At 65.0% G+C, this 56,419-nt stretch carries 52 protein-coding genes and 1 tRNA gene (1 of these 53 cut by a window edge); 30 read left to right on the top strand and 23 right to left on the bottom strand.

From position 1 onward, the window contains the following. Nucleotides 1-849 carry the 3' portion of a serpin family protein gene (locus QZ329_RS03295; protein WP_295748293.1) on the top strand. The gene continues 384 nt to the left of window position 1, outside the view, so 849 of the gene's 1,233 nt are visible here — the last part of the coding sequence; the start codon falls outside the window, past its left edge; the stop codon is at nt 847-849. Between the two features lie 37 nt (nt 850-886). Here the strand turns inward: QZ329_RS03295 and selD are convergent, their stop codons facing one another. The 3 genes from selD to yqeC are packed head-to-tail and all read right to left on the bottom strand — an operon-like array spanning nt 887 to nt 3,428. Continuing rightward, nucleotides 887-1,927 carry a selenide, water dikinase SelD gene (selD, locus tag QZ329_RS03290; RefSeq protein ID WP_295748290.1) on the bottom strand — a complete coding sequence of 347 codons (1,041 nt, stop codon included), beginning with the start codon at nt 1,925-1,927 and terminating at the stop codon, nt 887-889. 38 nt (nt 1,928-1,965) lie between these two features. Continuing rightward, nucleotides 1,966-2,760: a selenium-dependent molybdenum cofactor biosynthesis protein YqeB gene (gene yqeB / locus QZ329_RS03285; RefSeq protein WP_295748288.1), complete on the bottom strand. Its 795-nt coding sequence runs from the start codon at nt 2,758-2,760 to the stop codon at nt 1,966-1,968. Then, complete coding sequence (gene yqeC, locus QZ329_RS03280) at nt 2,754-3,428, bottom strand: selenium cofactor biosynthesis protein YqeC (protein ID WP_295748286.1); 675 nt, start codon at nt 3,426-3,428, stop codon at nt 2,754-2,756. The genes yqeB and yqeC overlap by 7 nt, the downstream gene beginning before the upstream one ends. Nucleotides 3,429-3,519: 91 nt before the next feature. Between yqeC and QZ329_RS03275 the strand changes: the two genes are divergently transcribed. Then, nucleotides 3,520-4,062 (top strand): GreA/GreB family elongation factor, encoded by a 543-nt coding sequence (locus tag QZ329_RS03275; RefSeq protein ID WP_365351343.1) that lies wholly within the window; start codon nt 3,520-3,522, stop codon nt 4,060-4,062. Between the two features lie 108 nt (nt 4,063-4,170). Here the strand turns inward: QZ329_RS03275 and rpoN are convergent, their stop codons facing one another. The 4 genes from rpoN to QZ329_RS03255 form a co-directional block, all read right to left on the bottom strand. Beyond that, nucleotides 4,171-5,502, bottom strand: a complete 1,332-nt coding sequence (gene rpoN / locus QZ329_RS03270; protein WP_295748284.1) for an RNA polymerase factor sigma-54 — start codon at nt 5,500-5,502, stop codon at nt 4,171-4,173. 64 nt (nt 5,503-5,566) lie between these two features. Beyond that, nucleotides 5,567-6,976: a sigma 54-interacting transcriptional regulator gene (locus tag QZ329_RS03265; RefSeq protein ID WP_295748281.1), complete on the bottom strand. Its 1,410-nt coding sequence runs from the start codon at nt 6,974-6,976 to the stop codon at nt 5,567-5,569. Nucleotides 6,977-6,992: 16 nt separating this feature from the next. After that, nucleotides 6,993-7,580: a hypothetical protein gene (locus QZ329_RS03260; RefSeq protein WP_295748280.1), complete on the bottom strand. Its 588-nt coding sequence runs from the start codon at nt 7,578-7,580 to the stop codon at nt 6,993-6,995. A 215-nt stretch (nt 7,581-7,795) separates the two neighbouring features. Further along, nucleotides 7,796-9,409 carry a putative manganese-dependent inorganic diphosphatase gene (locus QZ329_RS03255; RefSeq protein ID WP_295748278.1) on the bottom strand — a complete coding sequence of 538 codons (1,614 nt, stop codon included), beginning with the start codon at nt 9,407-9,409 and terminating at the stop codon, nt 7,796-7,798. A 292-nt stretch (nt 9,410-9,701) separates the two neighbouring features. Between QZ329_RS03255 and rpsB the strand changes: the two genes are divergently transcribed. The 3 genes from rpsB (at nt 9,702) to miaB (ending at nt 13,407) form a co-directional block, all read left to right on the top strand. After that, nucleotides 9,702-10,436 carry a 30S ribosomal protein S2 gene (rpsB, locus tag QZ329_RS03250; RefSeq protein ID WP_295748276.1) on the top strand — a complete coding sequence of 245 codons (735 nt, stop codon included), beginning with the start codon at nt 9,702-9,704 and terminating at the stop codon, nt 10,434-10,436. Between the two features lie 30 nt (nt 10,437-10,466). Then, complete coding sequence (gene tsf, locus QZ329_RS03245; protein WP_295748274.1) at nt 10,467-11,390, top strand: translation elongation factor Ts; 924 nt, start codon at nt 10,467-10,469, stop codon at nt 11,388-11,390. 604 nt (nt 11,391-11,994) lie between these two features. Then, the gene (gene miaB, locus QZ329_RS03240) at nt 11,995-13,407 is read left to right on the top strand and encodes a tRNA (N6-isopentenyl adenosine(37)-C2)-methylthiotransferase MiaB (RefSeq protein ID WP_295748272.1); all 1,413 of its coding nucleotides are present in this window, start codon (nt 11,995-11,997) and stop codon (nt 13,405-13,407) included. Here the strand turns inward: miaB and QZ329_RS03235 are convergent. Beyond that, nucleotides 13,404-13,664, bottom strand: a complete 261-nt coding sequence (locus QZ329_RS03235) for a hypothetical protein (RefSeq protein ID WP_295748270.1) — start codon at nt 13,662-13,664, stop codon at nt 13,404-13,406. The two genes, miaB and QZ329_RS03235, sit on opposite strands and share 4 nt — an antisense overlap. 88 nt (nt 13,665-13,752) lie before the next feature. Here QZ329_RS03235 and QZ329_RS03230 point away from each other — a divergent pair, with 88 nt between their 5' ends. From QZ329_RS03230 to QZ329_RS03145, 18 genes are all read left to right on the top strand, one after another. Beyond that, nucleotides 13,753-13,974, top strand: a complete 222-nt coding sequence (locus QZ329_RS03230; protein ID WP_295748268.1) for a helix-turn-helix transcriptional regulator — start codon at nt 13,753-13,755, stop codon at nt 13,972-13,974. Between the two features lie 49 nt (nt 13,975-14,023). Beyond that, nucleotides 14,024-14,503, top strand: a complete 480-nt coding sequence (locus QZ329_RS03225) for a hypothetical protein (protein WP_295748266.1) — start codon at nt 14,024-14,026, stop codon at nt 14,501-14,503. Between the two features lie 376 nt (nt 14,504-14,879). After that, entirely contained in the window at nt 14,880-15,707 is an 828-nt protein-coding gene (locus tag QZ329_RS03220; RefSeq protein WP_295748264.1) for an MBL fold metallo-hydrolase, read from the top strand. Between the two features lie 25 nt (nt 15,708-15,732). Next, a complete protein-coding gene (gene mutS / locus QZ329_RS03215; RefSeq protein ID WP_295748263.1) occupies nt 15,733-18,339 on the top strand; it encodes a DNA mismatch repair protein MutS in 2,607 nt (868 codons plus the stop codon). Between the two features lie 10 nt (nt 18,340-18,349). After that, entirely contained in the window at nt 18,350-19,060 is a 711-nt protein-coding gene (locus QZ329_RS03210) for a CPBP family intramembrane glutamic endopeptidase (protein WP_295748262.1), read from the top strand. 39 nt (nt 19,061-19,099) lie between these two features. After that, nucleotides 19,100-20,011, top strand: coding sequence for an AEC family transporter (locus QZ329_RS03205; RefSeq protein ID WP_295748261.1), 912 nt, complete (start codon nt 19,100-19,102; stop codon nt 20,009-20,011). A 31-nt stretch (nt 20,012-20,042) separates the two neighbouring features. Then, the gene (mutL, locus tag QZ329_RS03200) at nt 20,043-22,040 is read left to right on the top strand and encodes a DNA mismatch repair endonuclease MutL (RefSeq protein ID WP_295748259.1); all 1,998 of its coding nucleotides are present in this window, start codon (nt 20,043-20,045) and stop codon (nt 22,038-22,040) included. Between the two features lie 9 nt (nt 22,041-22,049). After that, a complete protein-coding gene (locus QZ329_RS03195) occupies nt 22,050-22,235 on the top strand; it encodes a DUF6440 family protein (RefSeq protein ID WP_295748257.1) in 186 nt (61 codons plus the stop codon). A gap of 1 nt (nt 22,236) precedes the next feature. Further along, a complete protein-coding gene (locus tag QZ329_RS03190) occupies nt 22,237-22,827 on the top strand; it encodes an NAD(P)H-dependent oxidoreductase (RefSeq protein ID WP_295748255.1) in 591 nt (196 codons plus the stop codon). Nucleotide 22,828: 1 nt separating this feature from the next. Beyond that, nucleotides 22,829-23,773 (top strand): tRNA (adenosine(37)-N6)-dimethylallyltransferase MiaA, encoded by a 945-nt coding sequence (gene miaA / locus QZ329_RS03185; protein WP_295748254.1) that lies wholly within the window; start codon nt 22,829-22,831, stop codon nt 23,771-23,773. Nucleotides 23,774-23,895: 122 nt separating this feature from the next. Then, nucleotides 23,896-24,123 carry an RNA chaperone Hfq gene (gene hfq / locus QZ329_RS03180; protein WP_295748253.1) on the top strand — a complete coding sequence of 76 codons (228 nt, stop codon included), beginning with the start codon at nt 23,896-23,898 and terminating at the stop codon, nt 24,121-24,123. Nucleotides 24,124-24,163: 40 nt separating this feature from the next. Beyond that, nucleotides 24,164-25,432, top strand: a complete 1,269-nt coding sequence (locus QZ329_RS03175; RefSeq protein WP_295748251.1) for an HlyD family efflux transporter periplasmic adaptor subunit — start codon at nt 24,164-24,166, stop codon at nt 25,430-25,432. A gap of 48 nt (nt 25,433-25,480) precedes the next feature. Then, nucleotides 25,481-26,173: a YggS family pyridoxal phosphate-dependent enzyme gene (locus QZ329_RS03170; RefSeq protein WP_295748250.1), complete on the top strand. Its 693-nt coding sequence runs from the start codon at nt 25,481-25,483 to the stop codon at nt 26,171-26,173. 13 nt (nt 26,174-26,186) lie between these two features. After that, nucleotides 26,187-26,624, top strand: coding sequence for a cell division protein SepF (locus QZ329_RS03165; protein WP_295748249.1), 438 nt, complete (start codon nt 26,187-26,189; stop codon nt 26,622-26,624). Nucleotides 26,625-26,655: 31 nt separating this feature from the next. After that, nucleotides 26,656-27,339: a DivIVA domain-containing protein gene (locus QZ329_RS03160; RefSeq protein ID WP_295748247.1), complete on the top strand. Its 684-nt coding sequence runs from the start codon at nt 26,656-26,658 to the stop codon at nt 27,337-27,339. Between the two features lie 22 nt (nt 27,340-27,361). After that, nucleotides 27,362-28,249: an HAD family hydrolase gene (locus tag QZ329_RS03155; protein WP_295748244.1), complete on the top strand. Its 888-nt coding sequence runs from the start codon at nt 27,362-27,364 to the stop codon at nt 28,247-28,249. 181 nt (nt 28,250-28,430) lie between these two features. Next, nucleotides 28,431-28,910, top strand: a complete 480-nt coding sequence (locus QZ329_RS03150) for a deaminase (protein ID WP_295748242.1) — start codon at nt 28,431-28,433, stop codon at nt 28,908-28,910. Nucleotides 28,911-28,933: 23 nt separating this feature from the next. Continuing rightward, nucleotides 28,934-31,237, top strand: a complete 2,304-nt coding sequence (locus tag QZ329_RS03145) for a polysaccharide pyruvyl transferase family protein (RefSeq protein ID WP_295748240.1) — start codon at nt 28,934-28,936, stop codon at nt 31,235-31,237. Between the two features lie 135 nt (nt 31,238-31,372). Here the strand turns inward: QZ329_RS03145 and QZ329_RS03140 are convergent, their stop codons facing one another. From QZ329_RS03140 to QZ329_RS03105, 8 genes are all read right to left on the bottom strand, one after another. After that, nucleotides 31,373-32,410: a Gfo/Idh/MocA family oxidoreductase gene (locus QZ329_RS03140; protein WP_295748238.1), complete on the bottom strand. Its 1,038-nt coding sequence runs from the start codon at nt 32,408-32,410 to the stop codon at nt 31,373-31,375. 63 nt (nt 32,411-32,473) lie between these two features. Beyond that, nucleotides 32,474-34,402, bottom strand: a complete 1,929-nt coding sequence (gene iolD, locus QZ329_RS03135; RefSeq protein WP_295748236.1) for a 3D-(3,5/4)-trihydroxycyclohexane-1,2-dione acylhydrolase (decyclizing) — start codon at nt 34,400-34,402, stop codon at nt 32,474-32,476. 21 nt (nt 34,403-34,423) lie between these two features. After that, on the bottom strand, nt 34,424-35,224 hold the full coding sequence (locus tag QZ329_RS03130; protein ID WP_295748234.1) for a 5-deoxy-glucuronate isomerase: 801 nt from the start codon (nt 35,222-35,224) through the stop codon (nt 34,424-34,426). A gap of 99 nt (nt 35,225-35,323) precedes the next feature. Then, complete coding sequence (gene iolE, locus QZ329_RS03125; RefSeq protein WP_295748232.1) at nt 35,324-36,226, bottom strand: myo-inosose-2 dehydratase; 903 nt, start codon at nt 36,224-36,226, stop codon at nt 35,324-35,326. Between the two features lie 258 nt (nt 36,227-36,484). Beyond that, nucleotides 36,485-37,189: a cysteine hydrolase gene (locus QZ329_RS03120; protein ID WP_295748230.1), complete on the bottom strand. Its 705-nt coding sequence runs from the start codon at nt 37,187-37,189 to the stop codon at nt 36,485-36,487. After that, nucleotides 37,186-38,055 (bottom strand): putative RNA methyltransferase, encoded by an 870-nt coding sequence (locus QZ329_RS03115; RefSeq protein ID WP_295748228.1) that lies wholly within the window; start codon nt 38,053-38,055, stop codon nt 37,186-37,188. Before QZ329_RS03115 ends, QZ329_RS03120 begins: the two co-directional genes overlap by 4 nt. Beyond that, on the bottom strand, nt 38,052-39,440 hold the full coding sequence (locus QZ329_RS03110) for an MATE family efflux transporter (RefSeq protein WP_295748227.1): 1,389 nt from the start codon (nt 39,438-39,440) through the stop codon (nt 38,052-38,054). The genes QZ329_RS03115 and QZ329_RS03110 overlap by 4 nt, the downstream gene beginning before the upstream one ends. An 8-nt stretch (nt 39,441-39,448) precedes the next feature. Next, nucleotides 39,449-40,576: a cysteine desulfurase family protein gene (locus QZ329_RS03105; protein WP_295748225.1), complete on the bottom strand. Its 1,128-nt coding sequence runs from the start codon at nt 40,574-40,576 to the stop codon at nt 39,449-39,451. 116 nt (nt 40,577-40,692) lie between these two features. Between QZ329_RS03105 and mtaB the strand changes: the two genes are divergently transcribed. The 3 genes from mtaB to QZ329_RS03090 all read left to right on the top strand — a co-directional run bounded on the left by mtaB (nt 40,693) and on the right by QZ329_RS03090 (nt 44,895). Further along, the gene (mtaB, locus tag QZ329_RS03100) at nt 40,693-41,982 is read left to right on the top strand and encodes a tRNA (N(6)-L-threonylcarbamoyladenosine(37)-C(2))-methylthiotransferase MtaB (protein WP_295748223.1); all 1,290 of its coding nucleotides are present in this window, start codon (nt 40,693-40,695) and stop codon (nt 41,980-41,982) included. Between the two features lie 4 nt (nt 41,983-41,986). Then, a complete protein-coding gene (gene yfbR / locus QZ329_RS03095) occupies nt 41,987-42,562 on the top strand; it encodes a 5'-deoxynucleotidase (protein ID WP_295748221.1) in 576 nt (191 codons plus the stop codon). A gap of 158 nt (nt 42,563-42,720) precedes the next feature. Beyond that, nucleotides 42,721-44,895 carry a YcdB/YcdC domain-containing protein gene (locus tag QZ329_RS03090; RefSeq protein WP_295748219.1) on the top strand — a complete coding sequence of 725 codons (2,175 nt, stop codon included), beginning with the start codon at nt 42,721-42,723 and terminating at the stop codon, nt 44,893-44,895. Between the two features lie 54 nt (nt 44,896-44,949). Here the strand turns inward: QZ329_RS03090 and QZ329_RS03085 are convergent, their stop codons facing one another. After that, entirely contained in the window at nt 44,950-45,195 is a 246-nt protein-coding gene (locus QZ329_RS03085) for an HPr family phosphocarrier protein (protein WP_295748217.1), read from the bottom strand. 420 nt (nt 45,196-45,615) lie between these two features. Here QZ329_RS03085 and QZ329_RS03080 point away from each other — a divergent pair. Then, nucleotides 45,616-45,707, top strand: a tRNA-Ser gene (locus QZ329_RS03080). A gap of 218 nt (nt 45,708-45,925) precedes the next feature. Here the strand turns inward: QZ329_RS03080 and QZ329_RS03075 are convergent. Together QZ329_RS03075 and QZ329_RS03070 are read right to left on the bottom strand one after the other, a co-directional pair. Next, the gene (locus QZ329_RS03075; protein WP_295748216.1) at nt 45,926-46,582 is read right to left on the bottom strand and encodes an HAD family phosphatase; all 657 of its coding nucleotides are present in this window, start codon (nt 46,580-46,582) and stop codon (nt 45,926-45,928) included. Nucleotides 46,583-46,653: 71 nt separating this feature from the next. Then, the gene (locus QZ329_RS03070; protein WP_295748215.1) at nt 46,654-47,940 is read right to left on the bottom strand and encodes a methionine gamma-lyase family protein; all 1,287 of its coding nucleotides are present in this window, start codon (nt 47,938-47,940) and stop codon (nt 46,654-46,656) included. A 404-nt stretch (nt 47,941-48,344) separates the two neighbouring features. Here QZ329_RS03070 and QZ329_RS03065 point away from each other — a divergent pair, with 404 nt between their 5' ends. After that, nucleotides 48,345-49,262: a DnaD domain protein gene (locus QZ329_RS03065; protein ID WP_295748213.1), complete on the top strand. Its 918-nt coding sequence runs from the start codon at nt 48,345-48,347 to the stop codon at nt 49,260-49,262. A 3-nt stretch (nt 49,263-49,265) separates the two neighbouring features. Beyond that, nucleotides 49,266-50,261: an ATP-binding protein gene (locus QZ329_RS03060; protein WP_295748211.1), complete on the top strand. Its 996-nt coding sequence runs from the start codon at nt 49,266-49,268 to the stop codon at nt 50,259-50,261. Nucleotides 50,262-50,275: 14 nt separating this feature from the next. Here the strand turns inward: QZ329_RS03060 and QZ329_RS03055 are convergent, their stop codons facing one another. The 4 genes from QZ329_RS03055 to serC form a co-directional block, all read right to left on the bottom strand. Next, nucleotides 50,276-50,908 (bottom strand): VTT domain-containing protein, encoded by a 633-nt coding sequence (locus QZ329_RS03055; RefSeq protein ID WP_295748209.1) that lies wholly within the window; start codon nt 50,906-50,908, stop codon nt 50,276-50,278. A gap of 196 nt (nt 50,909-51,104) precedes the next feature. Next, nucleotides 51,105-52,619: an S-layer homology domain-containing protein gene (locus tag QZ329_RS03050; RefSeq protein ID WP_295748207.1), complete on the bottom strand. Its 1,515-nt coding sequence runs from the start codon at nt 52,617-52,619 to the stop codon at nt 51,105-51,107. A gap of 219 nt (nt 52,620-52,838) precedes the next feature. Next, entirely contained in the window at nt 52,839-53,747 is a 909-nt protein-coding gene (locus QZ329_RS03045; RefSeq protein WP_295748205.1) for an NAD(P)-dependent oxidoreductase, read from the bottom strand. An 88-nt stretch (nt 53,748-53,835) separates the two neighbouring features. Continuing rightward, on the bottom strand, nt 53,836-54,924 hold the full coding sequence (gene serC / locus QZ329_RS03040; RefSeq protein ID WP_295748203.1) for a 3-phosphoserine/phosphohydroxythreonine transaminase: 1,089 nt from the start codon (nt 54,922-54,924) through the stop codon (nt 53,836-53,838). Between the two features lie 218 nt (nt 54,925-55,142). Between serC and QZ329_RS03035 the strand changes: the two genes are divergently transcribed. Further along, nucleotides 55,143-56,419: chloride channel protein (locus tag QZ329_RS03035; RefSeq protein WP_295748202.1), on the top strand; the 1,277-nt coding region annotated here is incomplete at its 3' end.

The raw sequence follows: 56,419 nt of genomic DNA, 5'->3' as shown, positions 1-56,419 counted from the left end.
TGGCTCCGGGACGACGGGACGCTCGAGGCGGACCGGGAATTCCTGGCCGCAGCGGCAGGGTGGTACAAGGCGGAGGTCTTCCCCTCCCGGTTTGACGCCGCCGCCGTCAAGGAAATCAACGGTTGGGTGGAGAAGAACACCCACGGAATGATCGACGGCATCGTGGAGGAATTTTCCGACACGGCGATGCTGTGCCTTGTCAACGCCCTGGCCCTGGAGGCGGAGTGGGAGACGGTCTATCGGGAGGACCAGGTTTGGGAGAATCGGGTTTTCACCGCGGAGGACGGCCGGAAGCAGTCCGCGACGCTGATGTCCTCCAGCGAGTGGTCCTATCTGGAGGACGCGGGGGCCCAGGGCTTCCAAAAGCCCTACGCCGGCGGGCGGTGGGCCTTCGCCGCCCTGCTGCCGGAGGAGGGCGTGGAGCTGGAGACTTATCTCGCCTCCCTGACCGGGGAGCGGCTTTACGCGGTGCTGGCAGGAGCGGAGGAGCGGGAGGTCTACGCCGCTGTCCCGCGGTTTTCCTGCGAATACGGCGCGGAGCTGAACGACAGTTTGCGGGCCATGGGGATAACCGCCGCCTTTGAGGCGGGGGAGGCGGACTTCTCCGGCATGGGGCAGTCGTCCCTGGGGCCGCTGTACATCAGCCAGGTGCTCCACAAAACCCGCATCGCCGTGGACGAGAAGGGGACCGAGGCCGGGGCCGCCACGGCGGTAATCATGGACGCCGGCGGCACGATGGTGGAAGACCCCGTGCCGGTGGTGCATCTGGACCGGCCCTTCCTGTACATGCTGGTGGACCGGGAGACAAATCTGCCCGCGTTCATCGGGGCGGTGACCAGCATGGAGTGAGGAAAGCGGGGACGGCTGAGCCGTCCCCGCTTCGCGCTTATTTCAGGAAAATCCGCTTTCCGCCCCGGTACTCCCGGACCGTGCCCAGCCGCTGGGCGCTGGGAACCGCGCCCTTCAGCTCCTGGAACAGCGCCTCCGCGTCCTCCGGGTCCACCGCCATCAGCAGTCCGCCGGAGGTCTGGGGGTCATAGAGAAGGTCCTGCTGCCAGAGCTCCGCCGTTCCCGGGTCCACGGAGCTCTCGGCAAAGGCGCGGTTGCGATACATGCCCTCGGGCAGGACGCCCATCTTCGCCAGCTCCGCAGCCTCCGGGAAGAAGTCCACGGCTCCCACGTCGATCTCCAGCTCCACGCCGCTGCCCTGGGCCATCTCCAGGCTGTGGCCCAGGAGGCCGAAACCCGTCACGTCCGTGCAGGCGTGAACCCGGCGTCGCACCATGAGGTCCCGGGCGGCCTTGTTCAGCGTGGTCATCAGCCGGTGGGCCCGGGCCATGCTCTCCGCCGAGGCCATATCCGCCTTGGCGGCGGTGGTCAGCACGCCGGTGCCGATGGGCTTGGTGAAAAGAAGCGCGTCCCCGGGCCGCGCGCCGGAGTTGGTCAGCATCTTGTCCGGATGGACGAAGCCGGTGACGGCCAGGCCGTACTTGGGCTCGTCGTCCAGAATGCTGTGGCCCCCGGTGATGAGGGCCCCGGCCTCATACACCTTGTCATATCCCCCCCGAAGAAGCTCGTGGACCGTCTCGGGGGGCATGTCCTTGGGGACGGCCATAATGTTCAGGCACAGCTTGGGCTCGCCGCCCATGGCGTAGACGTCCGAAAGGGCGTTGGCGGCGGCGATCTGGCCGAAGAGATAGGGGTCGTCGGCGATGGGGGGGAAGAAGTCCACCGTCTGCACCAGGGCCAGCTCATCGGAGAGCTTGTAGACCGAGGCGTCGTCACTGCGGTCAAAGCCCACCAGCAGATTGGGGTCCCGGTGGACCTGAATGCCCTCCAGGAGCTGGGCCAGAGTCCCGGCCCCCACCTTCGCGCCGCAGCCGGCGCACTTGGCCAGCTTTGTCAGCTTCACTTCGTTTTCAGCCATGAAATACCCTCCTGTTTTTATACAATTCGTATTCTGTTCTAACATTTCAACAGACCGGAGAGGCACAGCAGGGCCTCCAGCACGCCGCCGCCCACGGCGAGGGCTTTGTCGCTGGCGCAGTAGCAGTGCTCGATTTTACAGCGGGGGTCGATGTCCCCGGACTTCATGCCCCGATGGACCGGGGTTCCCTCCGGCAGGATGCCCCGGAGCACGCCGTCCAGGGTGCAGCGCATGGGAACGCCGTCCACCTCGCCGGCGGCGTCCCCCGTCTTCACCTGAGCGCCGATGTCCAGAAGCTGGTGAAAGACCCCGTCCGCCGGGGCCCGGAGGACCCGCTCCCCGGCGAAGCCGCCGATGAGACCGGGGATGCCGGTGTTGGGCTGGGCGCTGCCCTGGTAGAGGGCCCGGCCCAGATAGTGGCCCCGCATGGTCTCCACCACGGCGTGGCAGTCCACTCCCGCCGTGAAGCCGGGGCCCACGCCGATGACCACCGGAGCGTCGGTAATTCTCGTGCCCAGGTTCCGCTTGGCGAGGATGGCGTCCACCACCGCGCCGGGCATCAAGGCGGGGATGCAGGCCCCCTGGGGGTCCGCCAGCACCGGGATGACGCCGCCGCGCAGCAGCTCCAGGGCCTGGACAGGGGACTCCGCCCGCCGGGCGGTCACGTCCTCCACCGTTGCCTCCCCGTGGACGATGGCCTGGGAGAAGGCCACGGTCCGCCGGATGGCGGTGGGCTGCTCCAGGTCGGTCATGACCACCCGGATTCCCGCCCGCCAGAGGCGGAGGGCCACGCCGGTAGCCAGGTCCCCGGCCCCGCGAATAACCGCTAACATGGACAAAACTCCTTTCTTTGCAGCGCCCCCGCCGCCGTGGGGCAGGGCAGCAGCGCCGCCAGGGCGGCGGCCTGTGCGCGGGCCTCCGCCGTCTCGGTTTGATTGATGAAAACCCGGGAATGGAGGGCCTCCGCCAGCAGCACCGCCGCCTCCGTCTCCGGAGAGGCCGGCGCGCTCTCGCCGGTTCCGGCCAGCCGGGCGTACAGGCCGGGACGGTGGGCGGCCCGGGCGATGGGCAGGCCGAAGCCGGAGGCCCCCACGACGCAGACGGTCTGATTGGCCTCGGGGGGAATCACCGGCTCGTGGGGGGCGTGGGCCTTGAGGGGGCGGCCCGCCGACCCGTCGGCCTCCGCCAGCACATAGTCCGCCAGCGCCGCCAGCCTGTCCATGGGGATGCCGGGGGCGGTGAGCTTCCCCGTGCCGGGGACCGGGGTCCCGGCGCAGAGGAGGCGGCGGGACGCCAGCGCCTTCTCCAGGGCCTCCTCGGAAGGATCCGTGCGGTTTTCCAGGTCCGGAAAGGGAAAAATCTTCGTGGTGGCGCAGAGGAGGACCCGGGCGCCCTTGGCCGCCAGCTCCTCCCCCAAGATTCGCAGCAAGGTGGTTTTTCCGCCGCCGCCGATGACGGCGGTGACGCCGGGACGGATGTCCAGCAGTTCGGCCAGGCCCATGGCGGCTCCTCCCATTCGTTGTTCTTTTCATAGGATAACATTCTCCGGCCCCGCCGTCAAGGGCGGCTTGACAGGGGCGGCGGAAGCGGCTATGATGGAGCGGCAGAAAAACGCGAAGGAGGAATCTGCCGTGTATGACGAGCTGACGGCCGTGGATATCAGGAAGATGCGGGAGGAGCTGGACCACCGGGTCCGGGTCCTGCGGCCCCAATTGATTGAGGAGGTCCAGACCGCCCGGGCCTTTGGGGACCTCAGCGAGAATTTTGAGTACAAGTGCGCCAAGCAGGCCAAGAACCGCAACGACAGCCGCATCCGGTATCTGGAGCGGATGATCCGCACGGCGAAGGTTATCGAGGTCCAGGGAACGGAGGACGCCGTGGGCCTCTTTGACCGGGTGACGATTTACAACGAGATGGCGAAACGGGAGATGGACGTCCGCATTGTGACGACCCTCCGGCAGGACGCCCTGAAGGGGCTGGTGAGCAAGGAGTCCCCGGTGGGAAAGGCGCTCTTGGGCAAACGGGTGGGGGACCGGGTCCAGGTGGAGGTCAGTTCCAGCGTGAAGTATTTCGTGGAGGTCCGAAAGATCGAGAAGGGCGAGGACGACGAGAGTCTGGACATCAGCGCCTATTGAGGGGCCTTGTCCCGCGCCGTATTGCGGGAGCGTGGGGCTGAGCGCTTCGGAAACGCATACGCGAAAAGCGCTTCCCGCCTTTGACGGCGGGGCTTCTTTTCCCTCTTCCTATTTCCGCCGGGCCGCCGAGGAGCCGACGCCCAGCTCCAGACGGTATTTGGTCACTGTCCGCCGGGCCACGAAGATGCCCCGGTCCGCCAGGAGGCGGCAGAGGTCCTGGTCGCTGAAGGGGCGGCGGGGGTCCTCCTCCCGGAAGAGGGCCAGAAGGGTCTGCTTCACCGCCTGACGGGAAACGCCGCCTCCCACCGGCAGACTGAAAAAGTACCGCAGCGGGTAGGTGCCCTGGCGGCACTGCAAGTACTTTCCCCGGATGGCACGGGAGACCGTGGAGGGATGGAGCTCCAGCTTCTCCGCCAGGGCGGAGAGGGTCATGGGAGTCAGCTCCCCTGTCTCCCCGGCGAAGAAGGGGCGCTGTGCCTCCAGCGCGGCCTCCGCGCAGCGGCGGAGGGTGCCGCCCCGGCGCTCCAGACTGTCCAGCAGCCATTTGGCCTGGCGGAGTTTCTGGCGGAGGTAGTCCCGGGTCTCCGGGTCGCCGGAGCTTTTCAGCAGGCGGAGGTAGTAGTCGTTGACGGAGATGCGGGGCAGGTAGTACTCGTTCAGCACCACCCGCAGCTCCCCCTCCAGCTGGGCGACAAAGACGTCCGGCCGGATGCACACGGCGGGACCGGCGGGAAGGAAGGCCCGGCCGGGATGGGGCTCCAGAGAGGAGATGACCCGCTCCGCCGCCCGGATGGCCTCCGCCGTGGTTCCCAGCTTCTGGGCGATGGCGGCGTAGTGCTTCCGCCCCAGCTCCGGGAGGAAGCGGGCGGCGAGGTCCATGGCCAGGGGGTCCGCCCCCTCCCGGCGGCTGAGCTGAAGGAGCAGGCACTCGGACAGGGACCGGGCCCCCACTCCCGGGGGGTCCAGGCTCTGGAGGGTTTCCAGGGCCTGATCCGTCAGGGCCTGGGGGATGTTCAGCTCCGTCAGGCCGTCCAGGTCCTCCTGGGCCAGGTAGCCGTCCTCGTCCACCAGCTCCGCCAGATAATCGCAGAGGGCCTTCAGGGGCTTTGGCAGCCGGAGGCGGTGCAGCTGGTCCCGGAGAAAGGCGGCAAGGCTCTCCATCCCGCTGTCCGCCGCCCCGCGTTCCAGGGCGGTCTCCTCGTGGGTGAAGGTGGCCCGGTTCCCCAGAGCGCCGTCCACCCAGCTGGCCTGCCGGCGGAGCTCGTCATAGGCCCGCTCCGGCGGGTCGGACTGGTCCAGGAGGGGGTTTTCCTCCGCCATCCGGCCGATGTACTCCAGCAGCTCCTGGGAGGTCATCTGCAAGACTTCCATGGACTGCATCAGCTGGGGCGTCAGCTTCAGTTCCTGCCGCAGCTCGGTTTTTAATTGGACGAGACTCATGAAAGGGCCCTCCTGCGGGACCTGACCCTCCGGTCAGGCCGTTTCCCCGGCGGTGTCCGGGGGTTCATTTCACGTACTTGGCCACCTTCCGGGCCGCCGTGGCCTGGGAGATGCCCAGCTCTTTGGCCACCGCCACGGTGGTGCCCCAGCGGCGGTAGGACTCCCGGATGATCTGACCCTCGTAGGCATCCATCCGCTCCGCCAGGGTACCCTCCCGGGCGGGGGAGGGGGAGTCCTCCGCGTATTCCGCCGGGAGGTGCCGCAGGTCCAGAATGGGGTCCTGGACGGTGATGGCCAGCCGCTCCATCAGGTTTTCCAGCTGGCGGACGTTGCCCGGCCAGTCGTACCGCTCCAGAAAAGCCAGCAGACGGGGACTGAAGGCGAGGTTCTTCTCATACTCCCCGCAGAAGCGGGCCAGGAACTGGTGGGCCAGGGGGAGGATATCCTCCCGCCGCTGGCGCAGAGGCGGAATGTGAATGCGGATGACATTGAGCCGGTAGAAGAGGTCAGAGCGGAAGAGGCCCCGCTGGACGGCCTCCTCCAGATTCCGGTTGGTGGCCACCAGCAGGCGGAAGTCCAGCTCGATGCGCTTGTTGCCGGAGAGGCGCTCAATGGTTTTCTCCTGAATGAGCTGGAGGAGCTTGGACTGGATGTGGGCGGGGAGCTCGCCGATTTCGTCCAGGAAGAGGGTGCCGTTGTTGGCCAGCTCGATCTTGCCGATCTTGCCGGAGCTGGAGGCCCCGGTGAAGGCGCCCTTCTCATAGCCGAAGAGCTCCGACTCGATGAGGTTTTCGTGGAGCACGGCGCAGTTGACCTCGATGAAGGGCCCCTCGGCCCGGCTGCTCATGGCGTGAATGGCCTTGGCCACGGCGCTTTTCCCCACGCCGGTCTCTCCGGTGATGAGGATATTGGCCTTGGTGTTGGCGGTGTTCTGCATCAGCGTCCAAAGGCGCTGCATGGAGGCGCTTTTGAAGATCAGGCTGGTGGAGGTGGCCCGGGTGCGGAGCTCGGCGATCTCCTGGGTATACTGCTGGAGGGAGTCCTGGAGGTGGCGGTAGTTCCGCTGAATGGCGTTGATCTGCTCCATGGAGACCGTGTTGAAGCAGACGGCGAACTTCAGCTCGCCGCCGCGGTCGAACAGGGGGATGCCCACGGTCATGACGTTTTTGTGGGAGTGGTTGATGGTCTGGGTGGCGGTGATCTTCTTCCGCTGGCGGATGACCTCGGCGGTGACGCAGGGGGAGAAGGTGCCGTCGGCCTCCAGGTCGAAGGCGGAGCGGCCCACGATGGAGTCGTGGACGAAGCCGAAGTTCTTCTCATAGCTCTCGCTGACCCGGAGGATGATCCCCTTGGCGTCGGAGAGCATCATATCGTCGGCCAGGACCAGGTTGTTCTCGGGGCTGAGGATGTCGAAGAGGCCCCGGAGGTTGATGTCGTCGTCAAAAAGGCCGGTGAAATCGGGGGATTGCGGCATGGGGGCCTCCTTTCCGTCATGGAGTGAAATGACAGCGGGCCCGCCGGTGCTGGAGCCCGGGATTGAGTTTGTTAAGGGAATTGACCTCAAAATAGAGTTCGCCGTCCAGATACCCGGCGTTGAGCTCGGTGAAGCAGTCTCTGGCCCAGCGGCTTCTTCCGTCCAGCCAGTTCAAACAGCTCATCTCCCGCAAATCGATGACGCCGAAATAGTACTGGCAGTCCCGTCCGAAGCGGTCCATGTACCCTTTCATTTTCGGGAAGTCAGAGGTGACCCAATCGTCGCCGCCGCCGTATTTGAGCTCGATAATAGCGGCGGCGGCGGTCCGCCTGTCCCGCCAGGGGCCGGGGAGGCGCATGTCCATCTCGAAGACGGCCAGGTCTATGTATTGTTTTCGCCGGCCGGGAACGTAGAACTCCGAATAGAGATACAGGTTGTTTTCGGCGAAGAGGGGGTCCAGCCTCTGCCGCAGGTGGTGGTAAAAGCTGCATTGGATATCGGCCTCCACGATAAAGCGGCGCTGTCCAAACTCCCTGCAAATGTCGGTGAGCCAAATGTCCTTAATGGTCCGGTCGAGTTTTGACCGGACGCTCTTTTTAATCATGGAACTCCTTTCGGCGGACCCTGGGGAATGAGAGAGCTCTCACAAAGCGGCTTATCGGCAGAAGGGCGGCTCCGGGGGACGGGCGGCAGATTGCCGCCCCTGCGGGGCGGGAACCATCCGGCATCCCAGCCGCAAGAACCGCCAGAGCAGCGGCAGCGGAAAGAGAAGCGCGTCGATTCGACGCCCACCAAAACCCCCGCCCGCCAGGGCAGGAATTATCCCCACAAAGCAGACAACATCGGAATCACCTGCTTCTTTCTGGACATAATCTTGGGCAGGAACGCACAGTTCTCCTCCCCCTTGATGCCGAAGGCCTGACGAATGGTATCCTCGTCGCCGACGAACAGCAGCTGCGTTCCCTCCAGCAGCACGTCGGTGATCATCAGCACTACGGTGTTCAGCCCCCGCTTCTGGCGGGTGGCGGTCATGACCTCCAAAAACTCGTTCAGCCGGGTGAGGAGGCGGGCGGAGTCCATGGTGGTGATCTGGCTCACCGCCAGATTGTGCCCGGCGATGTGGAACTCCTTATAGTCTGTTTTCAGCATGGCCTCGGCGGTCTTGTCGTCGCCGCAGCTGGCGGAGAAGATGGCCTGCCCCAGGTCCTCCAGCCTCACGCTGGCGATGCGGGCCAGGCGGTTGGCGATGTCAATGTCCCGCTGGGTGCAGGTGGGGGATTTGAACATGACCGTGTCCGACACGATGGCCGCCGCCATGAGCCCCGCCATCTTGGCCGTGGGCATCAGCCCCTTCTCCTGATACATCTCGGCTACGATGGTGTTCGTGCTGCCCACGGCCTCGTTCCGGACATGGATGGGGTTCTTGGTCTCAATGTCCGCCAGGCGGTGGTGGTCGATGATCTCCAGAATTTCCGCCTGTTCCAAACCGGCCACGGACTGGGACTTCTCGTTGTGGTCCATCAGCACCACCCGTTTGCGCCGGGGGCGGAGAAGGTGGAAGCGGGAGAGCATGCCCACTACCTTCTCCTCCTCGTCCAAAATGGGATAGGCCCGGAAGCGGCTCTCCAGCACGGCGTCCTGCACGTCGTCGATATAGTCGTCCAGATGGAAGCAGACCAGATCGGAGCTCTTGCAGATGCGGCCGATGGGAATGGCGTGGAAGATCAGGCGCAGCGCCTGGTAGGCGTCGATGGGCGTGGAGATGACGCAGGTGTTTCCGGCATGCTCCAGCAGCTGCTGGGACACCTCGCCCTGGCAGATGATGATGCAGTCCACCTGAAGGTCCAGGGCCCGGCGGACCATATCCGGCTGGTCGCCGCAGATCACCACGCTGTCCGGACTGGAGAAGAGAAGGTTTTCCCGGCTGGCGGGCAGGGCAATCGTAACCTCGCCGGAGATGACGTCGGGCATCTCGGCGCTTTCGTTGAGGAGCTTTCCCTCCAGCACGGAGATCAGATTGTACACCGGGATGTTTTCCACCCGGGGGTTGCGGACGGTGGTGATGTCGTAGTTGGCCACGTCCCCGGCAGAGAGAGTGCCGAAGAGGGTGCCGTCCTCATTGGCCACGGGGAGAATGGAGAGGTTCCCCCCCTGCATGGTCTGCCAGCCCCGGCTGATGGTGGCGGCAGCGGAGAGGGTGGGCGGCGTGTCGTAATCCAGGTCCCGGACCTGGGTTCGGACATTGTCGATGAGCTTGGGGGGCTGGAAGCCGAAGCGGTCCAGCACGATCTGGGTCTCGTCGCTGATCTGGCCCAGGCGGGCGGCCTGATACTGGCGGCTGCCCAAGGCGTTTTTCAGCGCGGCATAGGCCATGGCGGAGACGATGGAGTCCGTGTCCGGGTTGCGGTGCCCGGTAATATAAATGGTGTCCATACAAAAGGCTCCTTCCAGGGACGCGATGTCCCGTTTTGTTCCTGGTTCCATTATGCTTCCCCGAAAGGAAAATGTCAATGTTTGCGGGGACTTTCTCCGGCGCTCCGGACCAAAATATACGGAAGATATGAGAAAAAACCCTTGCATTGGCAATTTCCCTGTGATACAATATCTCAGCATTCCGCACGGCACGCCGACCTTTCGTCTGTGCCCGGAGCCGAAAGACCCGGGTTGGCGGAGGGGATGAAGCCGCCGGAGGACCAACTAAATTGATATTGGAGGAACAAGCAACATGGCAAATTCTAGCGTCGTATCCATGAAAGCCCTGCTGGAGGCAGGCGTCCACTTCGGCCACCAGACCCGCCGGTGGAACCCCAAGATGGCTCCCTATATCTACACGGAGCGCAACGGCATCTATATCGTCGACCTCCAGAAGACCGTGCGCAAGCTGGAAGAGGCGTACAGCTTCGTCCGCCAGCTCTCTGAGAGCGGCCAGTCCCTGCTCTTCGTCGGCACCAAGAAGCAGGCCCAGGACGCCATCCGCGAGGAGGCCGGCCGCTGCGGTCAGTACTATGTCAACGCCCGGTGGCTGGGCGGCATGATGACCAACTTCAAGACCATGCGCACCCGGGTGGACCGGCTGAACCAGCTCAAGGCCATGCAGGAGGACGGCACCTTCGACATGCTGCCCAAGAAGGAAGTCATGAAGCACCTGGGCGAGATCGCCAAGCTGGAGAAGTATCTCGGCGGCGTGAAGGAGATGAAGAAGCTCCCCGGCGCCCTCTTCATCGTGGACACCCGGAAGGAGCGCAACGCCATCGCCGAGGCCCACAAGCTGGGCATCCCCGTGGTGGCCATCGCCGACACCAACTGCGACCCCGACGAGATCGATTACGTCATCCCCGGCAACGACGACGCCATCCGCGCCATCAAGCTGATCTCCTCCATCATGGCCAACGCCGTGCTGGAGGGCCGCCAGGGTGAGCAGACCGAGGAGCCCGCCGCTGAGGAAACCGCCGCTGAATAAGCGATTACAAGATATTGGAGGAACGCAACTATGGCTTTTACCGCGACTGATGTGAAGAACCTGCGCGAGATGACCGGCGTGGGTATGATGGACTGCAAGAAGGCGCTGGTGGCCTCGGACGGCGACATGGACAAGGCCGTCGAGTGGCTGCGCGAGAAGGGCATGGCCGCCTCCGTGAAGAAGGCCGGCCGCGTGGCCGCCGAGGGCATGGCGTACGCCGCCGCCATCGACGGCGTGGGCGTGGTGGTCGAGGTTAACGCCGAGACCGACTTCGTGGGCAAGAACGAGAAGTTCGTGGACTTCGTCAAGGGCGTGGCCGCCACCGTGGCCGCCCAGAATCCCGCCGACCTGGACGCGCTGATGGAGTGCAAGTACAACGGCACGGACCTGACCGTCACCCAGCAGCAGCAGGAGATGGTCCTGGTCATCGGTGAGAACATCAAGGTCCGCCGCTTCGCCCGCTTTGCCGAGGGCGTGTCCGTTCCCTACGTTCACGCCGGTGGCAAGATCGGCGTGCTGGTGAATCTGGAGACCAGCCTGGACGCCGAAAAGGTCACGGAGCTCGGCAAGAACATCGCCATGCAGATTGCCGCCCTGAACCCCCGCTTCTGGGACAAGGCCCAGGTGACCCAGGAGGTTCTGGACGAGGAGAAGAAGGTCATGCTGGCCCAGATGGAGAACGATCCCAAGATGGCCGGAAAGCCCGAGCAGGTCCGGGAGAAGATCGTCATGGGCAAGCTGAACAAGTTCTACGCCGAGAACTGCCTGCTCCAGCAGGACTCCGTCCGCGCCGACGTGTTCGAGGGTACCGTGGAAGCCTATATCGCCCACGCGGCCAAGGAGCTGGGCGGATCCATCACCTTCAAGAACGCCGTGCGCTTCGAGAAGGGCGAGGGCATCGAGAAGAAGCAGGAGAACTTCGCCGACGAGATCGCCTCTTTGGTAAAGGGATAACCGATACAGCGGCAAAGGCCCGGAGCACAGCGCTCCGGGCCTTTTTGCGCAAAAAAACAGCGCCCTCCGGCGGCGCCCAGGAAGGTGCGGACAAAACATTCCCCCCATCCGCTCCTCCGGCGAATGGGGGGCCTACTCATTGATTGGACTGTCCATTGGTCGATACCTCAAGCTTTCGTGTTCTGCCGTTCGCGGAATCAAAGGGGGTACAGGTGATTCGGGATTTCCAATCCATGAAACAGACGTTGCGCGGACCAGCCGGTCCCGCTTGACTCAGCATAGTGAGGGGTGTTTCGTCTTTGGGAATTGCCTGAGATCACGCGGATGCGAAAGGAAAAGCGGTTCGAACGGCGCTGAATGATGTGGGTTCGCGTGTCGGACTAGTACACTGGACTCACCTCTTTCTGTAGTTAAAATATACAGCATTTCTTCGGATATGTCAATAGTCTTTGTAAGATTTTACGATTTCCACAAAGTGAATTCCGCCGTCCGGGCAAATCGCACAAAAGGGACGGCTCCGCCGCCGGGATTTATTCTTGTGCTTTTGGACGCTTCGTGATATGATACCAGCGTTGAAACATCATGGGACAATGGAGGAAACGGTTTGAAGCGTGAGGAGATTGTCATCCCGGCGGCGGACATCGCCCGCCAGCGGGATTTTCAGGAGAAGATCAAGGCCATGTTCGCCGCCCGGCAGGCCCATCCCGCCGCCTGTGTGGAGACGTTCGGCTGCCAGCAGAACGTGGCCGACGGACAGCGGCTCATGGGCATGCTGGAGGCCTGCGGCTTCACCTTTACGGAGGAGGCACGGGAGGCGGACCTGGTGCTGCTGAACACCTGCGCCATCCGGGAGCACGCGGAGCAGCGGGTCTTCGGCAATCTGGGGATTCTGACCCACTCCAAACGGGAGAATCCAGAGCAGGTGATCGTGCTGTGCGGCTGCATGGCCCAGGAGGAGCGGGTGGCCCGGCGGGTGCGGGAGTCCTACCGCCATGTGGACCTGGTGTTTGGGCCCCAGGCGCTTTGGCGCTTTCCGGAGCTTTTGTGGCAGGTTTATGAGACGAAGAAGCGGGTCTTCTCCGTGGCGGACGAGCACGGCGGCATTGCCGAGGGGCTTCCGGTGGTCCGGGAGCGGGGCGTGAAGGCCTGGGTCTCCGTCATGTACGGGTGCAACAACTTCTGCTCCTACTGCATTGTGCCCTACGTCCGGGGCCGGGAACGGAGCCGGGACCCCCGGGCCGTGATGGAAGAGGTCCGGCAGCTGGTGGAGGCGGGATACAAGGACATCACCCTTCTGGGGCAGAACGTGAACTCCTACGGCAACGACCTGGAGGGGGGCTTCCACTTCCCGGAGCTGCTGGAGGAGATCGACCGCATTCCCGGGGACTATTGGATTCGCTTCATGTCCAGCCATCCCAAGGACGCCACGCCCCGCCTCTTTGACGTCATGGCGAACTGCCCCCACGTGGCCAAACAGCTCCACCTCCCCTTCCAGTCCGGAAACAACCGGGTCCTGGGGGAGATGAACCGGCGGTATACCCGGGAGAAGTACCTGGAGCTCATCCGGTACGCCCGGTCCGTCATGCCGGAGCTGGTGCTGACCAGCGACGTCATCATTGGCTTCCCCGGCGAGACAGAGGCGGAGGCCATGGACACCGTGTCCCTGGTGGAGGAGGTGGGGTTCGACGCCCTGTTTACCTTCCTCTACTCCCCCCGCCCCGGCACAAGGGCGGCGGAGCTGCCGGACCCGGCCTCCCGGGAGGACAAGCAACGCTGGTTCGACCGTCTTCTGGAGGTTCAGAACGGCCATTCCGCCCGGATACACGCCGGGTATGTGGGAAAGACGGTACGGGTACTGGCGGACGGCGAAAGCGGAGACGAGGCCTTCCCCCTCTCCTCCCGGACGGAGGGGAACCGGCTGGTGCGGCTGAAGGGGGACAAGGAGCTGATCGGACGCTTTTTGGACGTGAGGATTACGGGGAGCAACACCTGGGCGCTGTACGGCGAGCCGGTCTAGGATTGGCGGGCCAGCCAGCGGCCCAGGGCGACGCCTTCCAGAAAGAGCCAGTCTTTCTCCAAAGAGGACAACTGAGAGTACTCGGAAAAGTAGGTGTCCACGGTGGTTATCTGGGACTGGGAAAGCACGTTTTCCACCGCCTCCCAGGATTTGAGAACCGATTTCATTTGCGATTGATACTCCAGCGTTTTCAACAGCGAGTCTGTTTTATGGCCTTCCACGATGTAGTCCAGCAGACATTGAAAGTATTCGTCCATGACGAAGTCCTCCTAGAGTAAAGATTCAAAAAATGGCATCTTACAAAGATATTGTAACATTCAAATTTTGTCATGTCAAGGGGGCTGTATGAATTTCCCGAAAAAGCTGGTTCAGCTAAGAAATGAAAGAGGAGTTTTGCAAAAGGACCTCGTAAAAACGCTGGGACTCAACCTGCATACCTATCAGCGCTTTGAGTATGGGGAGCAAGATCCCCGCATGTCCACTCTGATCGCTCTGGCGGATTTCTATGACATCTCCTTGGACGAGCTGGTCTGCCGGGAGTGGCCAAAGAAGTTGGAAGAACATTGACAAGCCGGGGGTTCCACTTTATAATGGGGACAAAGGGGGGAAGAACCATATGTTGGATGAAAAGGACTTGCAGGCAATCGCCCGATTGATGGATGAGAAGATTGGCGCGTCCGAGGTCCGCATGGCGGCGTACATGAAAGAGGAAATCGGCGCATCCGAGGCCCGCATGACGGAAAAGATCGAGGCGTCCGAGGCCCGCATGACGGAAAAGATCGAGGCGTCCGAGGCCCGCATGACGGAAAAGATCGAGGCGTCCGAGGCCCGCATGGCGGAAAAGATCGAGGCGTCCGAGGCCCGCATGACGGAGCGGACGGAGACCCGGGCCCAGGACTCCGAATCCAGAATGTTGGCCATGATGGAGGCGTATTTCGAGCCTCGCTTCCAACTCCTGGGGGATCAGATTAAGCTGATTCAGGAGAAGTTGGCGTCCCCCGAGACGCTGGAGGACCTGGAGGGACGGGTCCAGTTTGTGGAGGGAGTGGTGAAACAGCACTCCCGTGAGATTGAGCTGTTGAAAAAAGCGTTATGAGGATATACGTAAAGGATTGACCCCGCGCTGACGCGCGGGGTCTTTCGGATGGTGATTGACAAATGTGATATAATGGAAACCGGCAGGCGAGGCGGGGTCCATCCTCTTTCAAGCGGAAAGAGGCGAGGCCCATGAGCGTGCCGGAAACCATCGCGTTACTTACGCTTGTGATTGCGGCCATCCAATCAGATCATAACCTAAAAAGATAAGCCGCCCCCCAAGCTCCAGCGGAAGACGGCATATTCTCAAGCTATAAACTTGGAAGAGTTTGACCGCCAACCGGCTGGCACCCGGCTGACCGCCCTCTTGTCCCTATTATATCCGAACCCGCCCCGGCTGTCAAGGGCGGCTTGAATACGAAATCTGGAGGTTCCCCATGAAGATCATCACCCTGCTGGAAAACGACGCCTGCCGCGCGGAGCTGGCCTCCGCCCGGGGGCTTTCCCTCTATGTGGAGACCGGACGGCACAAGGTCCTCTTTGACATGGGGCCCGACGAGCAGTTCCTCCGCAACGCGGAAAAGCTGGGAGTGGACCTCTCCGCCGTGGACATGGCCGTGCTGTCCCACGGTCACTCGGACCACGGCGGCGGCCTGGCGGCCTTCTGCCGGGTGAATGCCGGGGCGAAGATCTATCTCCGCCGGGAGGCCCTGGGGGCCTATTACGCCGTCCTGCCGGGGCAGGAGCCCCACTATATCGGTCTTCCGCCGGAGGCGGAGGGCCTGGGAGACCGCTTTGTCTTCACCGGGGAGTGCCTGCGGCCGGACGAGGGGCTGACCCTCTTCTCCGGCGTGGAGGACGACCGGACGGTCCGGGCCGTGGCTCCCAAGCTCCAGGAGCGGACCGGGGCGGGCTTCCGCCCCGACGGCTTCGCCCACGAGCAGCATCTTTTGATCGAGGAAAACGGCAGGTCCGCCCTCCTGGCCGGGTGCGGCCACCTGGGGATGGTGAACACCCTCCGGGCGGCGAAGCGATACCTGGGCCGGATGCCCGACGTGGTGTTTGGCGGCTTTCACCTCTTCGAGGTGACGCCGGACACGCCGGGGGCCGGGGAGCTGATCGCCGCCACCGCCCGGGCCCTGGCGGAGGGAACGACGGTCTACTACACCGGCCACTGCACCGGAGACTGGGCCTTTGCCCAGCTGCAAAAGACCCTGGGAGACCGTCTGCGGCCCATGAACGGCGGCACGGCGGCGGAGCTTTGAGACGAGAGAGAGGAGAGGCGCTGCCATGGCGGAACTGACCCCCATGATGAGGCAATACCTGGAGATCAAGAAGGAGAATCCGGATTCCATCCTCTTCTTCCGCCTGGGTGATTTCTACGAGATGTTCGCCGACGACGCAAAGCTCGCCTCCAAGGAGCTGGACCTCACCCTCACCAGCCGGGACCGGGGCAAGCACCTGAAGCCCGAGGCGGAGCAGGTCCCCATGTGCGGCATCCCCTATCACGCCAGCGAGGCCTACATCGCCCGGCTCATCGCCAAGGGCTATAAGGTGGCCATCTGCGAGCAGATGGAGGACCCCGCCCAGGCCAAGGGGCTGGTAAAGCGGGATATCATCCGGGTGGTCACCCCCGGCACCGTCACCGACGCGGGGTGCCTGGAGGAGAAGTCCAGCAACTTCCTCTGCGCCGTCTGCGTGGATTCCCGCTCCGCCGGGGCCGCCTTCTGCGACATCACCACCGGCCGGGCGCACCTGACGTCCTTCACCGGGAAGGACCGGGTGGAGCACGTGATCAACGAGTTGGGCCGCTTCTCCCCTGCCGAGGCCGTGCTGAACGATGGGGCATACTCCGAGACCGCCCTGGTCTCCGCCCTGCGGGAGAAGTTCCGCTGCCGGGTGGAGAACGCCGGGGAGCGGCGCTTCCGCCTCCCCGAGGCGGAGCGGAGCATCCGAACGCAGTTCGGGGACGAGGCCTGGTCCCGCCTCCCCGCCGGGGTTCCCGCCGCCGCCATGGCCCTGGGGGGACTTTTGAGCTATCTGTATGAGACGCAGAAGACGGACCTGTCCTACATCAACGACCTGGACTATTACGAGCAGGGGCGCTTTATGGAACTGGACCTCTCCGCCCGGCGGAACCTGGAGCTGACGGAGACCCTGCGGAGCAAGGAGAAAAAGGGCAGCCTCCTCTGGGTGCTGGACCGGACCCAGACCCCCATGGGGGGCCGGTGCCTCCGGAGTTGGCTGGAGCGGCCGCTTTTGAACGTGGCCGCCATCTGCCGGCGGAACGGCGCCGTGGCCGCCCTGGCGGAGCGGACCATCGACCGGGAGGAGCTCATCGCCTCCCTCTCCGGCCTGGGGGACATGGAGCGGCTGATTGGCCGCATCGTCTACGGCACCGCCGGCGGGCGGGACCTGAGCTCCCTCCGGGCCGCCATTGAGAAGCTGCCGGAGATCAAGGCCCGGCTGGCCTCCTTTCCGGACCGCCGCCTCACGGAGCTGGCGGAGGAGCTGGACACCCTGGAGGACCTGGGAAGCCGCATCGCCGAGACCATTTGCGACAAGCCCCCCTTCTCCGTCCGGGAGGGGGACCTGATCCGGGACGGCTTCCACGAGGAGGTGGACCGCCTGCGGCACATCCTCCGCAGCGGCAAGGGCGTCATCCCCGAGATGGAGGCCCGGGAGAAGGAGCGGACCGGCATCCGGGGGCTGAAGATTGGGTACAACAAGGTCTTCGGCTATTACATCGAGGTCTCCAACAGCTATAAGGGCCAGGTGCCGGAGACCTATATCCGCAAACAGACCCTGGCCAACGGCGAGCGCTACATCACCCAGGAGCTCAAGGAGCTGGAGCAGTCCATCCTCACCGCCTCCGACCGGGTGGTGGCCCTGGAGTACGAGCTCTTCACCCAGCTCCGCCAGGAGATTTCCGCTGCCTCCGCCCGGGTTTTGAAGGCCGCCGCCGCTGTGGCGGAGGCGGACACCCTGGCGTCCCTGGCCGCCGTGGCGGTGCGGAACCACTACTGCCGCCCGGACGTGGACGAGTCCGGGGTCATCGACATCAAAGAGGGCCGCCACCCGGTGGTGGAGCGGGTGCTGAAGGACAGCTTCTTTGTTCCCAACGACACCTTCCTGGGGGAGAAGGAGAGCCGGGTGGCCATCATCACCGGGCCCAACATGGCGGGCAAGTCCACCTACATGCGCCAGGTGGCGCTGACGGTGCTCATGGCCCAGATGGGGGGCTTTGTCCCCGCCGCCCGGGCCCGCATCGGCGTGGTGGACCGCATCTTTACCCGGGTGGGGGCCAGCGACGACCTCTCCGCCGGGCAGTCCACCTTCATGGTGGAGATGACGGAGGTGGCGGACATCCTCCGCTGCGCGACGAAAAACTCCCTTTTGATTCTGGACGAGATCGGCCGGGGCACCTCCACCTTCGACGGGATGAGCATCGCCCGGGCCGTGCTGGAGCACTGCGCAAGCCCGAAGACCCTGGGGGCGAAGACCCTTTTCGCCACCCATTACCACGAGCTGACGGAGCTGGAGAACACCCTCCCCGGCACGATCAATTGCAGCATCGCCGTGAAGACCCGGGGGGAGGAGATCATCTTCCTGCGGAAGATTCTCCCCGGCGGGGCGGACCGGAGCTATGGCATCGAGGTGGCCAAGCTGGCGGGACTGCCGGACAAGGTCCTCCAGCGGGCCCGGCAGGTGCTGGAGGAGCTGGAGGGGGAAAACGGCGTGCGCCGCGCCGCCCCCCGGCGGGAGGAGGAACAGGTCTCCCTCTCCGCCATCGGCGAGGGGGAGGTGCTGGACGCCCTGCGCCGCTGCCAGCCCGACGCCATGACCCCCATCGAGGCCATGAGCCTCCTCTACGAGCTGAAACAAAAACTGACATGAGGAGGGCCCCATGGCGAAACGAAAAGCGGCCCCCGGCCTGACGAATCTGGAGCGCTTCGGCGGCACGATCTTCTTTGTGATGTACCTCCTCCTCCTTCCCCTGGCGGCCAGGCCCGCCCTGGGTCTGGCGGGGGAGCTGCTGGGACGGCGGGTGACGGAGGAGATGGGCGGCGCGATTTACTACTACGGCCTCTTTGCCGTGACGGTGATCCTCTTCCACAGCCTGCTGGCCAGGACCACCCGCCGCTTTCTGGACGCCCCGGGCCTTGCCTGCAAGACTGCCGCCGTGGGTCTTGTGGCCCATTACGGCCTGTGCGAGCTGACCTCCCGCCTGGGGGGCGCGCTGTGGAGCGGGGCGGGGAATCTGAACGACTCCGCCATCTCCGCCCGCACCGGCAGCGCCCCCCATATGACCCTTTTGATCGTCCTCTTCCTGGCCCCCTTTGTGGAGGAGACGCTGTTCCGCGGCCTGGTCTTCGGCGGGCTGAAGGAGCGAAGCCGCCTTCTGGCCTACGCGGTGAGCTGCGCCCTCTTCGCCCTGCTCCACGTGTGGCAGTTCGCCCTGGCGAGCCGGGACGCGGCCTATTTCCTGCTGATGGCCCAGTACCTGATTCCCGGTCTGGTGCTGGCCTGGGCCTATGACCATTCCGGGACGCTGTGGGCCTCCGTGGGCCTTCACGCCGGGGTGAACGCCCTGTCCGTGCTGGCGGGAATCGTGTAAATACAAGGGGCGCGCCGCGCCCGGGAAAGAAGTCGTCGAATGAGTTTTGTGGACACCCTGGCGGAGATGCTGGTGCTGCTCTTCGCCATCGCCTGCGGGTACGCGGCCAACCGCCTGGGCATCCTGGGCGGGGAGACGGACCGGAAGGTATCGAAGCTGCTGCTGACCGTCACCATGCCCGCCATGATACTGGGGGCCGTCTCCACGGGAGAGGAGCTGCCGGAGCGGTCCATGCTGCTGGAGGTTCTGGGGGTCAGCGCGGTGTTTTACCTGTTGGAGTTCGCCTTCGTTTTCCTGGCGCCCCGCCTGCTGGGGGGCACGCCGGGGCAGAAGGGGGTCTGGCGCTATACCCTGGCCTTTCCCAATGTGGGCTTCATCGGCTATCCCGTGGCGGTGGCCCTCTTCGGCCCGGAGGCGCTGTTTTACGCCGTAATCCTGGTACTGCCGTTCAACCTCATGTCCTTCACCCTGGGACCGCTGATGCTGACCGGGGCCAGGCGCTTCAGCCTGCGGCGGATGTGTTCGCCCTGCGTGGCGGCCTCCCTTTTGGCGCTGGTTCTGGCCCTGGGCCGCCTCCGCCCCCCGGCGGTGGCGGGGGAGGCGCTGGAGTTCGTGGGGAGCGTCACGGTGCCGCTGTCTTTGCTGTTTGTGGGGTCGCTGCTGGCGGGGCTGCCCCTGGGGCGGATGCTGGCCTCCCCCCGGCTTTGGGCGCTGTCGGCCATCCGGCTGCTGGTCATGCCGGCGGTCCTCTGCCCCGCCCTCCGGGCCCTGGGGACGGAACCCATGATTCTGGGCATCGCCGTCACCCAGATGGCCATGCCCGCAGCGGTGAACGGGTCGCTCCTCTGCATGGAGTACGGCGGGGACTCGGAGTGCATGGCCCAGATTACCTTTGTGACTACCCTGGCCTCCATCGTGACGATTCCCCTGGTGGCGGCCCTCTTGCTGTGAACCCGCCTGGAGACGGAGAGGAGGAAATTGTATGCCCCATATTCAGCAGCTGCCCCCCCACGTGGCGGACCTCATTGCCGCCGGCGAGGTGGTGGAGCGCCCCGCCAGCGTGGTGAAGGAGCTGGTGGAAAACGCCATTGACGCCGGTGCTTCCGCCGTGGTGGCGGAGCTCCGCCGCGGAGGCATGAGCCTCATCCGCATCAGCGACAACGGCTGCGGCATCGCCGCGGAGGAGCTGCCCTCCGCCTTCCTCCGCCACGCCACCAGCAAGCTCCGCGCGCCGGAGGACCTGGGGAAGATCGGCACTCTGGGCTTCCGGGGGGAGGCGCTGGCGGCCATTTCCGCCGTCAGCCGGGTGGACATCCGCACCCGGCGGCGGGAGGACGGGATGGGCTCCGCCCTGCATCTGGAGGGGGGCGTCCCCGGTCCGGTGGAGGCGGCGGGCGCGCCGGAGGGGACCACGATCCTGGTCCGGGACCTCTTCTATAACACCCCCGCCCGGCTGAAATTCATGAAGAAGGACAGCGCCGAGACGGCGGCGGCCGCCGGGCTGATGCAGCACCTGGCCCTGTCCCATCCGGACGTGTCCTTCAAGTTCATCAAGGACGGAACGGAGACCCTTCACACCCCCGGGGACGGGCGGCTGGACTCCGCCGTGTACGCCGCCCTGGGCCGGGACTTCGCCCGGAGCCTGCTTCCGGCGAAGGGGCGGGAAGGGGAGGTATCCGTCTCCGGCTTCATCACGGCCCCCCTCCAGTGCCGGGGGTCCCGGTCCATGCAGATCTTTTTCGTCAACGGGCGATTCATCAAGTCTCAGCTCCTGACGGCGGCCCTGGAGGAGGGCTATCGGAACCAGATCATGAAGGGGAAGTTCCCCGGCTGCGTGCTGGCGGTGGAGCTGCCGGTGAATCTGGTGGACGTGAACGTCCACCCCGCCAAGACCCAGGTGAAGTTCGCCCAGGAGAAGGCGGTTTTTGACGTGGTGTACCACACCGTGCTGGACACGCTGGCGGACAGCGGCGGTCCGGCGCCGTCCCCTGTCAGGCCGCCGGAGGCGGCATCCAACCCCCGGGGGGATTTCTTCCGGACCATGGACGCGAAGACCTTCCGGGAGCAGGGGACGAAGCCGGAGGGGAAGCGGCCCCCGCCCTCCTGGAACACGGAGCGCCCCGCCGCCGGAGCCAGGCTGGCGGACAGCGGGGCGGGATTTCCGGCCATCGCCCCGGCAAAGGGGACGGAGAGCCCCCTGGGGGGACGGCGGGTCTTCCCTCCCCTGCGGCGGGACGCGCCGCCCTCCGTGGCGGAGGAGAGGCCGGAGCGGAGGGGGACTTCTCCCTTTCCGGCAAGGGAACCGTCCCCGGCGGGGATGGGCGGCCCCGAACCGCTGCCGGAGGAGCGGCCCAGGGTCCCGGCCATTCCCCAGGCGGCGGAGCTGCCGGGGCAGGAGACTCTGGATTCCGCCGGAGAGACGCCCTGGCGCATCGCGGGGGAGGTATTGCGGACCTACATCGTCTGCGAGAGCGGCGACGGCTGCGTCTGGCTGGTGGACAAGCACGCCGCCCACGAGCGCGTCAACTTTGACCGCCTGAAGGCGGGGCTAGAGCCCCCCATGCGCCAGACCCTGCTGACCCCCGTGGCTGTGGAGCTGAGCCGGGAGGACGGGGCGCTGCTGCTGGAGAACCTGCCCCTGCTGGAGTCCTTCGGCTTTTCCTGCGAGGATTTTGGCGGCGGGGCCGTGCTGGTCCGGGAGGTCCCGGCGGACCTGGACGCGGAGGAAGTGACCGCCACGCTGGAGGAGATGGCGGGAAAGCTCCGCTCCGGACGGTCCCCGGCGGAGCGGCGGGAGGCCCTGCTCCACACCATGGCCTGCAAGGCCGCCATAAAAGGCGGGTGGCGGAGCGGCCCGGCGGAACTCCGGGCCCTGGTGGACAGGGTCCAGAGCGGCGAGGTGAAGTACTGCCCCCACGGGCGGCCCGTGGCGGTGAAGCTGACGCGGTACGAATTGGAGAAGATGTTCAAACGGGCATAGGAGGGCGGTATGGCGAAACGGTTTGTGAAGACCTACAGCCAGGGGGTTGTGGGCAGCGGTTTTGAGATTTACGTGGACCGGGAGACGGGGGTGAATTACCTCAGCCACTGGGGCGGCTCCGGCGGCGGAATAACCCCTCTGCTGAACCAGCAGGGGAAACCCATTGTCACCGATGTCCGGGAGCTTGAGGATTGATATGAGACTTTTATTGATTGACAGCTGCATCAGCCCCCGGGGACCGGAGTCCCGGACCCGGGCCCTGGCGGAGGCCTTTCTCTCCGCCTTCCGGGAGGCGAACCCGAAAGCGGAGATCGAGAGGGTGGACGTGGAGAAGCTGGACCTGGAGCCCCTCCGCCTCCCCGCCCTGAAGGAGCGGGAGGCCCTGGCCGGCGCCGGGGAGTTCGGCGCGCCGGTGTTTGCCCTGGCCCGGCAGTTCCGGCGGGCGGACAAGGTGGCGGTGGCGGCCCCCTTCTGGGACCTGACCTTTCCCGCCGCCCTGCGGGTCTATATTGAGTACGTTTCCGCCTGCGGCCTCACCTATCACTACGAGGCCGACGGCTGCCACGGGGACTGCGGCGCGGAGCGGCTGGCCTTTCTCACCACCGGCGGGGACTTTGAAAAGCCGGACAGCCTGGGCGTTCTGTACTGGAAGCAGCTTGCCGCCATGTTCGGCATCCCCCGGTTTGACTACGTGTTCGCCGGGGGGCTGGACGTGGACCCGGCGATGGTCCCCCTCATCATGGAGGCCGCCAAGGAGCGCGCCCGCGCCCTGGGGCGGACGTTCTAGCGTGGGGGGGAAGATCGTCTGCGTGGTGGGCCCCACCGCCTGCGGCAAGACCACCCTGGGGGTGCTGCTGGCGAAGCGGTACGGCGGCGAGGTGGTCTCCGCCGACTCCATGCAGATTTACAAGGGCATGACCATCGGCACCGCCGCCCCCACCGAGGCGGAGATGGACGGCGTGCCCCACCATATGATCGCCGTGGCGGACCCGGCGGAGCAGTGGTCCGCCGCCCGCTACGCCCGGGAGGCCATTCCCATCGTCGACGGGATTCTGGACCGGGGGAAGCTGCCCATTTTGGTGGGGGGCACCGGCCTTTGGGTGGACGCGGTGGTCCGGGGCCACGGCTTCGCCTCCGGCCAGGCGGGGGGCGCCGTCCGGCGGGAGCTGGAGGAGCGGCTGGCGCGGGAGGGTCTGCCCCCCCTGCTGGAGGAGCTGCGGCAGGCGGACCCCCAGGCGGCGGCGCGGCTGCACCCGGCGGACGAAAAGCGCATCCTCCGGGCCCTGGAGGTCTACCGGGAGACCGGGAGGACCATCACGGAGCACAACCGGGAAACAGCGGCCCTCCCCTCCCGGTACGACGCGGTGTGGATCGGCCTCCAGTTCCAAAACCGGGAGGATATGAAGGCCCTCATTGACCAACGGGTGGACCGCATGGCGGCGGAGGGACTGCTGGAGGAGGTCCGGGCCCTGGCGGAGCGGGGGCTTCCCCCCAAGGCCACGGCCCTTCAGGCCATCGGCTATAAGGAGCTTCTGGCCGTGCTGAAGGGGACCGCCCGGGAGGCGGAGGCCCTGGCGGAGGTAAAGCTTCGCTCCCGGCAGTATGCCAAGCGGCAGCTGACCTGGCTGCGGCGGAATCCGGCCATCCATTGGATTTTCTGGGAGAAAGACCGGAATTTTGCCCGCGCGCTACAGATTTCGACGGAAATTCTCTCCGCCGCAGGGGTATCCTAAGATTGGCGGAGGCTTTGCCCGGAGCCCGTTGCAAAACCGGCCCAGAGCACGGCCGCTTCGCTGAATACAAACGGCGCGTCTCCTGTCCGGGGGGCGCGGAACAGAAAAAAGGAGCGGACGATATGCAGAACAAAACAAATTTACAGGACCTTTTCCTCCTCCGGGCCCGGCGGGACCGGGTGCCCGTCACCATGTTCTTGATGAACGGCTTTCAGATGCGGGGAACCATCACCGGCTTTGACTCCTTCGTGGTGGTGCTGGACAGCGAGGGGCGGCAGCAGGTGATTTACAAGCACGCCATTTCCACCATCGCTCCCACCCGTCCCGTCCCCCTGAACGAGGAGGGATGACGTCCCGCCGGAGGGCGGAAAAAACATACATAGAGGCGCTATGAAACAGATAAAAAGCAGTCTTGGAACCAAATTGCTGATGCTCCTCCTCTTCCTGGGCGTGTCGTCCTACTTCGTTTTCCAGGCGATTGACTACCTGGACGACCCGCTGAGCACCACCCTGGCCTACCGCTATCAGGTGGAGACCACCGTGGACCTGACGGGCTACGTGGTCCGGGAGGAGCGGGTGCTGGAGGACGACAGCGGCGGCCTCCTCCGCATTCAGCGCCGGGAGGGCGAGCGGGTGGCCGCCGGGGGAACGGTGGCCTCGGTCTACGCGGACCAGGCCTCCCTGGACCGGCAGGCCGAGATCGACAGCCTGGAGAGCCGGGTGGAACAGCTCCAGTACGCCCAGGACCTGGCCCTGGCGGCGGAGACTACCCGGAAGCTGGACGCGCAGATCATCCAGAACCTCCTGGAGTACCGGCGGTATCTGGCGGCGGACAGGCTGTATGACGCGGAGAGCACGGCCCTGGAGCTCCGGGCCCTGGTGCTGAAGCGGGACTATACCGGCGGGGACAGCGGGGACGTGGCTCTCCAGCTCCAGGAGCTGGGGGCCCGGCTGCTGAACCTGCGGTCCCAGGCGGAGGGGTCCGTCCGGCGGATCACCGCCCCGGTCTCGGGGCTGTACTCCTCGGAGGTGGACGGCTTTGAGTCCGTGCTGACGCCGGAGATGCTGAAGGACATCACGCCCTTCCGCCTGGCCTCCGTGCAGGCGGAGCCCACATCCTCCCGGGCGGGAAAGCTGGTTTTGGGAGAGGAGTGGTATTTCACCGCCGTTCTCCCCGCGGAGGAGGCCGCGGCCCTCTACGACCGGCAGGAGCGGGGACGGGAGGCGCTGCTGCTCCGCTTCTCCAAGGGGGTGGACCGGGATCTGCCGGTGACGATGGAGCCCATCGGGGCCAGCGAGAACGGACGAGTGGCGGTGGTCTTCCGGGGGCGGTCCTATCTCCAGGAGCTGACGCTGCTGCGCCAGCAGAGGGCCCAGGTCATCACCGGGTCCATTGCGGGCATCCGCATTCCCCGGGAATCCCTCCGGGCGGAGCGGGCCTATCTGGATGAGAAGGGAGAGACCGCCGCAGAGGCCGCTGCCGGCGTTTACTGTATCGTGGGCCGGGAGGTCCGGTTCAAGCCGGTGGAAATCCTCTACAGCGGGGACAGCTTTGTGCTGGTGCGCTCCGCCGGGGAGAAGGAGAGCCAGCGGCTTCGCCCCGGGGAGCAGATCATAGTCTCCGCCCGGGGGCTTTACGACGGGAAGGTGCTCCAGTAAGAGGGGCCGCCCCGGCTGAAATTTGGAAAAGAGAACAAGGAGGAGCCTATGTCCATTGCCGAGAACATCGCCCAGGTGCGGGCGAACATCGCCGCCGCAGCGGCGGAGGCGGGCCGGCCGCCGGAGGAGATTCTTCTGGTGGGGGCCAGCAAGATGAACGGCGCCGCCGCCTGCCGGGAGGCCATCGCCGCCGGAATCGACGCCCTGGGGGAAAACCGGGTCCAGGAGATGACGGCCAAGCTCCAGGAGGACGCCTACGCCGGCGCGCCCCTTCACTTCATTGGCCATCTCCAGCGGAACAAGGTCAGCAAGGTGGTGGGGAAGGCGGACCTTATCCAGTCGGTGGGGTCCCTGGAGCTGCTGGAGGAGATTGAGAAGACCGCCGGCAGGCTGGAGCTGGTCCAGGACATTTTGCTGGAGGTCAACATCGGCCAGGAGGCGGCCAAAAGCGGCTTCCATCCGGCGGAGGTCCTCTCCGGGGCGGAGGCGGCCCTGTCCAAATGCCACGTCCGGGTGCTGGGACTGATGACCATCCCCCCTGCGGAGGCGGATCGGGAGGCGAATCTCCGTTATTTTGACAAAGTTCGGGCGCTTTTTATTGACATGAACGAGAAATTGTTTCATAATAGTCTTCGGTATCTGTCTATGGGCATGAGCGGCGATTACGAGGATGCCATCCGGGCCGGGGCCACCATGGTCCGGGTGGGGACCGCCATCTTCGGCAGCCGCCATTACGTATAACGGGAGGTGCGCCATGAGTATCTTTGACGAGCTGAAAAAGCTGACTCACCCTTACGAGGATGAGGACGAGGAATTTGATGATTTTGATGAGGAGCCTCGGGAGCGGGACATCTTTGAGGACCGCCGGACCAAGATGGACGACCGCCGCAGCAAGGTGGTGAACATTCACGCCACCACGCAGCTGAAAGTCATCCTGGTGAAGCCGGAGCGGTTTGAGAACGCCTCGGAGATCGCGGACCAGCTGAAGGACAAGCGGACGGTGGTTTTGAACCTGGAGTCCACCAATAAGGACGTGGCCCGCCGGCTGATTGACTTTTTGTCCGGCGTGGCCTACGCCGGAGAGGGAAAGATCAAGAAGGTGGCCGCCAACACCTATATCATCACCCCCTATCACGTGGACATCGAGGGGGATTTGATCGACGAGCTGGAGAACAACGGACTCTATTTCTAAGGGCGCTTAGACCCGGGGAGGATATGCGATTATGCTGACACCGCAGGAGGTTTCCGCCCGCTCCTTCACCAAGATGGTGATGGGCGGCTACAACATGACTATGGTGGACGAGTTTTTGGACGAGCTCACCGACGACTACACGTCTCTCTATAAAGAGAATGCCTCTTTGAAGGCCAAGCTGAAGGTCCTGGTGGAAAAGGTGGAGGAGTACCGCGCCACGGAGGACGCTATGCGGGCCACCCTCCTCACCGCCCAGCGGACGGCGGATTCCCTGATTAAAGAGGCGGAGGGAAAGCGGGACGAAATGCTCAAGCAGGCGGAGACCGCCGCCAGGGAGAAGCTGGAGGGCTTCCGCAAAGAGGCGGAGGAGTCCGACAGGCGCCTGCGGCGGGGACAGGAGGAGCTCCTTCGCTTCATCGCCGAGAGCCGGGCCCTGTGCGTCAAGCAGATTGAATTTATGGACAAGCTCCCCGGTCTGGACCTGAGCGCCGGGAAGGAGCCGCCTCCGGCGGCGGAGGCCCCGGAGAAACCCGCCGAAGAGACTCCGGAAATCCGGCAGACCGTTCCCCCTGCCGCCGCGCAGACGGTTGTCCCCTCGGCGGAGGAGCTGCTGGAGACGGCGGAGCCCGCCCCGGCGGAGGACCTGACCGCCACCCGGCGGGTGAACATCAACGAGCTGAAATTCGGCCCCAATTACCGGAGCGAGGCGGACTGACGCTCCAAGGGAGGGTTGCGGTATGAGCGGGCAGCGGCCCATTATCGCCTTCTTATACGACTTTGACAAGACGCTTTGCACCACGGACATGCAGAACTACGCCTTCATTCCCAGCCTGGGCATGACCCCGGCGGAGTTCTGGGCGGAGGCCAACGGCTTTGGCCGCCGGAACCGGATCGACGGCATTTTAGCCTATATGTACATCATGCTCCGGGAGGCGGAGGCCAAGTCCCTACCCTTCACCCGGGAGGACCTGGTGGAAAAGGGCCGGGGGATCGAGCTGTTCCCCGGTGTGGCGGATTGGTTCGCCCGGATCAACGCCTTCGGCGAGAGCCAAGGCGTCGAGGTGGAGCACTATGTCATCTCCTCCGGACTGCGGGAGATCATTGAGGGGTCCTCCATCAGCGGAGCGTTCAAGGAGATTTACGCCAGCGAGTTTTACTACGACGAAGGGGGCCGCCCCGTCTGGCCCAAGCTGGCGGTGAACTTCACCGCCAAGACCCAGTTTGTCTACCGGATCAACAAGGGGGTCCTGGACGTCTCCGACGATAAGACCCTCAACGATTCCATGCCTGACGACAGCAAGCGGGTGCCCTTCCCCAACATGATCTACATGGGGGACGGTCTTTCCGACGTGCCCTGCATGAAGATGATGCGGGCCTACGGCGGCCAGGCCATCGCCGTCTATCAGGACTCCAACCGCTCCGGCGTGGAGGACCTGCTGGCCAAGGGCCGGGTGGACTTTATCTTCCCGGCAGATTACCGGGAGGGAACGGGACTGGATTTGACGGTGAAGAACATCATCCGGAAAATGGCCATCACCGACCGGCTGTGGGAGGAGAACCTCCACCAGCTGCGCCACATTGGGGAGGACGTCCTGCCCGATCAGGTGGAGCTGTTTTCGTTTTAACCGATGGAGAGACCGCTCTGGACGGGGCGGTCTTTTTTCGCGATTTCAGGCCCCACCCTCTTTCCCCCGGACCGCCGGGGAGGAAAACCGGCGCGGCAGGATACGCCTGGGGAAGACAAAACCTTGCAATATGGTGTTTGGCGTGTTATAGTGAGAAAATAAAAAGAGAGAGAGGCTGTCTATGGAGCGGATCAGCAAGGAAAACTACTACCTGGACATTGCGGAGACGGTTCTGGAACGGGCCACCTGCCTGCGGCGGGTCTATGGGGCCATCATTGTCAAAAACGACGAGATCATCGCCACGGGCTACAACGGAGCCCCCCGGGGCCGGGCCAACTGCACGGGACTGGGCTACTGCTCCCGGGAGGCCCTCCGGGTCCCCAGGGGGGAGCGCTATGAGCTTTGCCGCAGCGTCCACGCCGAGGCCAACGCCATCATCTCCGCCTCCCGGCGGGACATGGCGGGGGGCGATCTCTATCTGGTGGGGCGGGACGCCCAGACCGGCGAGCTGCTGGGGGACGCGACCTCCTGCTCCATGTGCCGGAGGCTGATTATCAACGCGGGCCTGACCCGGGTGGTCATCCGCCGGAGCAAAACGGAGTTCGAGGTCATACCCGTGAGCGGCTGGGTCGACGAGGACGACACCGTCTCCGTTCAGTAGAAGCGCGGAAAGGGAGTATGTTTTTGAAAGCGGGACTTGTCACCTTCTATCATCTGCACCACTATGGGGCGGTGCTCCAGGCCGTGGCTACCGAGAGGGCCCTGGCCTCCCTGGGCTGGGACTGTGAGGTCATCGACTATTTTGTCAATCAGGACACCCGCATTTTAAAGCCCCCCACTTCGCTGGGCCGGGTCCGGGGCGACGCCGCCGCCCTCCTCCATTACCAGGCGGAGCGGACGCGCTGGCAGCGCTATGAGGCGTTTTCCGAGGCGTATCTGAAACGGACGGCCCGCCGCTATGAGAGCTGGGAGGAGCTGAGGGAGGCGGAGCTCCCCTACGACCTGCTGATTGCCGGCAGCGACCAGATCTGGAACCCCACGATCTTCCCGGACAAGCGGTTTGACCCCGTCTTCTTCGGCACCTTCTCCCCCCTGCGGAAAATCGCCTACGCCCCCTCCTTCGCCCTTTCCCGGGTGCCCGAGGGGATGGAGGAGGAGCTGCGGGGCTATCTGGAGGGGTTTTCCCACCTCTCCGTCCGGGAGCAGCGGGGGCGGGACATCGTCCGGGAGGCCGCCGGACGGGAGGCCGCCCTGGTGCTGGATCCCACGCTGCTTTTGACGGCGGAGGACTGGTCCGCTTTGGCGGCGGAGCCCCCCGGAGAGGGGCGCTATATCCTCTGTTACTGCGTGAAGGCCCCCGGGCCGCTGAGGGACTGCGTCCGCCAGCTGGCGGAGAGAACGGGGCTGCCGGTGCTTCAGGTGTGCGGAAGACGGCGGCGGGTTTACTCCAAGGCCCGGCTGGTGCTGGACGCCGGCCCGGCGGAGTTCTTGAGCCTGTTCCAAAACGCCGCCTGCGTCTGTACGAACTCCTTCCATGGCACCGTGTTCTCCATTCAGTTCCGGCGGCCCTTCTTCGCCGGCGTGGAGCCCAGAGAGCTGGAAAGGCCGGAGTCCTCCCGGGTGTGCAGCCTGCTGAGCCGACTGGGGCTGACGGAGCGGGTCGTGCACGAGGGACACGCCGCGAAGTGGGAGGATACTATCGACTGGTCCGCCGCCGGAGAGCGGCTGGAGGCCGCCCGGAGGGAGGCCCTGGCCTATCTGCGGGCCGCCCTGGCGGACGAGCCCTATTATGGCAGGGAGGCCCCGAAGAAGGAGGAGGGCCCCGTTCTGGCGGAGAAGGACCGGTGCACCGGCTGCTCCGCCTGCCGCGCCGCCTGCCCCCGGGACGCCATTTCCATGGTCCGGGACCGGGAGGGATTTTCCTATCCGGCGGTGGACCCGGCCAAGTGCGTACACTGCGGCATCTGCACCGGCGTCTGTCCCGTGCTCCGGCCCGGTGAAAACCGGCCCCGCCCGGCGGCCTTCGCCGCCTGGAATCAGGATGGCCGTATCCGGCGGGACTCCACCTCCGGCGGCGTGTTTTCCACTCTGGCGGACTATGTGCTGGAGGGGGGCGGCGTGGTCTTCGGCGCGGCGCTGGACGGGCGGCAGCACCTGCGGCACATCGCCTGCTTCCGCAAGGACGACCTGTGGCGCCTGCGGGGGGCCAAGTATGTGCAGAGCGACTTGGACAGCATCTTTCGGGAGGTGAAACAGTGCCTGGAGACCCGGCAGGTGCTCTTCTCCGGAACCCCCTGCCAGGTGGACGGGCTGTACCGCTACCTGGGAGGACGCCCGGAGAATCTGACCACCTGTGACCTGGTGTGCCACGGAGTCCCCTCCCCCGGCGTGTGGGAGGACATGGTCCGCTATATCGAGAGGAAGCGGGGACAGCCCCTCCAGACCGTCCGCTTTCGCAACAAGGTGGAGGGCTGGGAGAAGAGCCACTTCACCCTGGTCTATGAGGACAAGACCGTGGACACCCGCCCGCTCAACGACACGGAGTATGGCCGGGGCTTTGGCCGGGCGCTGTTCCTGCGGCCCGCCTGCCACCGCTGCCCCTACGCCTCGCTGAACCGGCCCGGGGACTTCACCCTGGGGGACCTCTGGGGCCTGGAGCCCGGAGAGCTGCCGGAGGAGCGGCCCAAGGGCCTCAGCCTGCTGCTGGTGAACACGTCTCATGGGAGCCATATCTTCGACCAGCTTCGCCTTAGCCGCCGCCCCTTTGACCTGGAACAGGCGGTGAGAGGAAACCCGCAGCTGGACCATCCCACGGCCCCGGCGAAGAACCGCGCCGCGTTTTTCGCCGCCTATGAGCGAGAGCCCTTCGACCAGGTGGCGCGGCGCTTTTTCGCCCCTCCCCCGCTGTACCGCCGGGTTTTGAAAACCGTGCTTCCGCCGGAGCTGCGGGAGAAGGTGAAGGGGCTGGAGGCGAAATACAAAAAGTAATCTATAGCGGGAATTCTCCCAAACGTATCGCGCGGCCAGCCGGAATCCGGCTGGCCGTTTCCCTTGGCGGGAGAGCGAAAAGCGGCGGCGCGGAATGTTCCGCGCCGCCGCTGGTATTTAGGAAGCCTCCGGTTCTTATTTGTAGAGCGCGGGCTTCTCCATGGTCTCCACCTTCAGGAACTGAGAGGTGCCACGGGAGGCGTTCAGCGCGTCGCCGGCCACGCAGGCGACATAGCCGTCCCACGAGGAGGGGCCGGTGAGCTTGCCGGCGTGGACGGACTCCACCCACTTGCAGAACTCGATGTCATAAGCCTCGATGAAGCGCTCCTTCCAGTCGGTCATGATGGGCATGGACTCGGCGGGATTCAGGGAGTCCCAGCCGGCGGGACGGGAGCGGCGGACCACAGCATAGGGGTCGGGCAGCTTCACGGTGCCGTTCTCGCAGACCACCTCGCACTGGATGTCATAGCCGTAGCCGTCAGCCACCTGGACCTCCACGTCGATGAAGCAGCCCTTCTTGGTGCGCATCAGCATGACCTGGGGGTTGTCATAGCCCTTGTCGGAGTTGGCGGACTGGCGGACCTTGACGCACTGAACATCCTCGTACTCGTCGTCCAGCAGCCAGCGGCAGATGTCCAGCTCGTGGATGGCCACGTTGGTCACGCCGTTTTCGGTTTTGAAGCCCGGGCCCTGAGCCACGTTCCGGTGGCAGGCCTTGATGACCAGGGGCGCGCCGATCTCGCCGGAGTCGATGATGCGCTTCATCTCCGCGTAGCCCCGGTCATAGTGGCGCATGAAGCCCACCTGGACCAGCCGTTTGCCGATCTCCAGCTCCCGGTTGATGATCTCCTCGCAGTCCTTGGCGTTCTGGCTCAGGGGCTTCTCGCAGAAGCACCACTTCTCCTCCGCCAGGGTCTTCATCACATAGTCGTGATGGGTGGGGTCGATGGAGGTGATGACGACGGCCTCCACCTCGGGGTCCTTAATCATGCCGTCGCAGTCGTTTCCATAGGATTTGATGCCGTATTTGGCGGCGGTTTCGTCGGCGGCGGCGGCCACATAGTCGCTGACGGCCACGACGGTGGCGCCGGGGACGGTTTCGATGATGCGGCGGCAGTGGTCCTTGCCAATGGCGCCGCAGCCGATGATGCCGATTTTCAGAACCTTATCCATGATAATCAACCTTCCTTTTTGTGTTTGCGGGGGCCGCCGCTCAGGGCGGCCCCTCTTAGAAACTTAGTACTTCCGGGCCTCGTCCCGGCCGGCCTTCACGCCTTCCCAAGCCTTCCGGACGCTCTCCTTCTCGGACACATCGGCAAGACCCACGTTCCACCAGGACTCATAGCCGTCGGTCATGGTCTTGGGGATAACCTTCAGGTCGAAGAGGCAGGCCACGGTCTGCTTCTTCGCGTCTTCCAGGGCAGCCTCCAGCTCGGCGATGGTCTTGCAGGTGTAGGACTTCAGGCCATAGCCCTCGCCGATCTTGGCATAGTCCACGGGAATCAGGTCTCCGCAGGGCTTCTTGCCGTCGGTGTAGCGGAACTCGGTGGCCAGGCTCCCGATGCCGTGGTTCATCTCCAGGTTGTTGATGCAGCCGAAGCCGCAGTTGTCAAAGACCAGAATGTTGACCTTCTGCTTCTCCTGCATGATGGTCATGATCTCGCTGTGGAGCATCTGGAAGCTGGAGTCGCCCACCACGCAGTAAACCTCGTTCTCCGGCTCGGCGAATTTTACGCCGAGAGTCGCCGCGACTTCATAGCCCATGCAGGAATAGCCGTACTCGGCGTGATAGCCGCCCCGCTTGTCGGTGGTCCACATCCGCTGCATGCAGCTGGGGAGAGACCCGCCGGCGGTGATGATGGTGGCGTCCTCGTCGATCACCCGCCGGATGGCCGCCAGGGCGGCGGTCTGGGTGATCTTGCCGTCCGTCAGCTTCACGAACTCGGGAACCGTGCGGGGGTCCCGGGCCTTGATGATGGGCTCGAAACCGTCGCCGGTGTACTCGATGCCCGCCAGACGCTTCATCTCCTCGTCCCAGGCGGCCTTGGCCTTGGTGATCTCATCCGTATAGGCGGAGACATAGCCCTTGGCCCGGAGCTTCTCCGCCAGGGCCTTGACCGTAACCTTCGCGTCGCCAACGGCCTTTACCGCGTCCATTTTGTAGGCGTGGAAGCGGCAGTTGTTGATGGTGACGAACTTCACGTTCTCATTCCGGTACAGCCGCTTGGAGCTGGTGGTGAAGTCGCTGAGGCGGGAACCGATGGCGATGACCACATCCGCGTCCTTGGCGATGACATTGGAGGCGTAGGTCCCCGTCACGCCGATGCCGCCCAGGCAGTAGGGATGGCTGGACTTGCAGGCGCTCTTGCCCGCCTGAGTCTCGCCAAAGGGAATGTGGAACTCCTCGCAGAACTGCTCCACGGTCTCCCCCGCGTCGGAGTAGCGCACGCCGCCGCCCACGATGACCAGGGGCTTCTTGGCCTTGGAGATGATTTCCGTGATGTCCTCCAGCTCCTCCTCCACGGCCGCGGGCCGGGTGATGCGGTGGACCCGCTTCTCAAAGAAGTAGGTGGGGAAGTCGTAGCTCTCGCCCTCCACGTCCTGGGGCAGGGCGATGCAGCACGCGCCGGTCTCGGCGGGGTCGGTGAGAACCCGCATGGCGTTGATGAGGGCGGTCATGACCTGCTCGGGGCGGGTCACCCGGTCCCAGTACTTGCACACGGGCTTGAAGGCGTCGTTGGTGGAGACGGCCAGGCTGCTGCTCTGCTCCAGCTGCTGGAGCACCGGGTCCGGCTGGCGGGAGGCGAAGGTGTCCGCCGGGAAGACCAGCAGGGGGATGTTGTTGACCGTGGCGGTGGCGCAGGCGGTGACCATGTTGGCCGCGCCGGGGCCCACGGAGGAGGCGCAGGCGATGATCTGCTTGCGCCCGTTCTGCTTGGCAAAGGCGATGGCCGTGTGGCACATGCCCTGTTCGTTCCGGCCCTGCATGACCTTGAGGCCGCCGGGGTTGCTGTCCAGGGCCTCGCCCAGGCCCACGGCGATGCCGTGGCCGAAGATGGTGAAAAAGCCCTTTACGAACTTGGTCTCCACGCCGTCCATAGAGACGTACTGGTTATCCAGGAATTTGACAATGGCCTGGGCCGTCGTTAAGCGAATGGTTTCCATTGGAAAGACCTCCTTAAAATCTTATCCCTGATAGATGTGCTCGTTGGCGTCGCTCTTCCAGAGCCACGCGTGCTCCTCGTCGTCGATGCGGGTCTTCAGCCAGGGGTCCCCCTCCAGGTGCCGGATGCCCCAGGCGTAGCACATGGCGTAGCCCGGCGCGGCGGTCTGAGAGTGGAAGCCGCTGGTGATGACGGCCAGACCGTTCTGGCCGGTCTTGTAAATCTCGCCGTTGGCAAAGCCCGCGCCAAAGCCCTGGGGATAGTCAAAGCGGTAGAAATAGACCTCCGGCTGGGGATGGTGGTGAGGGGGATAGGAGGACCACTTGCCGGGGTGGTTCAGCACCTCGCCCAGGACCATGTTGGAGAAGGGGGCATTGTCATGGTCAAAAAAGGTCTTGATCTCCCGCTCCATGCAGCCCAGAAGCTCGCCGTTGCAGCCGGCGTGCTGGGTCTGCACGGTATCCGGGGTGTACATGACAGCCTCGAAGGGCTTGTCGTTCAGAGTCTTTTGAATGTAGAGTTCGCTGTGGGCGTGGGCGGTGAGGGTGATCTTCTCGCCCCGGCCCGCCAGGAGGCAGTACGCCTCGTGGTGGAAGCAGTCGGGGCGGTCGGCCTCCACGGTCTTCCCGGCCCAGGCGTAGGTCACCTTTCCGGCGAAGAGGAGGACGGCGATTTCCTTTTCCGCCTCCTCAAAGGTAAAGACGTCGCCGGGCTCCATCACCAGGAGGCCCACGTCCATCTGGGTGCCCATATCGTCCGCGGCGGCGTCGATATAGGAATTGTAGCCCTGCTTAAGCTCCTCGTTCTTGCTGAAATAGGTCATTGGAATCATCTCCATATCCGAGCGTTTTTGGGGGAAGGGACCATAGGGGCGGCAGACTGCCGCCCCTACAGGGGGATCATCAATCAAACCGCGGCGGTATCAAAGGCCGGTGTGCTCCTTGATGTACTTGCGGCCCTTCATGGCGTATTCCAGGGGATTGGCCTTGGCGGGGTCCTGCTCGGCCTCCACCAGCAGCCAGCCCTGATAGCCGGCGTCCGCCAGCACCTTGAACACGGGGTCAAAGTCCACATCGCCGTCGCCGGGAACCGTGAACGCGCCGCTGCGCACGGACTGGAGGAAGCTCCAGTTGTTCTTCCGGGCCTCTTCCACCACCGGCAGGCGCATGTCCTTCAGATGGACGTGGCCCACCCGGTCCACGTACTTCTTCAGCATGGTCAGGGGGGCCTCCCCGGCGAAGGTGAAGTGGCCGGTGTCATAGCAGAGGAACACGTACCGGGGATCAGTGTTGGCCATCATGCGGTCCGTCTCCTCGCTGGTCTGGACCACGGTGCCCATATGGTGGTGGAAGCAGAGCTTGAAGCCCCGGTCCGCCGCGACCTTGCCCAGCTTGTTGAGCCCGTCGCAGAACCAGGCCCACTCGGCGTCGTCCATCACGTGCTTGTGCCCGCCGGTGAGGACGGGGGTGTCCATCTGGCCCTGGATGGAATAGCTCTGCTCGCTGACGTTGATGCGGTTGGCCCCCACGGCGGCCAGGAAGTCCAGATTGGCCTTGAAGTCCTTCTCCTCCTCCTCAAAGGGGCGGGTCAGGATAAAGGAGGAATACCAGCGGCTGGCAATGCGCATGCCCCGGAGGTCCAGAGCCTTTTTCAGCTCCGCGGGGTCCGTCGGGTATTTGTTGCCGATCTCGCAGCCGGTGAACCCGGCCAGAGCCATCTCGCTGACGATCTGCTGGAAGGTGTTCTCGGCGCCGAGCTCCGGCATATCGTCGTTGCACCAGCCGATGGGCGCGATGCCCAGGGAAACGTTTTTGGGATCAAACATGGGAAGCGACCTCCTTGAAATTATTGGCATTCCGGGGCTTGGAGAGCCCCCGGGGGTTAGAGAGGGAAACCGCTGGAGGGCAGGATGCCCCGCAATCGTTTTCGCTAGGTTAAAATTAGCACTTTTCCCTTGAAAAATCAACGGTTTTTCTCTACCTTTCGAAAATTTTCCGATTTGGCCAAAGGCTTATATCCTTTTTTTGCGCTTTGACGGAAGGGACTTGAAAATTCACGCAAACGTTCACAACTGCACGCGGATTCACCAGCGGTCCACCCAGCCCACGGCGCCGTTTTCCTCCGCGGCGAAGGGCTCGGGAAAGGTATCGGAGGCCAGCATCTCCCCCCGGATGGCGGCGGAGAGGTCCGGCACCGTCTCCGGTCCGTAGGCGGCGAAGGCGGCGCTGTCCATGAGAACGGCCCCCGCCCGCTGCATATCCTCCAGGTTCACCCGCTGAATTTCCTCCGTCTGGGAGGAGCAGCAGTCCGTCAGCACCACGGTGTTGTACTCCAGGGCGATGGCGTCGTAACAGGTGGTGCGGACGCAGTTGGGGGTGGTGGTTCCCGCCAGGATCACCGTCCGCACGTCCAGACGGCGGAGAATCAGGTCCAGCTCCGTCTGGAAAAAGGCGCTCCACCGGGGCTTGATGATGGTCCAGTCCCCCGGCTGGGGGCGGAGCCCCTCCGGCGCCTGGGCGCTGTTGGGCCCGGAGGAGGCCGGGGTGCAGGCGTGTCCCCCTGCCTTCCAGGCGGCGTAGCGGGTGAGCTCCACGTCGCTGCCGTCGGCGCGGTAGATGCGCTTGACGAAGAAGACGGGGATGCCCTTGCTCCTGGCCAGGTCCAGGGCGTGGACGCAGGCGGGGACGGTGGCCTGGGCCCCCCGGATGCAGTGGCCGCCCCGGCGGTCCACAAAGCCGTTTTCCATGTCGATGAGCAGCAGGGCCGAACGGGTGGGATTGGCTTTCATGGCGATACTCCTTTCTTTTCGCCCGGGGAGGGGCGCGCGGCGCCCTCCGCTTTTTCAAACACGTGAACCCGGAAGGAGGTCCGAACCTCCAGCCGCTCCAGCGCGGCCAGGCGCTCCGCTCCGGCGCGGGGGGTCTTCCAGAAATAGGGGGTCATGCGGAAGAGGTTTTGAATGGCCTCCCTCCCCTCCAAGAGGATGGAGCCGTCCACCGAAAGAATCTCCCGGTAGACGAAGCCCTCGTAAGGCGTCTCCCGCTCCTCGTTGGGATAGGGGCGGTCGTAGAGAATTTCCTTCATCTCCCAGAGATGCCGGGGGCCGGGAACCACATAGACAAACCGCCCCCCAGGCTTCAGCACCCGCCAAAACTCCTCCAGCGCCAGGGGAGAAAAGCAGTTCAGCAGCCCGTCCACGCTGCCGTCCGCCAGAGGCAGGCGGTAGGAGGACGCCACGGCGAAGGCGATCTCCCGCCGCCGCTTTCCGGCGGAGCGGAGGGCCAGCTTGGAAATGTCCGTCCCCGCCATGCAAGGACGTTTCCCGGCGGCGCGCAGGGCGTCATAGACTCCGGCGGTGTAGTATCCCTCGCCGCAGCCCGCGTCCAAAATGGCCGGCGCGTCCCCCGGCAGGGTCAGAAACTGATTGCAGATCGTATTCAATAAGGACTTGTAATACCCTTTGGAAAGAAACTCCCGCCGGGCAAGCACCATCTCCCGGCCGTCGCCGGGGAGGACGGAGTGCTTTTGGTTGGGAGGCAGGAGGTGGACGTAGCCCTCCCGCGCCAGGTCGAAGCTGTGTCCTTCGGGGCAGCGGAGGGCGCTTCCCTCCCGCTCCAGGGGCCGGGCGCAGAGGGGGCAGCGGAAGAGGCTCATGCTTCCTCCCCTCCCGTCACGTCGTTGATCCACCTTCCGCTCCGCACCCGCCAGAGGCAGAGGGGGAACTTGACCACGCTCTCCAGCTGGATGGCGCAGGCGATGGGCCAGCACCCCAGCTTGAAAACCAGGGCCGCCAGGGCCGTCACAGGGAGGCAGACCACCCACTGCGGGCCGATGTCCAGCGCCGTGGCCCAGAACACGTCCCCGCCGGAGCGGAGGACGCCGGTGACGGCGGAGATGGCGCAGGCGTGAAGGGGAATGGCGGCAAAGCCCATGACGGCCAGAGCCGTGGCGATCTCGGCGGAGAGGCCGAAGAGCTTGAACATGGGGAAGATCACCGGCACGAAGAGCAGGGGCACCAGGGCGATGGAGAAAACCGCCAGTACCGTTCCCACCAGGACGGAGAACCAGATGAGGGTCCGGCTCAGGTCCATGACCTGGGCCCGGCTCCGCCCCTCGCCGATGGCCTTGCCCACCATCACCGCCGTGGCGGCTCCCAGGCCGAAGCAGACCACCAGGAACAGCCGGTTCAGGTTGCCCATGACGGCGTTGGCCGCCAGCATTTCCACGGAGTTGTCCGTATAGCCCAGGATGACGGTGAGCATGGAGTTCCCCAGGCCCCAGGCCGTCTCGTTCAGGACCACCGGAGAGGCGTATTTCACAAAGCGGCGCATCATGTCCACGCCCGGATGGAAAAACAGCCCCAGGTGCAAAGGGATGGTGCGGCTGCGCAGGGCGCACACCGCGCAGATGACAAACTCGCTCACCCGGGCCAGCAGCGTGGCGATGGCGGCCCCGGCCACCCCCAGGGCGGGGAAGCCCCCGTTGCCGAAGATCAGAAGATAGTTCAGCCCGGTGTTTAAAATGGTGGAAAAGCCGAAGAGCTTCATGCCGAAGGCCGGGTTCTCCACGCTCCGCTGGGCGCTGACATAGAGGGAGGAGAGCATGTTGAAGACATAGGAAAAGCCGATGACCCGGAGATAGGGTCCCCCCAGAAGGCTGAGCTCATGCTTGTTGGAGAGAAGGTCCATCACGGGCACCGGGAAGAGGAAGAAGACCAGCGCCAGGGTCAGGGTGACGGCCGTTCCGATCAGGGAGGAGACCCCCAGGGCCCGGCTGACGCTCTTCTCGTCCCCCTTCCCCCAATACTGGCTCACCAGGATGCCCAGGCCGCTTTGAAAGCCGAAGACGATGCTGATGAGGAGGAAGACAGGGACGTTGGCGGTGGTGACGGCGGCCATCTCGGCGTTCCCCAGGCGGGAGACCATGAAGGTGTCGATGAGGCCCAGGGAGAAGGTGATGAGGTTCTGGAGAATCATGGGCAGGGAGAGCTGGAAGAGCCGTTTGTAAAAGCCCGGCTCACGGCGGAGAAATGAAAGCATGGCGCACCTCACAGCATGGGCATTCGGGTATCGTGGTATTGGCGCAGCGCCTGGACGCAGGCGTCGATTTCCGCCTCCGTGGTCTCCGGGCCGAAGCTCAGGCGGATGACCCCGGCGGCCACCCGCTTGGGCAGCTTCAGCGCCGCCACCACGTGGCTGGGTTTGCCCTGGTGGCAGGCGGAGCCGGCGGAGATGCAGATGTCCTGGGCGCCCAGGGCGTTAACCGTGTTCTGGCTGGGCCAGCCCGCCAGGGACAGCGCCAGAATGTGGGGCGCCGTTCCCGCCCCCACCCGGACCATGTCCGGAATGGCCAGCAGCCGCTCTTCCGCATAGGCCCGCAGCGCCGCCAGATGGGCCCTGTCCTGGTCCAGCCGCTCCATCCGCAGAGCCGCCGCCTTGGCGAAGCCCGCGACCTGGGCCGTGGCCTCGGTGCCGGAGCGAAGGCCCCGCTCCTGCCCGCCGCCGGCCAGGAGGGGCCGGGGATTCTTCACCCGGGGACCGATGTACAGCGCGCCCACGCCCTTGGGTCCGCCGATCTTGTGGGCGGAGACCGTAACCAGGTCCGCCCCCAGCCGCCGGACGGAAAAGGCGGTGAGCCCCTGAACCGCGTCGGTGTGGAGAAGGGTCCTGGGGTTTCGGGCCGGAAGGCCCCCGGCGATCTCCTCGACGGGGTAAACGGTTCCAAGCTCGTTGTTCACCAGCATGACGGAGACCAGCGCCGTGTCCGGCCGCACGGCCTCCAGCACCTGCTTTGCGGTGATATGGCCGTCCTGGTCCGGGGCGATGTAGGTGACCTCGCAGCCGTCCCGCTCCAGCCATTTGCAGCACTCCAGCACCGCGCTGTGCTCCACCGCCGTGGTGACGATGTGCCGTCCCATATGCCGGTTCTGCCACGCGGCGGCCCGAAGGGCCCAGTTGTCCCCCTCCGTGCCGCAGGAGGTGAAATACAGCCGCTCCGGCGGGCAGTCCATGGCGGCGGCCACGGCGGCGCGCCAGCTCTCCGTCCGCTTCTTCATGTCCAGGCCCAGGGGATACTGGGCGCTGGGGTTGCCGTACTGTCCGGCCAGCACCTCGTACACCGCCTGCGCCACGGGCTGGGGGACGGGGGCGGTGGCGGCGTGGTCCAGATAGATCATGCTCAAAAACTCCTTTCGCCGGGTCTTGCCCTGAAGGGGGTGTATCCGGTATAATGGGGCATACCAGGCCATTATAAAGGCTAATTTCGCAAAGCGCAAGGAGAATCTGAGCATCTATGAAAGTCGCCATCTACACCCTCGGCTGCAAGGTGAACCAATACGAGACCCAGGCCATGGAGCAGGAGCTTCGGGCCAGGGGGCACGAGACCGTCCCCTTCGGCCGGGAAGCAGACGTCTATGTCGTCAACACCTGCTCCGTCACCGCCGCCAGCGACCAGAAGTCCCGCCAGATGATTCACCGGATCCGCCGGGAGCATCCCGAGGCCCTGGTGGCCGTGTGCGGCTGCTGGTCCCAGACCCACCCGGAGGACGCCCGGACCCTGGGGGCCGACGTGCTTTCCGGCTCCGGGGACCGGATGGGCTTTCTCCACCTGCTGGAGCGGGCGGCGGCGGAGAAAAGGCCCCTGGAGTCCATGGACTGTGCCCTGGTCCGGCGCGGCTTCGAGTGGCTGCCCGCCGGTGGGCTGGAGGGCCGGACCCGGGCCCTTTTGAAGGTGGAGGACGGCTGCGCCAACTTCTGCTCCTACTGCATCATCCCCTATGCTCGGGGTCCCGTGCGGTCCCTGCACATGGGGGAGGCGGCGGTCCAGGCGGCGGAGCTGCGGGCGGCGGGATACCGGGAGATCGTCCTCACCGGCATCGAAATCTCCTCCTGGGGCCAGGACCTCCACCAGGGGCTGACCCTGATTGACCTGCTGGAGGCCGTCAGCGCTGCGGCTCCCGGCGTGCGCCTCCGCCTGGGCAGTCTGGAGCCCCGGACCATTACGGAGGAGTTCTGCCGCCGGGCCGCCCTTCTGCCGGACCTGTGCCCCCAGTTTCACCTCTCCCTCCAGAGCGGGTGCGACGCGACCTTGAAGCGGATGCGCCGGAAGTACGACACCGCCCGGTATCTCCAGTCCGTGGAGCTGCTGAACCGCCATTTCCGCCGTCCCGCCGTCACCACGGACCTGATTGCCGGCTTCCCGGAGGAGACGGACGGGGAGTTCGAGGCCACCTTGGCCTTCATCCGGCGGTGCGGTTTCGCCCGGATGCACATCTTCCCCTACTCTGTCCGCCCCGGCACTCCTGCGGCGGAGATGCGGCAGGTGCCCAAGGCCGTCAAGGCGGAGCGGGCCCGCCGGGCGGCGGAAGCGGCCAAGGAAATGTGCCGGACCTATCTGGAGGGCTGCGTGGGCCAGCGGTATGAGGTGCTGTTTGAGCAGCCCGCCGGAGACGGCCTCTTCCTGGGCCACGCCCCCAATTACGCGGAGGTGCAGGTGGAAGGCGAGGCGCTGCACAATGCGGTCCGCCCCGTGCGGATCACCGGCACGGACGGAGAGATTCTGTTTGGCCGGATGGAGGAGTGAGACGATGAGAAGTCACTTTTTTGCCTACATCTCCCGGATGCGGTTCATCCAGCGCTGGGCGCTGATGCGCAACACCGCCCCGGAAAACGTCCAGGAGCACAGCCATCAGGCCGCCGTCCTGGCCCACGCCCTGGCGGTGATCCGCCGGGAGAAGTTCGGCGGCGGCGCGGACCCGGGTCTGGTGGCCGCGGCAGCGCTGTACCACGACGCCAGCGAAATTCTCACCGGCGACATGCCCACCCCCATCAAGTACGGCAACCCCGCCATCCGCAGCGCCTATAAGGACGTGGAGGCGGTGGCGGCACAAAAGCTGCTGGCCATGCTGCCCCCGGAGCTCCAGGGGGCCTACGCCCCCATCCTCACCGATGTGGACCCGGAGGTGGAGCGGCTGGTGAAGGCGGCGGACAAGCTCTCCGCCTACATTAAATGCGTGGAGGAGCTGAAAGCGGGCAACGCGGAGTTTCGGGAGGCCGCCGCCCAGACCCGCCGGGCCCTGGAGGACTTCGGCCTCCCGGAGGTGCGCTATTTCCTGGAGACCTTTCTGGAGAGCTTTTCCCTGACGCTGGATGAGCTGAAATGATTTGCCCGGGGTGCAATGTCATGAACCGCCCCTACGGGGTATTCCGCCGGCAGAAAAGCCCCGCGGCTCCGCCAGCCTCATGATATTGGCCGGAGGCGGGAACATTTTCCCAGCCCCCGCCGTCTAAACAGACAACACGCGATTTGGAGGGACGATTTATGAAACGACTGCTTTCCCTGACGCTGGCCGCCGCTCTGCTGGCGGCGCTGGCCCTGCCCGCCGCGGCGGCGGAGGAATCCCAGGACGCCCGTCTGGCCAAGGTCACCCAGGCGGTGAAAACGGCGCTGAATCTAAACACGGACGATTACGAGACCTTCCGAGGGGGCCTGTCGGAGGGGCTGACCCCCCTGTGGGACCTGAGCTGGGAGGGAGAGCGCCGTTCCCTCTCCGCCGGCGCGCTGGAGGACGGAACCCTTGTCAGCCTCTACCGCTGGGAGTACGATCCCACCCCCGACAGCGGCCGCTCCTTCCCCGCCTTCCCCGAAAAAGCGGGGGCGGCGGACCGGACCGCCGCAGAGGATTTCCTGGCCCGGGTGCTCCGACAGGGGGAAACCGTGGAGCTGAAGGACACGGAGGGCGGCCTCTCTCTGCAAAGCTCCACCGGAAGCCGGTGGTCCGGGACCATCTTCCTGAATGGCCTGCCCTCCCCGCTCCATTACTCGATCCAGGTGGAGAACGGCGTGGTGAAGCACTTTGACCGGGACGTGCCCGAGGGCTCCGGCATAGGCGGCGTGCCCTCCGCCGAGGCTGCGGCGAACGCCGCCCAGGCCCGGGAGGACCTGGAGGAGACCCTGAAGCTCCGGCTGGAGTACGTTCTGGAAAAGCCCGGCGATGCCCGGGCGGTCCTCCGCTACGTGCCGGAACAGGGCGCGCATACCTTCCTGACAGACGCGAAGACCGGGGAGCTTCTGGACCTGACGGAGCTGGAGGCGAAGATGGACCAGGGCTATGCCCGGACCGCCGGAGGGGGGGACAACGCCGCGCCCACGGCCAAGTCCGAGATGGCTGCCGACGAGGGAGGCCTTACCCGGGCGGAGCAGGAGGGCGTCCGCCAGATGGAGGGGGTCCTCTCCCAGGAAGAGCTGGACAAGGCCGTCCGGACAGAGAGCGCCTACGGCCTCCGGGGATACGCCCTTACCGGCGCGTCCTATGCGAGCGTTCCCGAAAAGGACGGAGACGCGGGCCGGGTCACCTGCACCCTGCGCTACGCCCGGACGGACGATGGCGAGCGCCTGAGCCGGAACATCACCGTGGACGCCAAGACCGGGGCGGTGGAGTCCGTCTGGTCCTCCGCCCCCTGGGGCCGGGAGCGGACGCTTACGGAGGAGGAGGCCCTGCAAAAGGCGGAGGCCTTCCTGAAAGCCTTCCGCCCGGAGTGGGACGTGACGCTTTACCGGCAGGACAGCGGCGTCCAGCCCCTTCGGGAAGCCAGCAGGCCGGACTGGCCGTTCACCTTCGCCCGGAAGGTCAACGGCCTGCCCTTCCCGTCCAACGCCGTGTCCCTCAGCGTCGACACGTCGGACGGCTCCGTCTACGCCCTCTCCTTCTCCTGGGACGAGGACATGGTCTTTGACGAGGCCCGGGGGCTGGTGTCCATGGAGACGGCTCTCTCCGCCTGGGCGGGGACCTATGAGACGGCGCTGGCCTATCGGAACGTGCCCCAGAAACTGGACAAGGCCGATCCGGCCCAGGCGAAGCTGCTGGAGCAGGGTATGGAATACTACTACGCCCTCCGCCTGACCTATGGTCTGGAGCGGCAGGAGAGCTATGAGGGCGTGGACGCCAAGAGCGGCGCCCCCGTCCGGACGGAGAGCGGCAGCGTCCGGGAGCCTCTTTGCTATACGGACCTGGCGGGAAGCGGCGAGCAGGCCGACATCGAGAAGCTGGCGGAGTACGGCGTGGGGTATCGGACGGACAAGTTCCGCCCCGGCAAGACCATTACCCAGTGGGAGCTGGTGTGTCTGGTCTCCAGCCTCCGGGGCGGGGCCCTGGACCCGGAGGCCGTGGAGAAGGAAAACCGGGAGAGCGCCTATTACGAGTCCTACCGCTTGGGGCTCCTCCGTCCGGCGGAGCGGGACGACGAAGCCGTCCTCACCCGGGCGGACGTGGTGCGGATGCTGCTGGACGCCGCGGGCTACGGTCCCGCCGCCCGGCTGCGGGGCGTCTTTACCTGCGCGTACGCCGACAAGGACGCCATTCCGGCGGAGGAGCTGGGCTACGCCGCCCTGGCCCAGGCCCTGGGCATGGTTTCCGGCAGTTACGCCGGCACCCGGTCCGCCACTCGGGGAGAGGCGGCCTCCATGCTCTGCCGGGTGCTGGAGCGGGGAATGTGAACTGAGGGAAACGCGAAAGGGACTGCCGGAAGGCAGTCCCTTTTCTTCTATGTCTCACACGCTCAAAATTTCCGCCAGGGCCGTCAGGGCCTCCTCGGCGTCGCTCCCCTCGGCGCTGAGTTCCACCGGCCCGCCGTCCTGCATCAGAGAGAGGAAGCCCAGAAAGCTCTTCGCGTTGACGCTGTGCTCTCCCCGTGTGATGGAGATGTAACAGGAATAGCCGCTGGCCGCCTTGATGAAGCTGGTGGCGGTGCGGTCCAGAAGGTTTTCCGGGATTCGAACTTCAACTGTGCGTTTCATGTGCCCACTCCGTTTCCATGAGATAGTTGAAAATTAGTATACCATGCTTCTTGTCCCTTGCCAATTTTTATTAAATAAGTTTTAAGCGCAATCCGCATTTTTGTCGTCTCCTCAAAAAAGGCTCAGATTGGCGGGGCCGAAATTGTAAAAAATTCTTAATATTTTTGTCATGCCGAATGACGTAGGAACTTCGACGCGCGGAAAAAGCGCCGGGTATCCTCTCCCCGCCAGGAAACCGCCGCCGCCAGCGGCCCTGGGGGCGGTTCGGAGTGGGCGGATGTTTCGGAGAGGAGAGGGAAATGCTTCCCTTCCAGAGAAAATTTGAAAAAGGGCTTGACTTTGGCAAAAGCTCTGGTATAATAACTACTGTTCTTCTTTGGAGGACGTCACAATTGCATCGGTGGAGCAATCGGCAACGATGGAGAAGTCGCCTAGTTGGTCGAGGGCGCATGATTGGAAATCATGTAGGCCCCTAAAGGGTCTCGAGGGTTCGAATCCCTCCTTCTCCGCCAAAAGGCAAGCCCCTTGGTATCAGGTGAAAGCCTGTCATACCAAGGGGTTTGGTCTTGTTTTCTCCGCCTCATCCTCGCGCGTCCCTGCGCGGTCTTAATGAAGCCTGTAAAAACGATCAAAAGCCCTTCTCCATGAGCCTGGCTGCCCCAGAGATGACGTCCTCGCGGACACGGGTATAGATATCCGCCGCCAGCCGGGAGCTGGGCGCGCCGCTTGATTAAAAGAAGTCCGTTGTCTCAAACATCTCTTCGTAAGACGTGATATAATAATCCGCCAGGCGCCGCAGTTCCTCCTGTTCCGGCTCCGAGGGGTCGTACACCGCCGCCACCCGGAAGCCCGCCGCCTTGGCGGTCTGCACGGCGTGGAGAGCGTCTTCAAACACCACGGTATCCTTCTTGTTGGACCGGAGGCGGCGCATGGCCCGCTCATAGATCTCCGGCCCCTCCCGCTTGGTCTGCCCCGCTTCCCGGCTGGTGATGATTCCCCGGAAATAGCCGTCAATCCCCGCGTGACGGAGCGCCGCCTCCACCAAGGGGCGGTCCGTGGCCGTGGCCACGTACATCCACACTCCCTCCATTTTCAAAAGAGAGAGGAACTTCACCACACCGGGCTTGGGCTCCACGTGGTTCTGATAAAAATCCTCGATCTGACCCCAGACTTCGGATACCAGCTCGTCCACCGTGCCGGGGAGGCCGCAGACCTCCTTACAATAGGCGGTGCCCTCCCACAGCCCCAGAGAGGCTACCTGGCGGTCCAGGTCCGCCGGGGCCTCCGCGCCGTGGTTTTTCGCCAGGACGCTGCCCAGCGTGCGCCACATGCCCATGGAGTCCAGCAGCGTGCCGTCCATATCAAAAATTGCGCTTTGCAGTCTCAAGATGCCATGCTCCTTCCTCTTAGGTGTCCTGAAAAAAACAGCCCGCAGGCGGGACGCCGAAGCCGGACGGGTTACTCCGGCAGCTGGACAAGCCCCGACTCCAACAGCTTTTGCAGGCTCATCAAAATGCCCAGCTTGGCGTGATACCAAGTCAGCCCGCCCTGAAAGTACACCGCGTAAGGCGGGCGGATGGGCCCGTCCGCCGAGAGCTCGATGCTGCTGCCCTGGACGAAGGCCCCGGCGGCCATGATGACCTCGCTCTCATAGCCCGGCATGGCCCAGGGCTCCGGCGTGACATAGCTGTCCACCGGAGCGGCGGCCTGGATGCCCTTGCAGAAGGCCACCATGGCCTCCCGGCTGCCCAGCGTAACGGCCTGGATGATGTCGTGCCGGTTCTCCGAAGCGTTTGGCACGCAGGCAAAGCCCAGGCGCTCGTAGATGTTGGCGGCGAAAATGGCCCCTTTCAGCGCCCCGGCCACCACCGTGGGCGACAGAAACAGCCCCTGATAAAAGGCGGGCATCAGCCCCAGGTTGGCCCCTACCTCCTGCCCCAGGCCCGGGGCGGAGAGCCGGTAGGCGCAGCGCTCCACACACTCCCTGGCGCCGCAGATGTATCCGCCGATGGGGGCCAGGCCCCCGCCGGGGTTCTTGATGAGGCTGCCCACCACCATGTCCGCCCCCAGGTCCGAGGGCTCCATGGTCTCCACAAATTCGCCGTAACAGTTGTCCACCATGACCTTCACGTCCGGCTTCACAGACTTGCAGAAGGCGATGAGCTCCCCGATCTGAGCGACGGAGAAGGTGGGCCGGGTGGCGTAGCCCTTGGAGCGCTGGATGGTGATGAGCTTGGTCCGGGGGCTGATTTGGGAGCGGATGGCGTCATAGTCAAAACCGCCGTCCGCCAGCAGGTCCGCCTGCCGGTAGGCGACGCCGTATTCCTTCAAAGAGCATTTGCTCTCCCGAATGCCGATGACCTCCTCCAGCGTGTCGTAGGGAGCCCCCACGGGGGAGAGCAGCTCGTCCCCCGGCAGAAGGTTGGCGGAGAGGGCCACGGCCAGCGCATGGGTGCCGCAGGTGATCTGGGGCCGGACCAGGGCGGCCTCCGTGTGGAAGACGCCGGCGTAGACCCGCTCCAGATTGTCCCGGCCCTCGTCGTCATAGCCGTAGCCGGTGGTGGCGGCGAAGTGGGCGGCGTTGACCCGGTTTTTCTGCATGGCGGTCAGGACCTTGGCCTGGTTGTACTCCGCCGTGCGGTCCACCGCCTCGAACCGGGGGCGAAGGGCGGCCAGCACGGCCTCGCCGTATTCATAGACCCGGCGGCTGACGCCCAGGGTCTCGTAGATGGTTTCTAACTCCATGGGGTTCTCCTTTTGTGTGGTTTCAGGGAGTTGACACGGGGATATGGAAACAGTATTATAATGAACACACGAAGGCGCCGCAGGCAAGCGGGAGTCCGAGTAAGCGAGGGGCTAAAGCAGAGCTTTAGAAACCGTCACCGGCCAGGGTGGCGGTTTTTGTGTTTCACCATGACCTCCGCCGCAAAGGCGCTGGTATGTCGTGTGATCCGCAGCGGCCTCATCTCCCGTTCGGAGGGGTCCATTCCGCCGGCCGCTCTTTACGGCGTCTTCAGGCACCTCAGAATATCATACCACAGGACAAAATGCAAGCCCCGCCCTTCGAAAACGGCGGGGCTTGCGTTTTGAGGGAAAACCGTGTAAACTATTCCAAGCAGAACAGGAAGGACCGGAGAGGAGGGACCCGGATGCCCAGCGTCTTGATTCACACGGCGGATGAGAGCGTCACCCTCACCGCCCAGGCCGCCCGGCGGCTCATTGAGCGGGGGGACGGAGACGCCGCCCTTTTATACCTGGCCCTCCTGCGCCACCATGGGAACACGCCTCCCCGCTCTCTGGCGGGGGAACTGCGGTGGGACCGGGGGCGCATCGAGGCGGCGGAGGCCGTCCTCCGGGACCTGGGCCTCGTCGCCCCCCAGGAGACGCCTCTGGAACCCGCCGACGAGCCCCCGGTTTACCAGCGGGCCGAGGTGGCGGAGCGGCTGGAGCAGAACGAGGAGTTCCGCCGCCTGACCGCCGAGGTGGAGCGCCGCCTGGGCAAGCGGCTGACCATGCCGGACACCGGGACGCTGCTGGGACTGTACGATTATCTGGGCCTCCCCGCCGACGTGATCTATCTTCTGGTGTGCCACTGCGCGGAGCGGGTGGCCCGGCGCTTCGGCGAGGGACGGCGGCCCACCCTCCGCCAGATTGAGCGGGAGGGCTACGCCTGGGCCCGCCGGGGCATCGACACCCAGACCGCCGCCGCCGAGTACCTCCGGAAGTACGCGGAGCGGCAGGGGACGCTGCCGCTGTATATGCGGGCGCTCCAGCTGGGGGACAGGCCCCCGGCGGCCAGCGAGGAGAAGTACCTCCTCCAGTGGCAGGAGTGGGGCTTCGCGCCGGAGGCGGTGGCCCTGGCCTATGACAAAACGGTGCTGAAGTGCCACGAGTTCAAGTGGTCTTACTGCAATGGCATCCTCCGGCGCTGGCACGAGGCGGGCCTCCACACACTGGAGGAGGTCCAGCAGCGGGACGGCCGCCGCCAGCCGCCTCCCCCGACCCAGAAGGGCGAGGGCAACGCCTGGATGCGCAAGTACATCGAACAGCGGGAGAAAGGAGTATGACCAGTGGCCTACGAGGGAAAGATTCTGCGCCGGGCCGCGCAGCGTTTTGACGAGGACCGCCGGCGGCGGGAGGAGAACTTCCGCCGCCGGCGGGAGGGCGTGCTCCGCCGCCAGCCCCGCCTGGGGGAGATTGACGCGGAGCTCCGTTCCACCATGAGCCGCCTGATCTCCGGGGCTCTGCGCCAGGGGGCGGACCCCGGTCCGGCGGTGGAGGCGCTGAGAATGCAGAATCTGGGCCTCCAGGAGGAGCGGCGGCTGCTTCTGCGGCAGATGGGGCTGCCGGAGGACTGCCTGGAGGAGAAGCCCGCCTGTCCCCTCTGCGGAGACACGGGATACCGCGGCGGCGGCATGTGCCGCTGCTTCCGCTCCTACTGCGCCCGGGAACAGCAGAAGGAGCTGAGCCGGATGCTGGACCTGGGGGGCCAGAGCTTTGAGACCTTCTCCCTGGAGTGGTACGACCAGGAGGGAAGCCCGGAGCTGGGCATCTCCCCCCGGGAGAATATGGACTGGATTTACCGCACCTGCCGGCGCTACGCCGCCTCCTTCGGCCCCGGCAGCGGCAGTCTCCTCTTCACCGGGGACCCGGGGCTGGGAAAGACCTTCCTCTCCGCCGCCGTCGCCCGGGAGGTCAGCGGCGAGGGCTTCTCCGTGGTGTACGACACCGCCGTCCACATCTTCGACCGCTTCGAGGCCCGGAAGTTTGGCCGGGAGGCCGGGGAGGAGATTGACGCCGACGTGGAGCGGGTGCTGGACTGCGACCTGCTGATTCTGGACGACCTGGGCACGGAGATGACCACGCCCTTTGTCCAGAGCGCCCTGTACACCATCGTCAACGGACGGCTTTTGAACCGGCAGCCCTCCATCCTCAGCACCAACCTGAAGCTGGAGGAGCTTGCCCGCCGGTACGGCGCGCAGACCGCCTCCCGCCTGGAGGGGGAGTATCAGGTCCTGCCCTTCTTTGGGGAGGATATCCGGAAGCTGAAGCGGGAGCGGCGGTAGGGCCGCCGTCCCCGTCAAAAAGCGCCCCTGGCCCACTCCCGGCCCAGAAGCAGCAGCGCCGCCCCGGTCAGGGCCCAGCCAAAGACGCAGGAGAGCCAGAACCGGCTCCCGCCCAGGTCCCACAGGGCCGCCCCCAGTACCGTGGCGGAGAGAATCCGGGGAAAGCTCCCCAGCAGTCCCCCGGCGAAATAGGGTCCCCAGGGCGTTCCCGCCGCGCCCAGGTACAGGCTGAGGAGGTCCCCCGGCAGCAGCCCCGCCAGCCGGAGGAGAAACACCTGCCGCCCCGGCCTGCGGCCTATCTCCAGCGTGCTCAGCCGGGGACAGCGCCGCCGCAGGGCGGCAAGACCCTCCCGCTGCCGCCGGCCCAGGAGATAGGGCGCGGCCTGCGCCGCCGCCACGCCGCAGACATTGGCCGCCAGTGCCGCCGGAAAGGGGAAGAGCAGCCCTGCCGCCGCCTCCAGAGCGGTGATGGGGAAAACCGCCGTCAGGCCCTTGACGGCGTAGAGAACCAGAAGCGCCGCCATGGCCAGCCCGGCCTGCTCCGGCGTCCAGGCGGCGATGGCCTCCGCCGTCAGCCACCGGCGGCAGGGCCACAGCGCCAGCCCCAGGGCCGCCCACAGCGCCAGGGGCCAGAGACGTTTCATCATGGTCGTCCTCCTTTCGCCGGTCTTCGCGGCAAGGGTAGTATGCCCCGAAAAAGCAGTCCGCGCCAAAGGGCGCGGACTGCTTTCTTGTAGAAATCCAGCCGCGGACCCGGCGAAGGGGTCCGCAGCGGAAAGAGAAGACCTGTTCCGTCCGGCGGTGCTTTCCCCCTTTAAGGGGAATCACCGCCGAAAGGGTATCTCACGAACGGGCTGCGCGATAGAGGAAGGTCACGATCTGGCCCCGGGTGCAGGTATCCGTGGGGGCGAAGGTATCGGCGGTCTTGCCGGAGGTAATGCCCTTCTCCACGGCCCAGGCCACGGCGGGCGCGTAATCCGCGTCCTTGTCCACGTCGGTGAACTGAATCTCCGTCTCGGCGGCAGGCTCTCCGGCCGCTTTCCAAAGATAGGTAACCGCCATTACCCGGGTGCAGGGAGCGCTGACGCTCTCGCCCTCGGCGATGAGCTTTTGCTCCACGGCCCACTTGCCCAGGGCGGCGGAGTCCGCCGTGCCCTCTTCGGCGCCGGGCTTTCCGTTGGCCCGCCACAGGAAGGCGAGGATGTGGGAGACAGAGCAGACGTCCCCGGGGCCGAAGGCAGTCTCGGTCTTGCCCTTGGTGATGCCCTCTTCCACGGCCCAGTCAATGGCGGCGGCGAAGGGGGAGTCCGCGGCCACGTCGGCAAACTTGGGGGCGGCGGGCGCTTCGGTTCTGGCGCCGGGTTTCACATTCTGCACCTGGTCCACGTTCTTCGCCTCGTCATAGGTCTCGGAGGCGTCGTAGTTAAATTCCAGCTCCGTGGTGATCTTATCGCTCTTGGGAATAAACCAGATGGCCCCGTCCAGGCTCATGGTGCACTCCGCCAGCAGCGTGGCGCCCTGGGGGACCTGGGCGGCCACATCCAGCTTGCCGTCCTGGTCAAAGAAGTACATGGTGCCGCAGTTGTTGGCGTCGGGGGTGATATCCTCGCCCTTCATCTTTTTGTTGGACCCGTTGTAGACCACCTTGCAGTCGATGTTGGGGCCCACACCGGCGTCGCCCGCCTTGGTGGCCATCTTGTAGTTCCAGCGGGAGGCGAAATACACGCCGTTCTCATCGGGCTTCAGCATGGTGCGGATTTCCTTGGTCTCGTCGGTGACGCCCTTGCACTCCTTGAAGTCCTGAATCAGCTGGACGGAGCCCGCGGGGGCCTCCGCCTGTTCCTGGGCGGCGGTGTCCAGGGGAACGGCGTCCACGTTCTTCGCCTCGTCCGGCTTGGCGTCCTTATACTGGAACTTCACGGCCATCTCCAGCCCCTCGGTCTTGGGCATGGCGATGACGGTCCAGTTCTCCAGGTCCACCTTGAACTTGGCGATCTTCTTGGCGCCGTCGGGGGCGCTCTCCGTGCTGGTCACCACCTTGCCGTCCTGCTCGAAGACGCTGACCTTCACGTCCTTCAGGCCCTCCAGCTTCAGGTCCTTGGTCTTGACCTTGTAGTCCTCGCCGTTGTAGGTGACGGTGAGGCTGATGTTCTCCACGTCGTACTTCCAGGGGGAGATGTAGTAGCCGCCCTCCACCTCGACGTAGGTGGCGGCGCCCTTGCCATCCTCCACGCCCTCGGTCTGGAAGTCGTGCTTGACTTTCATCTCCTCGGCCGTATAGATGGTGCTGGCGGAAGCGCCGGGAATCATGGCGCAGATCAAAACCAGCGCGAGAAACAGGGACAGGAACTTTTTCATAGGTATGCCTCCATTCGATTTTTTGGGGGGCGTTCCGCCGGTATCCCGTTGAATGACTCTTAGTATACCACCATAATTTGTCAGTTTCAACCCAGCCTCCGCCGAAATACAAACGTTTGCATTGTGTGTTTTCACGACAATTCCCGCCCTGCTTGCGCAAGAACCGGCGGGCCGCCCGCACCCAGGTACGAACGGTCCGCCGGTTCTCTTCATTTTCGGTCAGAAGTTCTCGATGATGTCCACCAGCTCCGCGCCGATGCGCTTCTGTGCCTCCTTGGTGCCCGCGCCGATGTGAGGCGTGCAGGAGACTGCCGCATGTGTGGCCAGGGCCCAATTGGGGTCCTTCTCGCTCATCCACACGTCCAGGCCCGCCGCCCGGACCTTGCCGGACTCCAGGGCCTCCAGCAGCGCCGCCTCGTCCACGTTGCTGCCCCGGGAGACGTTGACGATCACCACGCCGTCCTTCATCTTTCCCAGGCTCTCCCGGTCCACCAGGGGCCGCTCCCCGCCGGGGGCGCAGAGAATCAGCACGTCCGCCCCGGCGTACACCTCGTCCATGGAGACGAATTTCATGGTCTCGCACTCGCAGCCCTCCGGACGGTGAAGATGAACGGCGGAGAGGACGTTCATCCCCAGGGCCTGGCACTTGGCCCCCACCATCTGTCCGATGCGGCCGTAGCCCAGGACGCCGGCGGTCTTCCCCGCCAGCTCGAAGCCCTTGGAGTAGGCCTTCTTCTCCCACTTGTTCTCCCGCATGGTATGCCCGGCGATGGAGATGTTCCGGGCGCAGGAGAAGAGGAGGGCCATGGCCAGCTCCGCCACCGCGTTGGAGGAGGCCCGGGGGGTGTTCTTCACGGTGATGCCCGCCGCCTCGGCGTACTTCACGGCGATGTTGTCCACACCCACGCCGGCCCGGACGATGAGCTTCAGGCGGCTGCCCTTGGCGGCGTCGATCTGAGGCTCCTTGATCTTGGTGGCGGAGCGGATGATGACCGCGTCAAAGTCCCGCAGGGCGGGGCCCAGGGCGTCGGGCTCATAGAACTGCTCCACCACTTCACAGCCGTCCGCCCGGAGCTTCTCAATGGCGGAGGCGTCCATTCCGTCGGTAACCAATACGCGTTTTAACATGATACATTCCCCTTTCATTCGTTCTCGGTGCACCCCAGGGGCACCGACAGCGCAAGGGTACGCGCCCATTGGGGGATGGGCGCCCGGCTCAGGCGTGTTCTTTTTCGTATGTTTTCAGGAACTCCACCAGGGCCTCCACGCCCTCCTTGGGCATGGCGTTGTAGATGGAAGCCCGGAGGCCCCCCACGCTCTTGTGGCCCTTGAGGTTGTCGAAGCCCGCCGCCTTGGACGCGGCCACCACGTCGGCGTCCTGCTCCTTCGTGGGGGTGACGAAGGGCACGTTCATGAGGGAGCGGTCCTCCTTCCGCACGGCTCCGGTGAAGAGCTTGGACTGGTCCAGGAAGTCGTAGAGAATCTTCGCCTTCTCCTCGTTGCGTTTGTGCATCGCCTCCAGGCCGCCGTTGTCCAAGAGGTACTTGAAGACCTTGCCGCAGCAGTAGATAGCCCAGCAGTTGGGGGTGTTGTAAAGGGAGTCGTTGTCCGCGTGGGTCTTATAGCTCATATAGGTGGGGACGAATTTGGGCAGGTCGTCCCGGATCAAATCCTCCCGGATGATGACCACGGCCATGCCCGCCGGGCCCACGTTCTTCTGCACGCCGCCCCAGATGAGACCGTACTTCGAAACGTCGCAGGGCCGGGAGAGGAACATGCTGGACTGGTCGCTGACCAGGACCTTGCCCTTGGTGTTGGGCAGCTGGAAGAAGGTGGTGCCGTTGATGGTCTCATTCTCGCAGATATAGACGTAGTCGGCGTTCTCCGGAATGTCCAGGTCCGAGCAGTCCGGGATATAGGAGAAGTTCTTGTCCGCCGAGGAGGCGGCAATCTTCACCTCGCCGTACTTCTTGGCCTCGGCGATGGCCTTCTTGGACCAGGCGCCGGTCTCCACATAGCACCCCAGGCCGTTTTTCATCAGGTTCATGGCCACCATGGCAAACTGGACGGTACCGCCGCCCTGGATAAAGAGGACCTTGTAGTTATCGGGGATGCCCATAAGCTTGCGCAGGTCCGCCTCCGCCTCGTCCCGAATCTGCTGGAACACCTTGCTCCGGTGGCTCATCTCCATGACGCACATGCCGCTTCCACGGTAGTTCATCATCTCGGCGGCGATCTCCTCCAGAACCGGCTCCGGCATCATGGCGGGGCCGGCGGAGAAGTTATAGGTGCGGCCGTATTTCATAGCGGTTTCCTCCATTCAAATTTTCACAAATTCCGCCCCCCTGCGGGAGCGCTTTCCTGTTTATAGTATACAGGATTTTTTAAACGGAATCAACCGTCTTCCGGAATTTTCTCAAAAAAGGTGTACCTTTCTTCCGCATCCCCCTCTTGCATTCCGGTGAAAAACCTGTATACTGTATAGAGACTCCCCGCTCCGGCGGGGAACTGCGGAGGAATGGCATGACATTGGAGAGTATCAAACGGGATTTCCGGGCCCGGTGGGGCCTGATACTGCTGTACGCCAGGGCCCTGGGGAAGTGGATGCTGCTGGCCACGGCGGCGGGGGTCTCCTGCGGCCTGGTTGGAACGGCGTTTCACCTGGCCGTGGAGATCGCCACGGAGCTCCGGGGGGAGTTCCCCTGGCTGCTCTGCGGCCTGCCCCTGGCGGGCCTTGCCATCGTGGGGCTCTATAAGCTGCTGGGCACGGAGGGCCAGGGCACCAATGACATTTTCAACGAGGTTCACTCCGGGGGAACCATCTCCTTTCTGCTGGTTCCCGCCATCTTCCTGGGGACGGTGCTGACCCATCTCTGCGGCGGCTCCGCAGGACGGGAGGGGGCGGCCCTCCAGATGGGCGGGGCCCTGGGCTACCGGGCGGGCCGCCTCTTCGGCTTTGACGAGCGGGACCTCCGGGTCGCCACCACCACGGGCATGGCGGCCTTTTTCACCGCCCTGTTCGGCACGCCCCTGGCGGCGGCGGTGTTCTCCATCGCCGTGGTCAGCGTGGACGCCTTTTATCACGCCGCCTTTTTCCCCGCCCTCATCGGGGCGCTGGAGGCCTACGGCATTTCCCGCCTGCTGGGGGTGGAGCCCACCCATTTCACCGTGGAGGCCCCGGCCCTGGCCGCCGGACCGCTGGTCCAGGCGGGGATTCTGGCGGCGCTGTGCGGCCTCCTCTCCGTCCTCTTCTGCGGAACTATCCGCCTGACGGAGCACCAGCTCCAAAAACGGATTCCCTCCCCCTGGCTCCGGGCCTTCGCGGGGGGCTGCGCCGTGGTTATCCTGACCTGGCTCTGCGGCTCTGCGGACTACAACGGCGCGGGGATGCAGGTCATCGCCGCCGCCGTGGAGGAGGGGACGGCTCATCCCGCGGCCTTCCTGCTGAAAATCCTCTTCACCGCCGTCACCCTGGGCGCGGGGTTCAAGGGCGGGGAGGTGGTGCCCTCCTTCTTTGTGGGGGCGGCCTTCGGCTGCGCGGCGGGGCCGCTGCTGGGCCTCCCGGCCGGCTTTGCCGCCGCCCTGGGGCTGGTGTCCGTGTTCTGCGGGGCCACCAACTGCCCCCTGGCCTCCATCGCGCTGTCGGTGGAGCTCTTCGGAAGCGAGGGGCTTTTGTACTTCGCCCTGGCCTGCTGCGTCAGTTATGTTCTCTCCGGCTACGGCGGACTGTACTCCAGCCAGACCATCCTCCACTCCAAGCTCAAGGGGCGCTACATCAACGTACATACCAACGACGGCCC

It is taken from the genome of uncultured Oscillibacter sp. (assembly GCF_910579365.1).
Classification (GTDB): domain Bacteria; phylum Bacillota; class Clostridia; order Oscillospirales; family Oscillospiraceae; genus Oscillibacter.
The sequence above is the reverse complement of the archived record's forward strand: the minus strand, read 5'-3'. Positions and strand labels throughout refer to the sequence as shown.

Bases quoted from the DNA above. Each gene is read 5' to 3' on its own strand.
- serC (WP_295748203.1), bottom strand. From the start codon at position 54,924: ATGAAATACGGCCGCACCTATAACTTCTCCGCCGGCCCCGCCATGATG.
- QZ329_RS03120 (WP_295748230.1), bottom strand. From the start codon at position 37,189: ATGAAAGCCAATCCCACCCGTTCGGCCCTGCTGCTCATCGACATGGAA.
- iolE (WP_295748232.1), bottom strand. From the start codon at position 36,226: ATGTTTGATCCCAAAAACGTTTCCCTGGGCATCGCGCCCATCGGCTGG.
- QZ329_RS03150 (WP_295748242.1), top strand. From the start codon at position 28,431: ATGGAGCGGATCAGCAAGGAAAACTACTACCTGGACATTGCGGAGACG.
- QZ329_RS03115 (WP_295748228.1), bottom strand. From the start codon at position 38,055: ATGAGCCTCTTCCGCTGCCCCCTCTGCGCCCGGCCCCTGGAGCGGGAG.
- yfbR (WP_295748221.1), top strand. From the start codon at position 41,987: ATGAGAAGTCACTTTTTTGCCTACATCTCCCGGATGCGGTTCATCCAG.
- QZ329_RS03225 (WP_295748266.1), top strand. From the start codon at position 14,024: ATGTTGGATGAAAAGGACTTGCAGGCAATCGCCCGATTGATGGATGAG.
- QZ329_RS03235 (WP_295748270.1), bottom strand. From the start codon at position 13,664: ATGGACGAATACTTTCAATGTCTGCTGGACTACATCGTGGAAGGCCAT.
- QZ329_RS03275 (WP_365351343.1), top strand. From the start codon at position 3,520: ATGATGGAGCGGCAGAAAAACGCGAAGGAGGAATCTGCCGTGTATGAC.
- QZ329_RS03265 (WP_295748281.1), bottom strand. From the start codon at position 6,976: ATGCCGCAATCCCCCGATTTCACCGGCCTTTTTGACGACGACATCAAC.
- QZ329_RS03045 (WP_295748205.1), bottom strand. From the start codon at position 53,747: ATGTTAAAACGCGTATTGGTTACCGACGGAATGGACGCCTCCGCCATT.
- QZ329_RS03065 (WP_295748213.1), top strand. From the start codon at position 48,345: ATGCCCAGCGTCTTGATTCACACGGCGGATGAGAGCGTCACCCTCACC.
- QZ329_RS03090 (WP_295748219.1), top strand. From the start codon at position 42,721: ATGAAACGACTGCTTTCCCTGACGCTGGCCGCCGCTCTGCTGGCGGCG.
- mutL (WP_295748259.1), top strand. From the start codon at position 20,043: ATGCCCCATATTCAGCAGCTGCCCCCCCACGTGGCGGACCTCATTGCC.
- yqeB (WP_295748288.1), bottom strand. From the start codon at position 2,760: ATGTTAGCGGTTATTCGCGGGGCCGGGGACCTGGCTACCGGCGTGGCC.
- rpsB (WP_295748276.1), top strand. From the start codon at position 9,702: ATGGCAAATTCTAGCGTCGTATCCATGAAAGCCCTGCTGGAGGCAGGC.
- QZ329_RS03085 (WP_295748217.1), bottom strand. From the start codon at position 45,195: ATGAAACGCACAGTTGAAGTTCGAATCCCGGAAAACCTTCTGGACCGC.
- yqeC (WP_295748286.1), bottom strand. From the start codon at position 3,428: ATGGGCCTGGCCGAACTGCTGGACATCCGTCCCGGCGTCACCGCCGTC.
- hfq (WP_295748253.1), top strand. From the start codon at position 23,896: ATGCAGAACAAAACAAATTTACAGGACCTTTTCCTCCTCCGGGCCCGG.
- QZ329_RS03105 (WP_295748225.1), bottom strand. From the start codon at position 40,576: ATGATCTATCTGGACCACGCCGCCACCGCCCCCGTCCCCCAGCCCGTG.
- QZ329_RS03190 (WP_295748255.1), top strand. From the start codon at position 22,237: ATGAGACTTTTATTGATTGACAGCTGCATCAGCCCCCGGGGACCGGAG.
- QZ329_RS03055 (WP_295748209.1), bottom strand. From the start codon at position 50,908: ATGATGAAACGTCTCTGGCCCCTGGCGCTGTGGGCGGCCCTGGGGCTG.
- QZ329_RS03175 (WP_295748251.1), top strand. From the start codon at position 24,164: ATGAAACAGATAAAAAGCAGTCTTGGAACCAAATTGCTGATGCTCCTC.
- QZ329_RS03155 (WP_295748244.1), top strand. From the start codon at position 27,362: ATGAGCGGGCAGCGGCCCATTATCGCCTTCTTATACGACTTTGACAAG.
- QZ329_RS03130 (WP_295748234.1), bottom strand. From the start codon at position 35,224: ATGACCTATTTCAGCAAGAACGAGGAGCTTAAGCAGGGCTACAATTCC.
- QZ329_RS03195 (WP_295748257.1), top strand. From the start codon at position 22,050: ATGGCGAAACGGTTTGTGAAGACCTACAGCCAGGGGGTTGTGGGCAGC.
- QZ329_RS03170 (WP_295748250.1), top strand. From the start codon at position 25,481: ATGTCCATTGCCGAGAACATCGCCCAGGTGCGGGCGAACATCGCCGCC.
- mutS (WP_295748263.1), top strand. From the start codon at position 15,733: ATGGCGGAACTGACCCCCATGATGAGGCAATACCTGGAGATCAAGAAG.
- QZ329_RS03220 (WP_295748264.1), top strand. From the start codon at position 14,880: ATGAAGATCATCACCCTGCTGGAAAACGACGCCTGCCGCGCGGAGCTG.
- QZ329_RS03230 (WP_295748268.1), top strand. From the start codon at position 13,753: ATGAATTTCCCGAAAAAGCTGGTTCAGCTAAGAAATGAAAGAGGAGTT.
- QZ329_RS03255 (WP_295748278.1), bottom strand. From the start codon at position 9,409: ATGGACACCATTTATATTACCGGGCACCGCAACCCGGACACGGACTCC.
- QZ329_RS03165 (WP_295748249.1), top strand. From the start codon at position 26,187: ATGAGTATCTTTGACGAGCTGAAAAAGCTGACTCACCCTTACGAGGAT.
- QZ329_RS03070 (WP_295748215.1), bottom strand. From the start codon at position 47,940: ATGGAGTTAGAAACCATCTACGAGACCCTGGGCGTCAGCCGCCGGGTC.
- selD (WP_295748290.1), bottom strand. From the start codon at position 1,927: ATGGCTGAAAACGAAGTGAAGCTGACAAAGCTGGCCAAGTGCGCCGGC.
- QZ329_RS03110 (WP_295748227.1), bottom strand. From the start codon at position 39,440: ATGCTTTCATTTCTCCGCCGTGAGCCGGGCTTTTACAAACGGCTCTTC.
- tsf (WP_295748274.1), top strand. From the start codon at position 10,467: ATGGCTTTTACCGCGACTGATGTGAAGAACCTGCGCGAGATGACCGGC.
- QZ329_RS03260 (WP_295748280.1), bottom strand. From the start codon at position 7,580: ATGATTAAAAAGAGCGTCCGGTCAAAACTCGACCGGACCATTAAGGAC.
- mtaB (WP_295748223.1), top strand. From the start codon at position 40,693: ATGAAAGTCGCCATCTACACCCTCGGCTGCAAGGTGAACCAATACGAG.
- QZ329_RS03160 (WP_295748247.1), top strand. From the start codon at position 26,656: ATGCTGACACCGCAGGAGGTTTCCGCCCGCTCCTTCACCAAGATGGTG.
- QZ329_RS03050 (WP_295748207.1), bottom strand. From the start codon at position 52,619: ATGAAAAAGTTCCTGTCCCTGTTTCTCGCGCTGGTTTTGATCTGCGCC.
- QZ329_RS03205 (WP_295748261.1), top strand. From the start codon at position 19,100: ATGAGTTTTGTGGACACCCTGGCGGAGATGCTGGTGCTGCTCTTCGCC.
- rpoN (WP_295748284.1), bottom strand. From the start codon at position 5,502: ATGAGTCTCGTCCAATTAAAAACCGAGCTGCGGCAGGAACTGAAGCTG.
- QZ329_RS03210 (WP_295748262.1), top strand. From the start codon at position 18,350: ATGGCGAAACGAAAAGCGGCCCCCGGCCTGACGAATCTGGAGCGCTTC.
- iolD (WP_295748236.1), bottom strand. From the start codon at position 34,402: ATGGAAACCATTCGCTTAACGACGGCCCAGGCCATTGTCAAATTCCTG.
- QZ329_RS03140 (WP_295748238.1), bottom strand. From the start codon at position 32,410: ATGGATAAGGTTCTGAAAATCGGCATCATCGGCTGCGGCGCCATTGGC.